Origin of the sequence: Mycobacterium sp. E1386 (assembly GCF_001672745.1) — a bacterium.
GTDB lineage: Bacteria > Actinomycetota > Actinomycetes > Mycobacteriales > Mycobacteriaceae > Mycobacterium.
In genome coordinates this window covers 1-48,047 of record NZ_LZKH01000096.1, presented here as the reverse complement: position 1 = coordinate 48,047, position 48,047 = coordinate 1, and the positions used below count along the sequence as shown (strand labels likewise).

At 68.7% G+C, this 48,047-nt stretch carries 44 protein-coding genes, 1 tRNA gene and 1 pseudogene; 30 read left to right on the top strand and 16 right to left on the bottom strand.

Annotated features, from left to right (window positions below; genetic code table 11):
* Positions 1-508: DUF2567 domain-containing protein (locus tag A5709_RS10965; protein ID WP_068119859.1), on the top strand; the 508-nt coding region annotated here is incomplete at its 5' end.
* Here A5709_RS10965 and A5709_RS10960 read toward each other — a convergent pair.
* Complete coding sequence (locus A5709_RS10960; RefSeq protein WP_068119855.1) at positions 503-1,843, bottom strand: lipase family protein; 1,341 nt, start codon at positions 1,841-1,843, stop codon at positions 503-505. The two genes, A5709_RS10965 and A5709_RS10960, sit on opposite strands and share 6 nt — an antisense overlap.
* 159 nt (positions 1,844-2,002) lie before the next feature.
* Positions 2,003-2,719 carry an NUDIX domain-containing protein gene (locus A5709_RS10955; protein ID WP_068119852.1) on the bottom strand — a complete coding sequence of 239 codons (717 nt, stop codon included), beginning with the start codon at positions 2,717-2,719 and terminating at the stop codon, positions 2,003-2,005.
* 46 nt (positions 2,720-2,765) lie between these two features.
* Between A5709_RS10955 and nadA the strand changes: the two genes are divergently transcribed.
* Genes nadA through nadC form a run of 3 tightly spaced genes read left to right on the top strand, consistent with a single transcriptional unit; the run spans position 2,766 to position 6,237 of the window.
* Positions 2,766-3,815 (top strand): quinolinate synthase NadA, encoded by a 1,050-nt coding sequence (gene nadA / locus A5709_RS10950; protein WP_068119850.1) that lies wholly within the window; start codon positions 2,766-2,768, stop codon positions 3,813-3,815.
* On the top strand, positions 3,812-5,386 hold the full coding sequence (locus A5709_RS10945) for an L-aspartate oxidase (protein ID WP_068119848.1): 1,575 nt from the start codon (positions 3,812-3,814) through the stop codon (positions 5,384-5,386). Before nadA ends, A5709_RS10945 begins: the two co-directional genes overlap by 4 nt.
* The gene (gene nadC, locus A5709_RS10940) at positions 5,386-6,237 is read left to right on the top strand and encodes a carboxylating nicotinate-nucleotide diphosphorylase (RefSeq protein WP_197520117.1); all 852 of its coding nucleotides are present in this window, start codon (positions 5,386-5,388) and stop codon (positions 6,235-6,237) included. The genes A5709_RS10945 and nadC overlap by 1 nt, the downstream gene beginning before the upstream one ends.
* Before the next feature lie 86 nt (positions 6,238-6,323).
* Here the strand turns inward: nadC and A5709_RS10935 are convergent, their stop codons facing one another.
* Positions 6,324-6,746: a nitroreductase family deazaflavin-dependent oxidoreductase gene (locus A5709_RS10935; protein WP_068119846.1), complete on the bottom strand. Its 423-nt coding sequence runs from the start codon at positions 6,744-6,746 to the stop codon at positions 6,324-6,326.
* An 84-nt stretch (positions 6,747-6,830) separates the two neighbouring features.
* On the opposite strand from A5709_RS10935, the gene hisD reads away from it, so the two are divergent.
* The 8 genes from hisD to hisI are packed head-to-tail and all read left to right on the top strand — an operon-like array spanning position 6,831 to position 13,232.
* Positions 6,831-8,168: a histidinol dehydrogenase gene (gene hisD, locus A5709_RS10930; RefSeq protein WP_156768014.1), complete on the top strand. Its 1,338-nt coding sequence runs from the start codon at positions 6,831-6,833 to the stop codon at positions 8,166-8,168.
* Positions 8,165-9,295, top strand: a complete 1,131-nt coding sequence (locus A5709_RS10925; RefSeq protein ID WP_068119842.1) for a histidinol-phosphate transaminase — start codon at positions 8,165-8,167, stop codon at positions 9,293-9,295. The genes hisD and A5709_RS10925 overlap by 4 nt, the downstream gene beginning before the upstream one ends.
* The gene (gene hisB, locus A5709_RS10920) at positions 9,292-9,912 is read left to right on the top strand and encodes an imidazoleglycerol-phosphate dehydratase HisB (RefSeq protein ID WP_067951144.1); all 621 of its coding nucleotides are present in this window, start codon (positions 9,292-9,294) and stop codon (positions 9,910-9,912) included. The genes A5709_RS10925 and hisB overlap by 4 nt, the downstream gene beginning before the upstream one ends.
* Positions 9,909-10,529 carry an imidazole glycerol phosphate synthase subunit HisH gene (hisH, locus tag A5709_RS10915; protein ID WP_068119840.1) on the top strand — a complete coding sequence of 207 codons (621 nt, stop codon included), beginning with the start codon at positions 9,909-9,911 and terminating at the stop codon, positions 10,527-10,529. Before hisB ends, hisH begins: the two co-directional genes overlap by 4 nt.
* 20 nt (positions 10,530-10,549) lie before the next feature.
* On the top strand, positions 10,550-11,293 hold the full coding sequence (priA, locus tag A5709_RS10910) for a bifunctional 1-(5-phosphoribosyl)-5-((5-phosphoribosylamino)methylideneamino)imidazole-4-carboxamide isomerase/phosphoribosylanthranilate isomerase PriA (RefSeq protein WP_067951148.1): 744 nt from the start codon (positions 10,550-10,552) through the stop codon (positions 11,291-11,293).
* 4 nt (positions 11,294-11,297) lie between these two features.
* Entirely contained in the window at positions 11,298-12,101 is an 804-nt protein-coding gene (locus tag A5709_RS10905) for an inositol monophosphatase family protein (protein WP_067951150.1), read from the top strand.
* A gap of 1 nt (position 12,102) precedes the next feature.
* The gene (gene hisF, locus A5709_RS10900; RefSeq protein WP_067951154.1) at positions 12,103-12,888 is read left to right on the top strand and encodes an imidazole glycerol phosphate synthase subunit HisF; all 786 of its coding nucleotides are present in this window, start codon (positions 12,103-12,105) and stop codon (positions 12,886-12,888) included.
* Positions 12,885-13,232 (top strand): phosphoribosyl-AMP cyclohydrolase, encoded by a 348-nt coding sequence (gene hisI / locus A5709_RS10895; protein ID WP_067951156.1) that lies wholly within the window; start codon positions 12,885-12,887, stop codon positions 13,230-13,232. The genes hisF and hisI overlap by 4 nt, the downstream gene beginning before the upstream one ends.
* Before the next feature lie 30 nt (positions 13,233-13,262).
* Here the strand turns inward: hisI and A5709_RS10890 are convergent, their stop codons facing one another.
* On the bottom strand, positions 13,263-13,619 hold the full coding sequence (locus A5709_RS10890; protein WP_067951158.1) for a WhiB family transcriptional regulator: 357 nt from the start codon (positions 13,617-13,619) through the stop codon (positions 13,263-13,265).
* Positions 13,620-13,884: 265 nt separating this feature from the next.
* On the opposite strand from A5709_RS10890, the gene A5709_RS10885 reads away from it, so the two are divergent.
* On the top strand, positions 13,885-14,979 hold the full coding sequence (locus A5709_RS10885; RefSeq protein ID WP_067951160.1) for a calcium:proton antiporter: 1,095 nt from the start codon (positions 13,885-13,887) through the stop codon (positions 14,977-14,979).
* Here A5709_RS10885 and A5709_RS10880 read toward each other — a convergent pair.
* A complete protein-coding gene (locus tag A5709_RS10880) occupies positions 14,969-15,439 on the bottom strand; it encodes a peroxiredoxin (RefSeq protein WP_067951161.1) in 471 nt (156 codons plus the stop codon). The genes A5709_RS10885 and A5709_RS10880 overlap by 11 nt on opposite strands.
* A 94-nt stretch (positions 15,440-15,533) precedes the next feature.
* On the opposite strand from A5709_RS10880, the gene A5709_RS10875 reads away from it, so the two are divergent.
* The 10 genes from A5709_RS10875 (at position 15,534) to A5709_RS10830 (ending at position 26,629) form a co-directional block, all read left to right on the top strand.
* Positions 15,534-17,084: an anthranilate synthase component I gene (locus tag A5709_RS10875; RefSeq protein WP_067951163.1), complete on the top strand. Its 1,551-nt coding sequence runs from the start codon at positions 15,534-15,536 to the stop codon at positions 17,082-17,084.
* A complete protein-coding gene (locus tag A5709_RS10870) occupies positions 17,077-17,766 on the top strand; it encodes a TIGR02234 family membrane protein (protein WP_068119837.1) in 690 nt (229 codons plus the stop codon). The genes A5709_RS10875 and A5709_RS10870 overlap by 8 nt, the downstream gene beginning before the upstream one ends.
* Before the next feature lie 112 nt (positions 17,767-17,878).
* The gene (gene trpC / locus A5709_RS10865; RefSeq protein WP_055404126.1) at positions 17,879-18,697 is read left to right on the top strand and encodes an indole-3-glycerol phosphate synthase TrpC; all 819 of its coding nucleotides are present in this window, start codon (positions 17,879-17,881) and stop codon (positions 18,695-18,697) included.
* Between the two features lie 74 nt (positions 18,698-18,771).
* Complete coding sequence (gene trpB / locus A5709_RS10860; protein WP_068011075.1) at positions 18,772-20,034, top strand: tryptophan synthase subunit beta; 1,263 nt, start codon at positions 18,772-18,774, stop codon at positions 20,032-20,034.
* Positions 20,031-20,846 (top strand): tryptophan synthase subunit alpha, encoded by an 816-nt coding sequence (gene trpA / locus A5709_RS10855; RefSeq protein ID WP_068119835.1) that lies wholly within the window; start codon positions 20,031-20,033, stop codon positions 20,844-20,846. The genes trpB and trpA overlap by 4 nt, the downstream gene beginning before the upstream one ends.
* Complete coding sequence (locus A5709_RS10850; RefSeq protein WP_068119834.1) at positions 20,843-22,243, top strand: prolipoprotein diacylglyceryl transferase; 1,401 nt, start codon at positions 20,843-20,845, stop codon at positions 22,241-22,243. The genes trpA and A5709_RS10850 overlap by 4 nt, the downstream gene beginning before the upstream one ends.
* Positions 22,244-22,270: 27 nt before the next feature.
* A complete protein-coding gene (locus A5709_RS10845; RefSeq protein ID WP_067951170.1) occupies positions 22,271-22,702 on the top strand; it encodes a DUF2752 domain-containing protein in 432 nt (143 codons plus the stop codon).
* A gap of 66 nt (positions 22,703-22,768) precedes the next feature.
* Positions 22,769-24,187, top strand: coding sequence for a pyruvate kinase (gene pyk / locus A5709_RS10840; RefSeq protein ID WP_067951172.1), 1,419 nt, complete (start codon positions 22,769-22,771; stop codon positions 24,185-24,187).
* A gap of 25 nt (positions 24,188-24,212) precedes the next feature.
* Positions 24,213-25,088: an acyl-CoA thioesterase II gene (locus tag A5709_RS10835; RefSeq protein ID WP_068119864.1), complete on the top strand. Its 876-nt coding sequence runs from the start codon at positions 24,213-24,215 to the stop codon at positions 25,086-25,088.
* A gap of 143 nt (positions 25,089-25,231) precedes the next feature.
* Positions 25,232-26,629 carry a bifunctional lysylphosphatidylglycerol flippase/synthetase MprF gene (locus tag A5709_RS10830; protein ID WP_068119832.1) on the top strand — a complete coding sequence of 466 codons (1,398 nt, stop codon included), beginning with the start codon at positions 25,232-25,234 and terminating at the stop codon, positions 26,627-26,629.
* On the opposite strand, the pseudogene cydC reads toward A5709_RS10830, so the two are convergent.
* The 6 genes and pseudogenes from cydC to A5709_RS10800 form a co-directional block, all read right to left on the bottom strand.
* Positions 26,563-28,271, bottom strand: a pseudogene (cydC, locus tag A5709_RS10825) (thiol reductant ABC exporter subunit CydC). The gene A5709_RS10830 and the pseudogene cydC sit on opposite strands and share 67 nt — an antisense overlap.
* Positions 28,258-29,871 carry a thiol reductant ABC exporter subunit CydD gene (gene cydD / locus A5709_RS10820; RefSeq protein ID WP_082973840.1) on the bottom strand — a complete coding sequence of 538 codons (1,614 nt, stop codon included), beginning with the start codon at positions 29,869-29,871 and terminating at the stop codon, positions 28,258-28,260. Before cydD ends, cydC begins: the two are co-directional and overlap by 14 nt.
* Positions 29,872-29,945: 74 nt before the next feature.
* A complete protein-coding gene (cydB, locus tag A5709_RS10815; RefSeq protein ID WP_067951180.1) occupies positions 29,946-30,986 on the bottom strand; it encodes a cytochrome d ubiquinol oxidase subunit II in 1,041 nt (346 codons plus the stop codon).
* Positions 30,987-31,011: 25 nt separating this feature from the next.
* Positions 31,012-32,484, bottom strand: a complete 1,473-nt coding sequence (locus tag A5709_RS10810; protein ID WP_067951181.1) for a cytochrome ubiquinol oxidase subunit I — start codon at positions 32,482-32,484, stop codon at positions 31,012-31,014.
* An 89-nt stretch (positions 32,485-32,573) separates the two neighbouring features.
* Positions 32,574-33,170, bottom strand: coding sequence for an HdeD family acid-resistance protein (locus A5709_RS10805; RefSeq protein ID WP_156673303.1), 597 nt, complete (start codon positions 33,168-33,170; stop codon positions 32,574-32,576).
* A 29-nt stretch (positions 33,171-33,199) separates the two neighbouring features.
* Positions 33,200-34,540 carry an adenylate/guanylate cyclase domain-containing protein gene (locus tag A5709_RS10800; RefSeq protein WP_068119861.1) on the bottom strand — a complete coding sequence of 447 codons (1,341 nt, stop codon included), beginning with the start codon at positions 34,538-34,540 and terminating at the stop codon, positions 33,200-33,202.
* 211 nt (positions 34,541-34,751) lie between these two features.
* Between A5709_RS10800 and A5709_RS27995 the strand changes: the two genes are divergently transcribed.
* Positions 34,752-34,940 carry a hypothetical protein gene (locus A5709_RS27995; protein WP_156659506.1) on the top strand — a complete coding sequence of 63 codons (189 nt, stop codon included), beginning with the start codon at positions 34,752-34,754 and terminating at the stop codon, positions 34,938-34,940.
* A gap of 326 nt (positions 34,941-35,266) precedes the next feature.
* Here the strand turns inward: A5709_RS27995 and A5709_RS10795 are convergent.
* Positions 35,267-35,343 (bottom strand) — tRNA-Leu (locus tag A5709_RS10795).
* Positions 35,344-35,455: 112 nt separating this feature from the next.
* Between A5709_RS10795 and A5709_RS10790 the strand changes: the two genes are divergently transcribed.
* On the top strand, positions 35,456-36,070 hold the full coding sequence (locus A5709_RS10790; RefSeq protein WP_197520116.1) for an ANTAR domain-containing response regulator: 615 nt from the start codon (positions 35,456-35,458) through the stop codon (positions 36,068-36,070).
* A gap of 84 nt (positions 36,071-36,154) precedes the next feature.
* On the opposite strand, the gene A5709_RS10785 is transcribed toward A5709_RS10790, so the two are convergent.
* A complete protein-coding gene (locus A5709_RS10785) occupies positions 36,155-37,351 on the bottom strand; it encodes a lipid-transfer protein (protein WP_067951299.1) in 1,197 nt (398 codons plus the stop codon).
* Positions 37,351-37,791, bottom strand: a complete 441-nt coding sequence (locus A5709_RS10780; RefSeq protein ID WP_067951187.1) for a Zn-ribbon domain-containing OB-fold protein — start codon at positions 37,789-37,791, stop codon at positions 37,351-37,353. The genes A5709_RS10785 and A5709_RS10780 overlap by 1 nt, the downstream gene beginning before the upstream one ends.
* A gap of 145 nt (positions 37,792-37,936) precedes the next feature.
* On the opposite strand from A5709_RS10780, the gene polA reads away from it, so the two are divergent.
* The 4 genes from polA to A5709_RS10760 all read left to right on the top strand — a co-directional run bounded on the left by polA (position 37,937) and on the right by A5709_RS10760 (position 44,447).
* A complete protein-coding gene (gene polA, locus A5709_RS10775; RefSeq protein ID WP_197520118.1) occupies positions 37,937-40,597 on the top strand; it encodes a DNA polymerase I in 2,661 nt (886 codons plus the stop codon).
* Positions 40,598-40,805: 208 nt separating this feature from the next.
* Complete coding sequence (gene rpsA, locus A5709_RS10770) at positions 40,806-42,248, top strand: 30S ribosomal protein S1 (protein ID WP_067951190.1); 1,443 nt, start codon at positions 40,806-40,808, stop codon at positions 42,246-42,248.
* A gap of 12 nt (positions 42,249-42,260) precedes the next feature.
* A complete protein-coding gene (gene coaE / locus A5709_RS10765; protein ID WP_068119821.1) occupies positions 42,261-43,475 on the top strand; it encodes a dephospho-CoA kinase in 1,215 nt (404 codons plus the stop codon).
* 6 nt (positions 43,476-43,481) lie between these two features.
* Complete coding sequence (locus tag A5709_RS10760) at positions 43,482-44,447, top strand: DUF2889 domain-containing protein (RefSeq protein WP_068119820.1); 966 nt, start codon at positions 43,482-43,484, stop codon at positions 44,445-44,447.
* Between the two features lie 69 nt (positions 44,448-44,516).
* On the opposite strand, the gene A5709_RS10755 is transcribed toward A5709_RS10760, so the two are convergent.
* Positions 44,517-44,933, bottom strand: coding sequence for a hypothetical protein (locus tag A5709_RS10755; protein WP_067951195.1), 417 nt, complete (start codon positions 44,931-44,933; stop codon positions 44,517-44,519).
* An 11-nt stretch (positions 44,934-44,944) separates the two neighbouring features.
* Positions 44,945-45,946, bottom strand: a complete 1,002-nt coding sequence (ligD, locus tag A5709_RS10750) for a non-homologous end-joining DNA ligase (protein ID WP_068011090.1) — start codon at positions 45,944-45,946, stop codon at positions 44,945-44,947.
* Positions 45,947-46,076: 130 nt separating this feature from the next.
* Between ligD and A5709_RS10745 the strand changes: the two genes are divergently transcribed.
* Positions 46,077-48,047 (top strand): TIR domain-containing protein (locus tag A5709_RS10745; RefSeq protein ID WP_082973839.1); only part of this gene is annotated, 1,971 nt, incomplete at its 3' end.

The window sequence follows — 48,047 nt, the reverse complement described above, 5'->3', positions numbered from 1 at the left end:
GGTGGCGCTCACGCGGGCGGGCGAACGGGTCCACGACTACCTCGGCACCGAGTCCGAGCACTTCTTCGACGCGCCGTGCCTGATGCTGGGCCTGCTGACCGTGCTGGCGGTGGTGGCGCCCGTGCTGGGGTGGCAGTGGCGTGCGCACCGGGGGCCGGGGATGGTCGTCGCGCTGTCCACCGGCCTGCTGACCGCCGCCGCGGCCGCGACGGCTACCGGGGCCGCGCTGGTCCGGGTCTTCTACGGCGCGTTGAACTTCGACGCGGTGCCGCTGTCCAAGGCCCCGTCGGTGGCGTACGTCGTCCAGGCGCCCCCGGTGTTCTTCGCCCAGAACCCGCTGCAGATCGCGCTGACCCTGCTGTGGCCCGCCGCTATCGCCGCACTGGTGTATGCGGTGCTGGCGGCCGCCGACGCCCGAGACGACCTGGGCGCCCTTCCGCCGGGCGGCCAGGCTTCCGATGCGCTGCCGGTGGGAGCCGGGGGTGCCGCCGAAGCGGCCGTGTCATAGCGGACGGCGGTGAATGCTCCGGCCGAAGACGACCTTGGCCGCGATCTTGGCCAGCCGCGCCATCCCGACGTAGGTCATCGGGTGGAACATCGTCGGCCAGGTGGTCCGGATGAGGTGCTCGGTCAGCGGACGGCGGTCGAACCGGTCCGTGAGCCAGCGCAGCGTCATCGGCGCCGACAGCGGGTGTAGCAGCATGTGCTCGTTGAAGGCGTCCCGGTGATAGGTCACCTGGGCACCGCCGGACGAATAGGCGTCGGCGAGCACGTCGATGTCTTTAACGTCGATGAGGTAGTCGTGGACGGCCTGCACGATCAGCACCGGCGGCGTCGGCACGGCCACGCCCAGCTTGATGCTCTCGAACACGTGCATCACCTCGGGCGTCGACAGGATGCTCTCGAGCGGCTCGTCGAGGTAGTCGCCCATGTTCTTGCCGGCCATCCGGACGACCGCCTCCACGGTGGTCATCTTCTCGAGCGACTCGAGCAGGGCTCGCCCCTCCTCGTTGCTGTGCTCTTTGATCACCCTGTCCAGCTCGGGATAGATGTGGGCGAGCGCGGATACCACCAGCGCGGGCAGACCCGAGAGAAAGCTGCCGTTGAGCCTGCGGAAGGTGTTGCCCAGGTCGCCGACCGGTGATCCCAGCACCGCCCCGACGATGTCCAGTTCGGGCGCGTACTCGGCGCAGACCTCGGCCGCCCAGGCGCTGGCCAGCCCGCCGCCGGAGTAGCCCCACAGCCCGACCGGCGCCAACGGGGACAGTCCGAGGCGTTCGGAACCCAGGGCGGCCCGGATGCCGTCCAAGACGCGATAGCCGGGCTCGTACGGCGCGCCCCACAGGCCCTGCAGCCCCTCGTGGTCCGGCACGGAGACGGCCCAGCCCTCGGCGACGGCGGCGGCGATCAGGAAGAGTTCGAGCTGGCCGATCGACCCGAGGGCCTTCGCCCGGCGCCGCAGCGCGTAGGACGGGAAGCATCGGGACGACACGGCGTCGATCGCGCACTGGTACGAGAGCAGCGGGCACGGGCGTTCCGGGGCGAGCTCGGCCGGGACGATCACGGTGGTCGCCGCCGCCTCCGGCTCGCCGTGCATGTCCATCGTCCGGTAGAGCAGCTGGGTGGCCTTGACGGGCTGCGGGATCAAACCCAAAAACGCCAGTTCGACGTCGCGCGAACGCAGCACCGTCCCCGGCTCGGCGTGCTGAAAGCCCAGTGGCGGCTGGTAGAACGGGTCGTCCGAGGGCAGCAGCGGGCGTACTTTGCGCTGCAGTTCCTCGTGGGGCGGCCGGGCGATCCACTCCGCGCCATGCGTGCCTGCCAGATTGCCGAGCTCAGCCATTGGGCTCCCTTCTAGGCCATCGGGCATTGTCGCGCACGAACGGCAGGTAACCAAAACGTAATCGCCGGACTGTGAGCGACTTCTTGCCCGCGCGTGCAGAGTCGGACGCGCCACTGCTCCATTTACGATCGCGTCACCCGAAAGACGCTTTCCGCGAGCCTAGCCGGGGGGCCGCAACGCGGCGAATTCATCGGTGACCCGCAGCCGGGAATCGGTGAAGTGGTACAGAGCCGCGGGCCGCCCGCCGCTGCGGCCCGACTGCGCGATGGTGCCGGTCTGGCTGATCACGCCGCGGCGGACCAGCACCCGCTGCAGGTTCGTCGCATCGACTTGGTAGCCGAGCGCGGCGCCGTAGATGTCGCGGAGCGTAGAAAGCGCGAATTCCTTTGGCGCCAAGGCGAATCCGAGGTTGGTGTAGGACAGCTTGGCGATCAGTCGGGCGTGCGCGTGCGTCACCATCGGGCCGTGGTCGAAGGCCATCGGCGGCAGGCAGCTCACCGGATGCCAGCGGGTGTCCGGCGGCAGCTCGGGGGTCGCGGGGGAGGGCACCAATCCCAGGAAGGTCGACGCGATCACCCGGGCGCCCGGCACCCGGTTCGGGTCGGAGAACACCGCCAGCTGTTCTAAGTGCGCGAGCTCTTTGAGGTCGACCTTCTCGGCCAGCTGTCGCAGCACGGAGGTGGTGATGTCCTCGTCGTTGCGCAGCTGCCCGCCGGGCAGCGACCATGCGCCGCGCTGCGGATCCTTGGCACGCTGCCATAACAGCACGTTAAGCTGCGGTTTTTCCGTCGGGCGGCCCTTCGTAACCTGCTCGGCGACATGGCGAACCTGGAATACGACCGCGAGCACTTCGTGGGCGGTGTTACCATGGGCCATGTTTTCGATTATAAGTCGAAAACCTCTCGGGCTGAAAGGAGCCGCCGTGACGGTTGTAAATCGCATGGACACGCTCGCCGAAGACATGATGGCCGAAGTCACGAATTCACCGGCGGGTTACGCCGGTGTCGAGGGCGACGAGCAGTGGGCCGCCGAGATTCGCCGACTGGCGAAGCTGCGCGGAGCCACCGTGCTCGCGCACAACTACCAGCTGCCCGCCATCCAGGACGTCGCCGACCACGTCGGCGACTCACTGGCGCTCTCGCGGATCGCCGCCGAGGCACCCGAGGACACCATCGTGTTCTGCGGGGTGCACTTCATGGCCGAGACCGCCAAGATCCTCAGCCCCGACAAGACGGTCCTCATCCCGGATCAGCGGGCCGGCTGCTCGCTTGCCGACTCCATCACCCCCGACGAGCTGCGCGCCTGGCGCGACGAGCACCCCGGCGCCGTCGTCGTCTCCTACGTCAACACCACCGCCGCGGTGAAGGCGCTCACCGACATCTGCTGCACCTCGTCCAACGCGGTGGACGTGGTCGAGTCCATCGACCCCGACCGCGAGGTGCTGTTCTGCCCGGACCAGTTCCTCGGGGCCCATGTGCGCCGGGTGACCGGCCGCACCAACATGCACGTATGGGCCGGTGAATGCCACGTGCACGCCGGGATCAACGGCGACGAGCTGTCCGAGCAGGCGCGGGCGAACCCCGACGCCGACCTCTACGTGCATCCCGAATGCGGTTGTGCCACTTCGGCTTTGTACCTCGCCGGCGAGGGGGCCGTCCCGGCGGATCGGGTGAAGATCCTGTCCACCGGCGGCATGCTCGACGCGGCGCACCAGACCCGGGCGCGCAAGGTGCTGGTCGCCACCGAGGTCGGCATGCTGCATCAGCTGCGCCGCGCCGCCCCGCAGGTCGACTTCCGCGCGGTCAACGACCGGGCGTCCTGCAAGTACATGAAGATGATCACGCCCGCGGCCCTGCTGCGCTGCCTGGTCGACGGGGCCGACGAAGTCGATGTCGACCCGGAGATCGCTGCGGCGGGCCGCCGCAGCGTGCAGCGAATGATCGAGATCGGCCAGCCGGGCGGCGGCGAATGACCGTCCGCCCCGCCTGGACCCATAGCGCCGACGTCGTCGTCATCGGTACCGGCGTGGCCGGATTGGCTGCGGCGCTGGCCGCCCATCGCGCCGGCCGCAGCGTCGTCGTGCTGAGCAAGGCGGACCAGGCGAAGGGGGGGACCGCGACCCACTACGCGCAGGGCGGCATCGCGGTCGTCCTGCCCGACAACGACGACTCGGTGGAGGCGCACGTCGCGGACACCCTGACGGCCGGCGCCGGGCTGTGCGACCCCGACGCGGTGTATTCCATCGTCGCCGACGGGTACCGGGCGGTGTCCGAATTGGTCGGCGCCGGGGCGCGATTCGACGAGGCATCCCCGGGCCGCTGGGACGTGACCCGCGAGGGTGGGCACTCGCGGCGGCGGATCGTGCACGCCGGCGGCGACGCCACCGGAGCCGAGGTGCAGCGGGCGCTCGACCACGCCGCGGCCACGCTGGACATCCGCGCCGGCCATGTGGCCCTGCGGGTGCTGCACGACGATTCCGCCGTCACCGGGGTCCTGCTGGGCAGCGTGGACGGCTACGGAATCATCAACGCGCCCGCGGTGATCCTGGCCTCCGGAGGGCTCGGGCACCTCTACGGCGCGACCACCAATCCCGATGGCTCCACCGGTGACGGGATCGCGCTGGCCCTGTGGGCCGGCGTCGCGGTCAGCGACCTGGAGTTCATCCAGTTCCACCCGACGATGCTCTTCGGCGGGGCCGGCGGGCGGCGTCCGCTGGTTACCGAGGCGATCCGCGGTGAGGGCGCGATACTCCTTGACCGACAAGGCAATTCGGTGACGGCCGGTGTTCACCCGATGGGCGATCTGGCCCCGCGTGACGTCGTCGCCGCGGCCATCGACGCCCGGCTGAAGGCCACCGGCGACCCGTGCGTCTTCCTCGACGCGCGCGGCATCGAAGGTTTCGCCACCCGGTTTCCGACCGTGACCGCCGCGTGCCGCGCCGCAGGCATCGACCCCGTCCGCCAGCCCATCCCGGTCGTCCCGGGGGCGCACTACAGCTGCGGCGGCGTCGTCACCGATGTGCACGGCCAAACGGAACTGCCCGGCCTGTTCGCCGCCGGCGAGGTGGCGCGCACCGGACTGCACGGCGCCAATCGGCTGGCGTCCAACAGCCTGCTGGAGGGTCTGGTGGTCGGTGGCCGCGCCGGGAAAGCCGCGGCCGCGCACGCGATGGCGGCGGGGCGCGTCAGGGCCGTCGAGCCCGAGCCCATCGCCCACACCGCCCCGGAACGCGGCGCTTTGCAGGCCGCGATGAGCCGCGACGCCTCGGTCGTGCGCGACGCCGCCGGGCTGCAGCGCTTGTCCGACACCCTGTCTGGGGCGCGGGTGCGCCGCATCGCCGGCCGTCGCGACTTCGAGGACGTCGCGTTGGCCGTGGCCGCGCGCGCGGTGACCGCCGCGGCGCTGGCCCGCACCGAGAGCCGGGGCTGCCACCATCGCGCGGAATACCCCGACCCCGCACCGGAACAGGGCCGCAGCAGCGTGCTGCGGCTGGCCGACGACCAGAACTCGGTGCTGGTGGAGGCGCTGGCGGCGGTGGGCTGATGATGCTGCCCGAAGAACGAAGCGCCGCTCAAGACACCATCCGGCGCGGTCTGGAAGAGGACCTGCGCTACGGGCCCGACATCACCACGCTCGCGACGGTGCCCGCCGGTGCGGTGGCCACGGCGTCGATGGTGCCCCGGACGCCGGGCGTGATCGCCGGCGTCGAGGTCGCGCTGCTGGTTCTCGACGCCGTCCTCGCCGGCGGTTACGAAGTGGTGCACAGCGTCGAGGACGGCGCCCGGCTGCAGCCGGGCGAGCCGATGCTGACGGTGCGCGCGGACACCCGAGGCCTGCTGACCGCCGAGCGGACCATGCTGAACCTGGTGTGCCACTTGTCGGGCATCGCCACCACGACGGCGGCCTGGGTCGAGGCGGTGGAGGGCACGAAGGCCAAGGTCCGCGACACCCGCAAGACGCTGCCCGGGCTGCGTGCGCTGCAGAAGTACGCGGTGCGGCTCGGCGGCGGCGTCAACCACCGGATGGGCCTGGGGGACGCGGCGCTGATCAAGGACAACCACGTGGTGGCCGCGGGCTCGGTGGTGGACGCGCTGCGCGCCGTGCGCGACGCGGCGCCGGATCTGCCGTGCGAGGTGGAGGTGGACTCCCTCGAACAGCTGGACGAGGTGCTGGGCGAAAAGCCGGAACTGGTGCTGCTGGACAACTTTCCGGTCTGGCAGACACAGATGGCCGTGCAGCGTCGCGACGCGCGCGCCCCCGCCGTGCTGCTCGAGTCCTCGGGCGGGCTCACCCTGGAAAACGCCGCCACCTACGCGGCAACCGGGGTGGACTACCTGGCCGTCGGCGCGCTGACCCACTCGGTGCGCGCGCTCGACGTCGGCCTGGACATGTAGTTCTCGACAACGAGTGTGCGTCCAGGGCGCTCCCCGTCGGCGTGTCGCCGCCGTGAGCGCACACTCGACGGCGCGCTCCCGAAGCCTCAGGCGATGTCGCCGACGAAAACGCCGATCCGCCGCAGCTGCATGCGGGCCATCCGCGGCAGACGTTCGGCGTCGGGACCCTCGGTGCCGGCCGGCAGGATCCGCGGATTGGTGATGTGCACCACGCGGTTGCGGCTTAACTGCACGTCGGCCTCGCCGGCCGCCAGGACGTTCTTGACCCAGTTCGTCTTGCCGTGGCCCAGCGCGATCGCCAGCACGTTCCCCTTGCGGTAGGGGGTGATGATCGTCTCGTACGGCGTGCCTGAGGTGCGGCCCCGATGCTTGATGGTCGCCGTGCCGGGCAAAAAGCGGGCGATCGGCTTGACCGCCGGGTTGAAGTACTTGATCTGGAAGCGCTCGAACCAGGGCGGGAACACCATCGGGACGCCCGGGGCGTTATTGGGGTGATCCTTCGCGGACATGACAACTCCCTGAGTTGTGGGGGGCTTACCCGGGCACTGTACCGGTCGGATATCGACTTGAGTTCCTCTGGGACAATGGAGGCAATGAGTACCGGTTCAGCACCCGTAATGGCCCGCATCGACCTGCGGGGCGCCGAGCTGACGGCTGCCCGATTGCGGACCGCGCTCCCGCGGGGCGGCGCCGACGTGGAAAGCGTGCTGCCCAAGGTGCGGCCGATCGTGCAGGCCGTCGCCGAGCGCGGCGCCGAGGCGGCACTGGAGTTCGGGGCGTCGTTCGACGGTGTGCGGCCCGCCGCGGTCCGGGTGCCCGAAGCCGCGCTTCAGGCGGCGCTGGCCGGGTTGGAGCCCGACGTCGTGGACGCCCTGCGGGTGATGATCGACCGCACCCGCGCGGTACACGCCGACCAGCGCCGTGCCGACGTCACCACCACGCTCGGCCCGGGCGCGACGGTCACCGAGCGCTGGGTGCCGGTCGAGCGGGTGGGCCTGTATGTGCCCGGGGGCAACGCGGTGTACCCGTCCAGCGTGGTGATGAACGTGGTGCCCGCGCAGGCCGCCGGCGTCGACTCCCTGGTGGTTGCCAGCCCGCCGCAGGCCCGCTATGACGGCCTGCCGCACCCGACGATCCTCGCCGCCGCCCGGCTGCTCGGGGTCGACGAGGTGTGGGCCGTCGGTGGTGCGCAGGCGGTGGCGCTGCTGGCCTACGGCGGCACCGACACGGACGGTTCCGAGCTGGCGCCCGTCGACCTGATCACGGGGCCGGGCAACATCTACGTGACCGCCGCGAAGCGGCTGTGCCGCTCGCGCGTCGGCATCGACGCCGATGCCGGGCCCACCGAGATCGCCATCCTCGCCGACCACACCGCCGATCCGGCGCACGTGGCCGCCGACCTGATCAGCCAGGCCGAGCACGACGAGATGGCGGGCAGCGTGCTGGTCACCCCGAGCGAGGACCTGGCCACCGCGACCGACGCCGAGGTGGCCGCCCAGCTGCGCACCACGGTGCATCGTGACCGGGTCAGCGCCGCGCTGGGCGGCCGGCAGTCGGCGATCATCCTGGTCGACGATCTCGACGCAGGCATCCAGGTGGTCAACGCCTACGCCGCCGAGCACCTGGAGATCCAGACCGCCGACGCGCCGGAGGTCGCCGGGCGAATACGTTCGGCCGGAGCCATTTTCGTCGGTCCGTACTCGCCGGTGAGCCTCGGCGACTACTGCGCGGGATCCAATCACGTGCTGCCGACGGCGGGCTCCGCCCGCCATTCCAGCGGCCTGTCGGTGCAGACCTTCCTGCGCGGCATCCACGTCGTTGACTACACCGAGGCCGCCCTCAAGGACGTCTCGGGACACGTGGTCACGCTGGCCAAGGCCGAAGACCTGCCCGCACACGGCGAGGCGATCCGGCGGAGGTTCGAGCGATGACCGAGGACCCCACGCTGGACGACCTGCCGTTGCGGGACGACCTCCGCGGCAAATCACCTTACGGCGCACCGCAATTGGCCGTACCGGTGCGGCTGAACACCAACGAGAACCCACACCCGCCCAGCGGGGCGCTGGTGGACGATGTGGTGCGATCGGTGGCCGAGGCGGCCGCCGACCTGCACCGCTACCCCGATCGCGACGCGGTGGACCTGCGTCGCGATCTCGCCGGCTACCTCACCGCGCAGACCGGCGTGCAACTCGGTGTGGAAAACGTCTGGGCGGCAAACGGATCCAACGAGATCCTGCAACAGTTGCTGCAGGCATTCGGCGGGCCCGGGCGCACCGCGATCGGGTTCGCCCCGTCCTACTCGATGCACCCGATCATCGCCGACGCCACCCGTACGGAATGGCTGGAGGGTGTCCGCGCCGACGACTTCAGCCTCGACGTGGACAGGGCGGTCGCCGCCGTCGCCGAACATCAACCCGACGTGGTCTTCATCGCCAGCCCGAACAACCCGTCGGGGCAGAGCGTTTCGCTGCCGGCGCTGCGGCGGCTGCTCGACGCGGTGCCCGGGATCTTGATCGTCGACGAGGCCTACGGTGAGTTCTCCTCCGAGCCCAGTGCGGTCGGACTGGTGCGGGAGTATCCGACCAAGCTCATCGTCACCCGCACCATGAGCAAGGCGTTCGCCTTCGCCGGGGGGCGGCTCGGCTACCTGATCGCCACGCCCGCGGTGATCGACGCGATGCTGCTGGTCCGGCTGCCGTATCACCTGTCGTCGGTCACGCAGGCCGCGGCCCGGGCCGCGTTGCGGCACGCCGACGACACCCTGAGTAGCGTCGCGGCGCTGATCGCCGAACGCGAACGGGTCACAACGGCCCTGACCGGCATGGGTTTTCGAGTGATTCCCAGCGATGCGAACTTCGTGCTGTTCGGCCAATTCGCCGACGCCCCGGCCGCCTGGCAGCGCTACCTGGACGCCGGCGTATTGATCCGCGACGTCGGGATTGCCGGCTACCTGCGGGCCACTACGGGACTGGCCGAAGAGAACGATGCGTTCCTGCGGGCCAGCGCCCGGATCGCCGCCACCGAATTGGCACCAGCCACCCCAGTAGGAGCCCCGTGACCACTCTTGCGACTCGGCGCGCGCGTATCGAGCGTCGCACCAAGGAATCCGACATCGTCATCGAGCTCGACCTCGACGGCACCGGGCAGGTCCACGTCGACACCGGTGTGCCGTTCTACGACCACATGCTGACGGCGCTGGGCACCCACGCCAGCTTCGACCTGAGCGTGCGCACCAAGGGCGACGTCGAGATCGAGGGCCACCACACCATCGAGGACACCGCCATCGCGCTGGGGCAGGCGCTTGGCCAGGCTTTGGGCGACAAGCGGGGCATCCGCCGGTTCGGCGACGCCTTCATTCCGATGGACGAGACGCTGGCCCACGCCGTGGTCGACGTGTCCGGCCGGCCCTACTGCGTGCACACCGGTGAGCCGGATCACCTGCGGCACACAACCATTGCGGGCAGCTCCGTTCCGTACCACACCGTGATCAACCGGCACGTGTTCGAGTCGCTGGCCATGAACGCCCGTATCGCGCTGCACGTGCGCGTCCTGTACGGGCGCGACCCGCACCACGTCACCGAGGCGCAGTACAAGGCGGTGGCGCGCGCGTTGCGTCAGGCCGTCGAGCCCGATCCCCGGGTGTCGGACGTGCCGTCCACCAAAGGTGTTCTGTGACAAAACCATCCGTCGTCGTCCTGGATTACGGCTCGGGCAACCTACGGTCGGCGCAGCGCGCGCTCGAGCGGGCGGGCGCGTCGGTCGAGGTGACCGCCGACGCCGATGCGGCGGCCGCCGCCGACGGGCTGGTGGTGCCCGGGGTCGGCGCCTTCGAGGCCTGCATGACCGGCCTGCGCAGAGTCAAGGGGGACCGCATCATCGCCGACCGGGTCACCGCCGGGCGCCCGGTGCTGGGCGTCTGCGTGGGCATGCAGATCCTGTTCGCCGACGGCGTCGAATTCGGTGTACAGACAACCGGTTGCGGCCAGTGGCCGGGCGAGGTCACCCGGCTGGATGCCCCGGTGGTCCCGCACATGGGCTGGAACGTCGTCGACGCCGGTGCAGGCACCACCCTGTTCAAGGGGCTGGATGCCGACACCCGCTTCTACTTCGTGCACTCCTACGCCGCGCAGCGCTGGGAGGGTTCGTCCGAGGCCGTGCTCACCTGGGCCACCCACCGGGTGCCCTTCCTGGCCGCCGTCGAGCAGGGTCCGCTGTCGGCCACGCAATTTCACCCCGAAAAGAGCGGGGATGCGGGTGCGGCCGTGCTGCGCAACTGGATTGAGGCACTGTGACGAGCCGCTTGGGAGGGAATGTGTTGATCTTGTTGCCCGCGGTCGACGTGGTCGAAGGCCGCGCCGTGCGACTGGTCCAGGGCAAGGCGGGCAGCGAGACCGAATACGGCTCGGCGCTGGACGCGGCGCTGAACTGGCAGCGCGACGGGGCGGAATGGATCCACCTGGTCGACCTGGACGCGGCGTTCGGGCGGGGCTCGAACCGCGAACTGCTGGCCGAGGTGGTGGGCAAGCTCGACGTGCAGGTGGAGCTGTCGGGCGGGATCCGGGACGACGACTCGCTGGCCGCGGCGCTGGCCACCGGCTGCGCCCGGGTCAACCTGGGCACGGCGGCCTTGGAGAACCCCCAGTGGTGTGCCCGCGCCATCGCCGAGCACGGCGAGAAGGTCGCCGTCGGGCTCGACGTGCAAATCGACAAAACCAGGCCAGCGGGGCAACACCGACTGCGCGGGCGCGGCTGGGAGACCGACGGCGGCGACCTGTGGGAGGTGCTGGAACGCCTTGACGGCGAAGGATGTTCGCGCTTCGTCGTCACCGACGTCACCAAGGACGGCACGCTGGGCGGCCCCAACCTCGACCTGCTGGCCGCCGTCGCCGACCGCACCGAGGCCCCGGTGATCGCCTCCGGCGGCGTGTCCAGCCTGGACGACCTGCGCGCGATCGCGACCCTCACCGACCGCGGGGTCGAGGGCGCCATCGTGGGCAAAGCCCTCTACGCCGGGCGGTTCACCCTGCCGCAGGCGCTGGCAGCGGTTGCGGGGTAGGGCCGTGACGGACCTGGACGCGTTGGTGGAGCAGGCGTCGGCGATCCTCGACGACGCCACCGAGCCGTTCGTCGCCGGCCACCGCGCAGATTCGGCGGTGCAGAAGAAGGGCAACGACTTCGCCACCGACGTGGATCTGGCGATCGAGCGGCAGGTGGTCGGCGCGCTGACGGAGGCGACCGGAATCGGCGTGCACGGCGAGGAATTCGGCGGCACCGACGTCGACTCCGAATGGGTGTGGGTGCTCGACCCCGTCGACGGCACGTTCAACTACGCGGCCGGATCGCCGATGGCGGGGATCCTGCTGGGCCTGTTGCACCACGGCGACCCGGTCGCCGGGTTGACTTGGCTGCCCTTCGTCGACCAGCGCTACACCGCGGTGGTGGACGGTCCGTTGATGAAAAACGGTGTCGCGCAGCCCCCGCTGGCCGACATCGACCTGACCGACGCCCTGATCGGCGCCGGCTCGTTCAGCGCCGACGCGCGGGGCCGGTTCCCCGGGCGCTACCGCATCGCCGTGCTGGAGAACCTGAGCCGGGTCTCGTCGCGGCTGCGGATGCACGGGTCCACCGGACTCGACCTGGCCTACGTCGCCGACGGAGTCCTCGGTGGCTCGATCAGTTTCGGCGGCCACGTGTGGGACCACGCCGCCGGCGTCGCGCTGGTGCGGGCGGCGGGCGGTGTCGTGACCGACATCCGCGGTGAGCCGTGGAGCCCCGCGTCGGATTCCGCACTGGCCGCGGGCCCCCGCGCACACGCCGAGATACTCGAAATCCTGCGCAGCACGGGCCGTCCGGAGGACTTCTGAGATGTCGCACGCCAATGGCCTTGCGGTGCGGGTGATTCCGTGCCTGGACGTCGATGCCGGGCGAGTCGTCAAGGGGGTCAACTTCGAAAACCTGCGGGATGCGGGCGATCCCGTCGAGCTCGCCGCCGCCTACGACGCCGAGGGTGCCGACGAGCTGACCTTTCTCGACGTCACCGCCTCGTCGTCGGGCCGCGCCACCATGCTCGACGTGGTCCGCCGCACGGCCGAACAGGTTTTCATTCCGCTGACCGTCGGCGGCGGGGTTCGCACGGTGGCCGACGTCGACGTCTTGCTGCGCGCGGGGGCCGACAAGGTCTCGATCAACACCGCCGCGATCGCTCGGCCCGACCTGCTGGAAGAAATGGCGCGGCAGTTCGGCTCGCAATGCATCGTGCTGTCGGTCGACGCCCGCACGGTCCCCCCGGAATCGGTGCCGACGCCGTCCGGTTGGGAGGTCACCACCCACGGCGGGCGCCGCGGGACCGGGATCGACGCCGTCGAATGGGCTTCCCGCGGCGCCGATCTGGGCGTGGGGGAAATCCTGCTCAACTCGATGGACGCCGACGGCACCAAGGCCGGGTTCGACCTGCCGATGCTGCAGGCGGTGCGCTCGGCGGTCACGGTGCCGGTGATCGCCAGCGGTGGCGCCGGCGCGGCTGAACACTTCGCGCCCGCCGTCGCCGCCGGGGCCGATGCGGTGTTGGCGGCCAGCGTCTTTCACTTCCGGGAGTTGACCATCGGTCAGGTGAAGGCCGCGATGGCCGCCGAAGGGATCACCGTGCGATGACGCTGGACCCACGGATCGCCGCGCGGCTGAAGCGCAACGCCGACGGCCTGTTCACCGCCGTCGTGCAGGAACGCGGCACCGGCGACGTGCTGATGGTCGCCTGGATGGACGACGCGGCGCTGGCCCGCACCCTGGAAACCCGTGAGGCGACATATTATTCGCGGTCCCGCGGCGAGCAGTGGGTCAAGGGTGCGACGTCCGGCCACACCCAGCGCGTGCACTCGGTGCGGCTGGATTGCGACGGCGACACCGTGCTGCTGACGGTCGACCAGGTGGGCGCCGCCTGCCACACCGGCGACCACAGCTGCTTCGACGCCGACGTGCTGCTGGAACCGGAGACATAGGTTGCTGCGGCCCGAGCGGGCACCCAGGCGTTAAATCGCGGTGCGACGCCGCAGCCGGGCGGCGGCCAGGAATTCGACCCAGGACACCACGTCGGAGTGCTGCCTGAGCAGGGCGCGTCGCTGGCGTTCGGTCATGCCGCCCCAGACTCCCCACTCGACCTGGTTTTCGAGCGCGTCGGCGCCGCACTCCAGGATTACCGGGCAGTGCCGGCAGATCGTCGCGGCCCTTCTCTGGGCGGCGCCGCGAACGAACATCTCGTCCGGGTCGCCGGTGCGACAGCGTGCTTTGGAAACCCAGCCGTCGCGATCCTCGGTCCGCACACTGCGCAGATGGTTTCGAATCGGACCGTCGATGCCGCTTTCTGCGGCGGTTCGGGTAGCTGACATCGCTTCCCCCTTTGCTCCGGCCGCGCTGAGAGTTCAGCGTTCGGATATCTGGCTGTCTTGATTTTCTCCGGCCCGAGCCCGTGTAAACACGAGGCGAATGTTGCGACCGTATGAAACGCCGTTGGGCAAACGTAGGGGCTTTGGTCGCAGACATCCGGGGACCTTCGGCTCAAGGACGTCGCGGCAACGCCGTCGCCGGGCCGGGAGAATCACGACCGAGGTCCGAAGTCGCCCGATCGCGAGCCGTGGATGAGAATGGCGGTCGATGTTGAGACGGGTGTCGTGGACCGCGGTCGTGCCGCTGCTTGCCGTCGCCGTGCTGGCCGTGATCTGGGGCGAGAAGCTGGGCCCGGCGATGGTCGCGCTGACGGCGGCATTGCTCATCGGAGCCGTGCTGGCCGCGGTGCACCACGCGGAGGTGGTCGCGGCCCGGGTCGGTGAGCCGTTCGGCTCGCTGGTGCTCGCGGCCGCGGTGACGGTGATCGAGGTGGCGCTCATCGTCTCGCTGATGGCGTCCGGGGGCAACGAGGCCGCCACCCTGGCCCGGGACACCGTGTTCGCGGCGGCGATGATCACCACCAACGGCATCGCGGGGCTGTCGCTGCTGCTCGGCTCGCGGCGCTACGGCGTGACGCTGTTCAACGCCGAGGGCAGCGGCGCCGCGCTGGCCACTGTCACCACGCTGGCGACGCTGAGCCTGGTGCTGCCCGCGTTCACCACCAGCCAAGTGGGCAGGGAGTTCTCTCCGGGCCAACTGACGTTCGCGGCGGTGGCGTCGTTGCTGGTCTATCTGGTCTTCGTCTTCACCCAGACGGTGCGCCACCGCGACTTCTTCCTGCCGGTCGCGCAGAAGGGCCAGAAGAAGCGGCTGTTCGAGGATGAAAGCCATGCCGAGCCGCCGAGCCGCGGCGCCGCGCTCGGGAGTCTGGGGCTGCTGCTGGTCGCCCTCGTCGCGGTGGTGGGACTGGCCGAGGAGGAATCGCCGGCGGTCGAGCGTGCCGTGACCGCGGTCGGATTTCCGCAGTCATTCGTCGGCGTGGTGATCGCCGCGCTGGTGCTGCTGCCGGAGACCCTGGCGGCCGCGCGCACGGCGCGCCAGGGCCGCATCCAGACCAGCCTTAACCTGGCGTACGGCTCTGCGATGGCCAGCATCGGGCTCACCATCCCGGCGATCGCGCTGGCCTCCATCTGGCTCAAGGGACCGTTGGTGCTCGGGCTGGGCCCCATTCAGCTGGTGCTGCTGGCGCTGACCGTCGTGATCAGCATGCTGACGGTCGTTCCCGGGCGCGCCACCAGGCTGCAGGGGGAGCTGCATCTGGTGCTGCTCGCCGCCTACGTTTTCCTGGCGATCAGCCCGTAGGCGCCGACCGGCTGCGCAGTGTCTCCAACGCCTTGTCGGCGTGGGTGTCCATGCTGAACTCGCTGGAAATCACGTTGAGCACCGTGCGATCGGTGTCGATGACGAACGTGGTTCGCTTGACCGGCAGCAGCTTGCTGAGCAGGCCACGCTTGACGCCGAACTGCGCGGCAACGGTGCCCTCGGTGTCCGACAGCAGCGGGTAGTCGAACTTCTGCATGTCGGCGAACTTGGCCTGCTTCTGCACGGGATCGGCACTGATGCCGACCCGATTGGCGCCCACGGCGGCGAATTCCGCTGCCAGGTCCCGGAAATGGCAGGCCTCCTTGGTGCAGCCCGGTGTCATCGCGGCGGGGTAGAAGAACAGCACCACCGGTCCGCTGGAGAGCAACTCGCTGAGCTTGCGCGGCGTCCCCGTCTGATCGGGAAGTTCGAAGTCCGCGACGGTGTCACCAGTTTTCATGCCGCGAGCGTAACGCCACCGCGAATCTCGAGGCTGGAGAGCGCAGCCACGTTACGCTCGCGAACCCCCACCGCCCATCTGCGAGGATGGTTCGGTGCAAGCCCACCTCGCCGCGACGACCTCACGAGAGGATTTCCGTCAGCTCGCAGCCGAGCACCGCGTGGTTCCGGTGACCCGCAAGGTGCTGGCCGACAGCGAGACGCCGCTATCGGCCTACCGCAAGCTCGCCGCCAATCGCCCGGGCACGTTCCTGCTGGAATCCGCCGAGCACGGCCGATCCTGGTCGCGCTGGTCGTTCATCGGCGCGGGTGCGCCGTCGGCGCTGACCGTCCGCGACGGGGAAGCGGTCTGGCTGGGCGCCGTGCCGCAGGACGCGCCCACCGGCGGCGACCCGTTGCACGCGCTGCGGGCCACCCTCGAGCTGCTGGCCACCGCCGCCCCCCACGACATCAAGCCCGGGCTGCCGCCGCTGTCCGGCGGCATGGTCGGTTTGTTCGCCTACGACATGGTGCGGCGGCTGGAGCGCCTGCCCGAGCTGGCCGTCGACGACCTGCATCTGCCGGACATGCTGCTGTTGCTGGCCACCGACGTGGCCGCGGTCGACCACCACGAGGGCACCATCACGCTGATCGCCAACGCGGTGAACTGGAACGGCACCGACGAGCGGGTCGACGAGGCCTACGACGACGCGGTCGCGCGCCTGGACGTGATGACCTCGGCGCTCGGCCAGCCGCTGCCTTCGACGGTCGCCACGTTCGACCGGCCCGAGCCGCGGTACCGCTCGCAGCGCACCGTCGAGGAGTACGGGAAGATCGTCGACTACCTCGTCGAGCAGATCGCGGCGGGCGAAGCCTTCCAGGTCGTTCCCTCCCAGCGCTTCGAGATGGACACCGACGTCGACCCGATCGACGTGTACCGGATGCTGCGGGTCACCAACCCGAGCCCGTACATGTACCTGCTGCACGTCCCGAACGGCATTGGCGGGACGGACTTTTCGGTCGTCGGTTCCAGCCCGGAGGCGCTGGTCACCGTCCACGACGGCTGGGCGACGACGCACCCGATCGCGGGAACCCGGTGGCGCGGGCAGACCGACGAAGAGGATCAGCTGCTGGAGAAGGAACTGCTCGCCGACGAGAAGGAGCGCGCCGAGCACCTGATGCTGGTGGACCTTGGCCGCAACGACCTCGGCCGGGTTTGCGCCCCTGGCACCGTGCGCGTCGAGGACTACAGCCACATCGAGCGCTACAGCCACGTCATGCACCTGGTGTCGACGGTGACCGGGATGCTCGCCGAGGGCCGGACCGCCTTGGATGCGGTGACGGCCTGCTTCCCGGCCGGCACGCTGTCGGGCGCACCGAAGGTGCGGGCCATGGAGCTCATCGAGGAGGTGGAGAAGACACGGCGCGGCCTCTATGGCGGCGTGGTCGGCTACCTCGACTTCGCCGGCAACGCCGACTTCGCGATCGCCATCCGCACCGCTTTGATGCGCGGCGGCACCGCCTATGTGCAGGCCGGCGGCGGGGTGGTGGCCGACTCGAACGGTCCGTACGAGTACACCGAGGCCGCCAACAAGGCGCGCGCGGTGCTCAACGCGATCGCCGCCGCCGAGACGTTGACTGCGCCGGAGACCGGCCGCCATGACTGAGACCCGCCCGGCTCGGCGGGCCCGGATGGTCGTCGGGGTCGCCCAGGTGTTGCTGGTGGGATCCGCGGCGGCGCTGTGGGCGGCGTCCCGGTTGCCGTGGGTGGTGATCCGGTCGTTCGACGGGCTGAGTCCGCCGCGCGAGGTGACGCTGTCCGGCGCGTCGTGGTCGACGGCGCTGTTGCCGCTGGCGGTGCTCATGCTGGCGACGGCCGTGGCGGCGATCGCGGTGCGCGGCTGGCCGCTGCGCGTGCTGGCGGGGCTGCTGGCGCTGGCCAGCCTGGCGGTCGGATACCTCGGGGTCAGTTTGTGGGTGCTGCCGGACGTGGCCGTGCGCGGGGCCGATCTGGCCCACGTCGCGCTGACGTCGCTGGTGGGCAGCGAGCGACGCTATTGGGGGGCGGGCATCGCGGTGGCCGCGGCGGCTTGCACCCTGATCGCGGCCGTCCTGTTGCTTCGGTCGGCCGGCGATTCCGGGTCGGCCAGGTTGAGCGCGGAAAAGTATGCGGCGCCCGCGACGCGCCGCTCAAATGCGCTACGCGAGGACACCGATGGCGCGATGCTGGAGAAGCCGGAGACGCCGGAAATGTCGGAGCGGATGATCTGGGACGCGCTTGACGAGGGCGCTGACCCAACGCGGGACCCCACCGATCGGTCGCACGGGTCGGACACCGAGGGTCGGTGACGGGTCGCAAGCCGAGGGCCGCTACCCTTCATTCACGTCGTCGCGATCGGCTGGAGTTCGTCAGGAGGCCGTGGGGTGGCGATGGGTAACGGCGCGAAGGGAAGCAACAGGCATGAGTCCGGCTACCGTGCTTGACTCCATCCTCGAGGGAGTCCGGGCCGACGTTGCCGCGCGCGAAGCTCTCATCAGTCTCTCCGAAATCAAGGCCGCCGCTGCCGCCGCTCCGCCGCCGCGTGACGTGATGGCCGCCCTGCGCGAGCCCGGCATCGGCGTCATCGCCGAAGTCAAGCGCGCCAGTCCGTCGGCGGGATCCCTGGCGACGATTGCCGATCCGGCAAAACTGGCCCGGGCGTACGAGGACGGCGGAGCCCGGATCATCAGCGTTCTGACCGAGGAGCGCCGTTTCCACGGCTCGCTCGACGACCTCGATGCCGTTCGGGCCGCGGTCTCGATACCGGTGTTGCGCAAAGACTTTGTCGTGCAGCCATATCAGATCCACGAGGCCCGTGCCCACGGCGCCGACATGCTGTTGCTCATCGTGGCCGCGCTGGACCAGTCGGCTCTGGTATCGATGCTCGACCGCACCGAATCCCTGGGCATGACAGCCCTTGTCGAGGTGCACACCGAGGAGGAGGCCGACCGGGCGTTGAAGGCCGGGGCCAACGTAATCGGTGTCAACGCGCGCGACCTCGCCACGCTGGAGGTCGACCGGGACTGCTTCGCGCGGATCGCGCCCGGGCTGCCCAGCAATGTGATCAGGATCGCCGAGTCCGGCGTCCGCGGCACCGGCGACCTGTTGGCCTATGCCGGCGCCGGCGCGGACGCCGTGTTGGTCGGCGAGGGTCTGGTCAAAAGCGGTGACCCGCGCGCCGCGGTCGCCGACCTGGTCACCGCGGGTACGCACCCGTCCTGCCCGAAACCGTCTCGCTAGTCGTCAAGTCAGTTGAAGAGCCCCGGCGCTGAAACGTTGAACCCGATGAGCCGTCCCCGCGTAGAGCCTTGGTGATGGTCAACCTGTCCCGCCCGGACCTTCCCCTTCCGAGTGCAGCGGTCGCCGAACCCACCCGCCACGAACCCGATGCGGGTGGCCATTTCGGCGTGTACGGCGGCCGCTACGTGGCGGAGGCGTTGATGGCGGTGATCGAGGAGGTCACCGCCGCCTACGAGAAGGAACGCATCAACCCCGATTTCCTGGACACCCTGGACGACCTGCAGGTCAACTACGCCGGCCGGCCGTCGCCGCTGTACGAGGCCACCCGGCTGTCCGAGCATGCCGGCTCGGCGCGCATTTTCCTCAAGCGAGAAGACCTGAACCACACCGGTTCTCACAAGATCAACAACGTCCTCGGTCAGGCCTTGCTGGCCAAGAGAATGGGCAAGAGCCGGGTCATCGCCGAGACCGGCGCCGGCCAGCACGGCGTCGCCACGGCCACCGCGTGCGCGCTGCTCGGCCTGGAATGTGTCATCTACATGGGCGCCGTCGACACCGCGCGCCAGGCGCTCAACGTGGCGCGGATGCGACTGCTGGGCGCCGAGGTCGTGTCGGTCCAGAGTGGGTCGAAGACGCTCAAGGACGCGATCAATGAGGCGTTTCGCGACTGGGTGACCAACGCCGACAACACCTACTACTGCTTCGGCACCGCGGCCGGGCCGCACCCGTTTCCCGCGATGGTGCGCGATTTTCAGCGCATCATCGGCTTGGAGGCGCGCGTGCAGATTCAGGCCCAGGCGGGCCGGTTGCCCGACGCGGTCGTGGCCTGTGTCGGGGGCGGATCCAACGCCATCGGTATCTTCCACCCGTTCATCGACGACCCTGGGGTGCGCCTGGTCGGCTTCGAGGCGGCCGGCGACGGCGTCGAAACGGGAAGGCACGCCGCGACATTCGCCGGCGGTTCGCCGGGGGCTTTTCAGGGGTCGTTCTCTTACCTGCTGCAGGACCAGGATGGCCAGACCATCGAATCCCATTCGATCTCAGCGGGTCTCGATTATCCGGGGGTGGGCCCCGAACACGCATATCTCAAGGAGATCGGGCGTGCCGAATACCGGCCGATCACCGACTCCGAGGCGATGGATGCGTTCGCGCTGCTGTGCCGCACCGAAGGAATCATCCCGGCCATCGAATCCGCGCACGCGATCGCAGGCGCGGTCAAGCTCGGCCTCGAATTGGGGCAGGGCGCCATCATCGTGGTGAACCTGTCGGGCCGGGGTGACAAGGACGTCGAGACGGCCGCGAAATGGTTTGGCCTGATGGGGCCCAGCGAGCGATGACCGTGGAACAAAAGCAAGCCAGCCGGCTCGGGCCGGTCTTCGACATGTGCCGCAAAGACAATCGCGCGGCGCTGATCGGTTATCTGCCCACCGGTTACCCGGACGTGCCGGGTTCGGTCGACGGAATGCTCGCGCTGGTCGAATCCGGCTGCGACATCATCGAAGTCGGGGTTCCCTATTCGGATCCCGGCATGGACGGGCCGACCATCGCCCGGGCCACCGAGGTCGCGTTGCAGGGGGGAGTGCGGGTGCGGGACACCCTGGCCGCGGTCGAGGCGATCAGTTCGGCCGGCGGCCGCGCGGTGGTGATGACCTATTGGAATCCGGTGCTGCGGTATGGGGTCGACGGCTTCGCCCGGGACCTCGCGTCGGCCGGTGGGCAGGGCATGATCACTCCAGACCTCATCCCCGACGAAGCCGGCCAGTGGCTGGCGGCAGCTGAGGAGCATCGGTTGGATCGCATTTTTCTGGTGGCGCCCTCGTCGACGCCGCAACGGCTGGCGATGACGGTCGAGGCGTCGCGCGGGTTCGTCTACGCTGCTTCCACGATGGGGGTAACCGGGGCGCGTGACGCGGTGTCGAACGCCGCGCCCGAACTGGTGCACCGGGTAAAGGCGGTGTCGGACATACCCGTCGGGGTCGGCCTGGGGGTGCGGTCGCGAGAGCAGGCGGCGCAGATCGGCAGCTACGCCGACGGCGTCATCGTGGGCTCGGCGCTGGTATCGGCGCTCGGTGAGGGCGGGTTGCCCGCGTTGCGGGCGCTGACCGAGGAACTGGCCGCGGGCGTCCGGGAGAAGGCGTCCGCCGGATGACGATGTTGCCGACGTATTTTCCCAGCCCGCCCCAGGGCGTTTGGCACCTCGGGCCGCTGCCGATTCGCGCCTACGCGCTGTTCATCATCACCGGCATCGTCGCGGCGCTGCTGATCGGCGACCGCCGCTGGGAAGCCCGCGGCGGGCAGCGCGGGGTGATCTATGACATCGCGTTGTGGGTGGTGCCGTTCGGGTTGGTGGGCGGCCGGCTTTACCACCTGGCCACCGACTGGCGGACCTACTGGGGGCCGGGCGGTGCCGGGTTGAGCGCGGCCGTACGCATTTGGGATGGCGGCCTTGGCATCTGGGGCGCGGTGGCGCTTGGCGGCGTCGGCGCCTGGATCGGCTGCCGGCGGCACGGGATTCCGCTGCCGGCATTCGCCGACGCGATCGCGCCGGGAATCATCCTGGCGCAGGCCATCGGCCGGCTGGGCAACTATTTCAACCAGGAGCTCTACGGCCGGGAAACCACCCTGCCATGGGGGCTGGAGATCTTCTACCGCCGCGACCCGTCGGGATACATCGACCCCCATTCGCTGGACGGTGTGTCGACGGGCCAGGTGGCACTCGTCGTGCAGCCGACGTTCCTGTACGAATTGATTTGGAACGTCCTGGTTTTCGCCGTGTTGATCTACGCGGACCGGCGGTTCGCGCTGGGCCACGGGCGACTGTTCGCGTTGTACGTGGCCAGCTACTGTGTGGGTCGCTTCGGTGTCGAGTTGCTGCGCGACGATACCGCCACTCACATCGCGGGCATCCGGATCAATTCGTTCACATCGACTTTCGTGTTCATCGGGGCCGTGGTGTACCTCATGGTGGCGCCGAAGGGGCGCGAGGCCCCGGAAAGCCTGCGCGGCAAAGACTACGTTTCCGAGGAGTCCCCGGAATCGGAGCCGGCGGGCGAACTCGCGACCGTCGCCTCGGGTGAGGCGGCGACCGTGGCGGTCGCGGGAGGTGGCGGCGAGGACGACGACGAGCCCGCCGACTTGTCGGAAACCGGCGAGGTTGCCTCCGCCGACGAGCCGGAAACCGCGGAGGCCGAGACGGTCAAAGCGGAGGCCGCGGAGCCCGGGCCGGACGAAACCGAAGGGCCCGAGGCGGAAGCCGAAGAGCCCGAAGCCGAAGCCGAAGAGCCGGAAGCCGAAGAGCCGGAAGCCGAAGAGCCCGAGGCCGAAGAGCCCGAGGCCGAAGAAACCGAACCCGAAGAGGCCGACGAGGAAGAGCCCGCGGCCGAGCCCGAAGAACCCGAAGCCGAGGCGGACGAAGAATCCGAAGCCGAGGCGGACGAAGAATCCGAGCCGCCACACGACTCGGCCGAACCGGCTTCGGCCGCCGAGCCTTATAAGACACCCCGCAGCCGGTGGCGGCTGCGAAGGAATCGGTCGTCGAACCCCTAGTGGCCGCGGGTCTGGCATGCTGAACAGGTGACGCAACCCAATTCCGCCGGGCACGCGGCGGAACAGTGTCACCGCCCACGCCGGTACGTCGCGGTCGGCACCGCCGTTGCGCTCGGCGGCGCGCTCGGCTACGTCGGCCTGGTCGACCCGCACAACACGAACTCGTTGTATCCCCAGTGCCCCTTCAAATTGCTTACCGGCTGGAACTGCCCGTTCTGCGGTGGCCTGCGGATGACGAACGATCTGCTGCACGGCGACCTGTTCGCCGCCGTCAACGACAATGTTTTTCTGTTGGTCGGCATCCCGATGCTGGCGGGATGGCTGCTGATTCGCCGCGGGAGCGGCAGACCGGCGCTCTCCACGCCGGCGTGGTTGACGATGGTGCTGGCCATCATCGCCTGGACGGTGCTGCGTAACCTGCCCGGCTTCCCACTGTTGCCGGCGATTCAGAGTGGTTAATCACGCACAGCACGACACCCCGTTTGGTCGGACCGGGTCGGACCCACGCGACTATGCTGGGTCGGCGTGAGTAGACGCGGGAAGATCGTCTGCACCCTTGGCCCTGCGACAAATTCGGACGAGTTGATCCTGGCGCTGGTCGAGGCGGGAATGGACGTCGCCCGGTTGAACTTCAGTCACGGCGACTACTCCGACCACAAAGCCGCCTACGAGCGGGTCCGGGCCGCTTCCGACACCACCGGCCGCGCGGTCGGTGTCCTCGCCGACCTGCAGGGCCCGAAGATCAGGCTGGGCCGGTTCGCCACCGGGGCGACGTACTGGGCCGACGGCGAAACCGTGTGCATCACCGTCGCCGACTGCGAGGGCACCCACGACCGCGTGTCGACCACCTACAAGAAGCTGGCCGCGGACGCGACGGTCGGCGACCGGGTGCTGATCGACGACGGCAAGGTCGGCCTGATCATCGACCGCATCGACGGTGACGATGTCATCTGCACGGTCGTCGAGGGCGGCCCGGTCAGCAACAACAAGGGCATCTCGTTGCCCGGCATGAACGTGTCGGCACCGGCCTTGTCGGAGAAGGACATCGAGGACCTCACGTTCGCGCTGGACCTCGGTGTCGACCTGGTCGCGCTCTCCTTCGTGCGCTCGCCGTCCGACGTCGAGCTGGTGCACGAGGTGATGGACCGGATCGGGCGGCGGGTGCCGGTGATCGCCAAGCTGGAAAAGCCGGAAGCCGTGGACAATCTGGAAGCGATCGTGCTGGCCTTCGACGCCATCATGGTGGCTCGCGGCGACCTCGGCGTCGAGCTGCCGCTGGAAGAGGTGCCGCTGGTGCAGAAGCGGGCCATCCAGATGGCCCGGGAGAACGCCAAACCCGTCATCGTGGCGACCCAGATGCTCGACTCCATGATCGAGAATTCCCGGCCGACGCGCGCCGAGGCCTCCGACGTCGCCAACGCCGTGCTCGACGGCGCCGACGCGGTGATGCTGTCCGGCGAGACGTCGGTCGGAAAGTACCCGCTGGCGGCCGTGCGGACCATGTCGCGGATCATCTGCGCCGTCGAGGACAATTCCACCGCCGCCCCGCCGCTGACGCACGTGCCGCGCACCAAGCGCGGGGTGATCTCCTACGCCGCCCGCGACATCGGCGAGCGCCTGGACGCCAAGGCGCTGGTCGCCTTCACCCAGTCGGGCGACACCGTCAAGCGGCTGGCGCGGCTGCACACCCCGCTGCCGCTGCTGGCCTTCACCGCGTGGCCCGAGGTCCGCAGCCAGCTCGCCATGACGTGGGGCACCGAGACGTTCATCGTCCCGATGATGACGTCCACCGACGGCATGATCCGCCAGGTGGACAAGTCGCTGCTGGAACTCGGTCGCTACAAGCGCGGTGACCTGGTGGTGATCGTGGCCGGCGCGCCACCTGGCACAGTAGGGTCGACCAACCTCATCCACGTGCACCGGATCGGTGAGGACGACGTCTAAGCATTCGAGCCAAGGAGAGGCCGCGATCAGCACGGATTCCGATTTCAAGGAACTGCTTGCGACCCTCGACCTCACTCGGGTCGCCGACGACCGTTTCGTCGGGTCTCATCCCAGCAAGAACCCGATGCGAACCTTCGGCGGCCAGCTCATGGCTCAGTCGTTCGTCGCCGCCAGCCGCTCGCTGGTCCGGGACGACCTGCCGCCCGGCGCTCTGTCGGTGCACTTCATCAACGGCGGTGACACCGCCAAGGACATCGAATTCCACGTCACCCGGCTGCGGGACGAGCGGCGCTTCGCCAACCGGCGCGTGGACGCGGTGCAGGACGGCATGCTGTTGTCCTCGGCGATGATCTCTTACATGTCCGGCGGCCGCGGCCTCGAACACGCCGTCGATCCGCCGCAGGTGGGCGCGCCCGAAACGCAGCCGCCGATCAGCGAGCTGCTCCGGGGTTACGAGGAGACGGTTCCGCACTTCGTCAACGCGCTGCAGCCGATCGAGTGGCGCTACACCAACGACCCGGCCTGGGTGATGCGCGAGAAGGGCGACCGGCTTCCGCACAACCGGGTTTGGATGAAGGCCGGCGGCAGCATGCCCGATGACCCCGTGCTGCACACCGCGACCATGGTGTACTCCTCGGACACCACGGTGCTGGACTCGGTGATCACCACCCACGGCCTGTCGTGGGGTTTCGACCGCATCTTCGCCGCGTCCGCCAACCATTCCGTGTGGTTTCACCGGCAGGTCGACTTCGACGACTGGGTCTTGTACTCGACGTCGTCGCCGGTGGCCGCGGATTCGCGCGGGCTGGGCACCGGGCACTTCTTCGACCGCTCCGGGCAGGTCCTCGCGACGGTGGTGCAAGAAGGAGTGCTGAAATACTTTCCGCCCGCCCGCCGATAGACAGGGCGGAGTACCCGCGGGACATCGCTGTGAAATCGGCCCGTCAGGGCCGGTATCGCGCGTAAGTTTTTAGCTGCCGGGTATTCGGTGCAGAGGCGGCAAACAGCCGCCCAGCTGGAGTTTCAGCGCATCGGGAGGTGAGTGTGAGCGGGCCGTTGGTCGACGTCTCAGCGAAGGCCCGCGCGCGGGAGCGCGTGGTCGTGTCGGTCGATTCGCGCGCGGCCCGGCTGATCGGTGCGCTGGCGCTGCTGAGCGCCACCTGCTGGTTGGCCGAAATCCTGGTTCGCCACCACCACCACCCGGCGTGGCACTACACCGATCGGTTGGCCTGGTCGCTGACCGTCCTGGTCGCGGTGGCGTGGATCGCACGCGGCATCTTCCTGGGACGTCCCGTTACGGCCACGCACGCCGTCGCGGCCTTCTTCTTCGTGCTGGCCGGGCTGGGCCTGCACGTGCTGTCTTTCGATCTGCTCGGCGACCTGGTCATCGCCGGCTCCGGCATGGTGCTGATGTGGCCGACGTCGTCGCATGCGCGTGCGGAGGATCTGCCCCGGGTGTGGAAATTGATCCAGGCCACCCAGGACGATCCGCTCGCGCCCTTCGCGATGCAGACCGGCAAGAGTTACCACTTCACCGCGGACGGCAGCGCCGCGCTCGCCTACCGGACGCGCCTGGGTATCGCCGTGGTCGGCGGTGACCCGATCGGTGACGAATCTCGATTCCCCGAGCTGGTCGCCGACTTCGCCGCCATGTGCCACACCCACGGCTGGCGAATCGCGGTGGTCGGTTGCGGCGAGCGACGGCTCGAATTGTGGAACGACGTCGCGGTGGTCGGACAGTCGTTGCGCGCCGTGCCGATCGGGCGCGACGTCGTCGTCGACGTCACCGGTTTCGACATGGTGGGACGCAAGTTCCGCAACCTGCGCCAGGCGGTGAAGCGCTCCCACAACTGCGGCATCACCACCGAGATCGTGGGGGAGCAGGAACTCAGCGATGAGCAACTGGCCGAGCTGATCGAGGTGGTCCGAGCGTCGAGCAAGGCGGCCCACACCGAGCGCGGATTCCACATGAACCTCGACGGCGTGCTGGAGGGCCGGTTCCCCGGCATCCAGCTGATCCTCGCCCGGGACGCCTCGGGCAAGGTGCAGGCATTCCACCGGTACGCGACGGCCGGCGGGGGCAGCGACATCACCCTCGACGTGCCGTGGCGCCGGCGCGGAGCCCCCAACGGCATCGACGAACGCCTCAGCGTCGACATGATCATGGCCGGCAAAGAGAATGGCGCCCAACGGCTTTCCCTCGCGTTCGCGGCGTTCCCGGAAATCTTCGACGAGAAGAATCGCAGCCGCACCCAGCGCGTCTTCTATCGGTTGATCCACGTTCTCGACCCGCTGATCGCCCTCGAGTCGCTCTACCGCTACGTGCGCAAGTTCCACGCGCTGGACACCCGGCGCTACGCGCTGGTGTCCATGACTCAGATCGTCCAGTTGCTGATCGTGCTGCTGTCGCTGGAGTTCATGCCGCGCCGGCGACACCTCTGAGCGCATCCAATTGCAGTTCGCGACAGCCAATGCCCTCGGGCAGGTGGTGGGTAGCCACCACCACGGTCCGATCGGCCGACATCAGAGCGGAACTCGGCCCCAGCAGGTCGCGGAGTATCGGTTCGGCGTCGGCGGCGTCGAGGTGTTCGGTCGGCTCGTCGAGCAGCACGATCCGGGCGGATGTGAGCATCGCCCGCGCCAGCAGCAGCCTCCTGCGCTGACCGGCCGAAAGCGCCTGCGCGCCACCGGTCAATACCGTCGACAGGTTCTCGGGCAGACCGGCTAGCCAGGGGCCGAGCCCGACCGCGTCCAGCGCGTCCGCCAATTCGGCGTCGCGGCAGTCGCCGCGGGCCACCAGCAGGTTGTCTCGAACCGTGGTGTCGAAGATGTGCGCGTCTTCCGCGAAAAAGCTGACGGCGCCGCGCAAGTCGTCTTCACGGAAGGCGGTTAGATCGGTGCCGTCGAGCGTCACCCGTCCCTCCAGCGGGGGTAGCAGCCCGGCAAGCGTCATCAAGAGCGTGGTCTTGCCGGACCCGCTGGCGCCGGTGATTGCCAGCCGGGCACCCGGCGGTAGGTCCAGCGAGATGCGGTTCGAGCGCGCGGCTCCGGCGTGCCCGGACCGGATGTCGGCGGACAGCACGGCGAGCGGGTTCGGCGGGGCCGCGGGCGATTCGGGCTGATGCGGGCGGTCGCTCGCCGTCAGGTCGAGCAACCGGCGGGCGGCGATGCGCGATCGGGTCAGCTGGACCGCGGCGGCCGGCAACGGTGTCATCGCCTCGAACGCGGACAGCGGCAACAACATCAGGACGGCGAGCGTGGTTGGCGCGACCGAAGGGGCAAGCCAGAGGCCGGCTATCACCGCGCCGAGCACGCTGGCCCCGATCGCGGCGGTGGGCGCGGCCTCGGCGATGGCGGCCGGCCGGGCGGCCGCGTCGAGCGCGGCGCCCCACGCGCGTTGGCGGCGTTGCGACTCGGCGATGACGCGGGGGAGCAGGCCGGCGACGCGGAGCTCGGGCGCGTGTTCCAGCGCGATCATCGCCGAGGTATCGCGGTCGGAATGATGCTGCCGGGCAAGGCTTTCCTGGCCGGCCGCGGCCCTGGCCGCGAACCGCGGTGCGACGATGCCCGCGATCAGCAGGCAGATCACCAGCACCGCCGCGGCCGGCAGCGAGATGACCGCGACCACCACGGTCGCCGCCAGCCCCAGCACCGCCGCGACCCCGATCGGCACCACGGCACGCACCAGCACATTGGCCAGTTCTTCGACGTCGGAGCCCACGCGGGTGACGAGCTCGCCGCTGTGCAGACGGACGGCTGCCGCCGCAGGCCCGTGCGCCAGCCGGTGATAGATCCCCGCCCGGGCGGTGCCTGCCGCGCGCAGCGCGGCGTCGTGGGTGACCAGTCGCTCGCAGTAGTGCAGCACTCCCCGGGAAATCGCGAAAGCGCGCACCGCGACGGCCGCGACCGACAGGTCCAGCACCGGTGGCATCTGCCAGGCCCTCGTGATGAGCCAGGCCGAGACACCGGCGAGTGCCAGCGCGCTGCCCAGCGACAGCACGCCCAGCGCGATGGCCGCAAACAGCCGGGGGAGTCGGGGCCGCAGCAGCGGCGCCGCAGCCAACAGCGGATCAGGCCGGGACATAACGCGCCCCGCTGTCGGCGACCACTTCGACCACCCGGTCGCCGATCGCCAGAACCGGTGCGCGGTGCCCGACGACGACGACGGTCGCGCCCGAACGGGCGCGCTCCACGATGGCCCGCAACACGCGTTCCTCGGCGTGCGCATCGAGGTGCGCGGTGGGCTCGTCGAGCAGTAGCACCGGCGCGGACGATCCGAGCGCTCGGGCGAGGCCGAGCCGTTGCCGCTGCCCGAGCGACAGGCCGACGCCGCCGCGGCCGAGCACCGTGTCCAGCCCATCGGGCAGGTCGGCCAGCACCCTATCGAAATCGGAATCGGCACAAGCAGTTTCGAGGTCGTCTAGGTCGCCGAACAGGACCAGGTTGTCCCGGACCGTGCCCGGGACGAGTGCCGGGCGCTGCGGCAGCCACGACAACTGCCGCCACCAGGCGCCCGGCTCCAGATCGGCGACGTCGATGCCGGCCACGGTGACCCGGCCCGAGGACGGCCCGGTGACCCCGGTGATCGCCTGCAGGGTAGTGCTTTTGCCGGCGCCGTTGCGCCCGGTCAGCACCGTAACCGCGCCCGGTTCGATGAGCGCGGTGAGGTCGCGCGGCGCGTGGCCGTCGCGACCGGCGACGCCGAGCCCGTCGAGGCGGATCTGTGCCCCGCGGGCGGTGACCGTCTGGTCCCGGGCCTGCGCTGGAGTCGGTTCGCCGATGAGGGCGAAGGCCTTGTCGACGGCGGTTCTTCCGTCCTGCGCGGCGTGGAATTCCACGCCGATGCGGCGCAACGGCCAGTACACGTCGGGCGCGAGCAACAGCACCGTGAGGCCGGCCGCCAGCGTCATCTCGCCGAACACCAGGCGGAACCCGATGCCCACCGCGATCAGCGCCACGCCCAGCGTCGCCAGCAGTTCCAGCACCAGCGCGGACAGGAAGGCGATCCGGAGCGTCGCCATGGCCGAGCGGCGGTGCGCGGCGGCCAGTTCGTCGATGCGGCGCTCCGGGCCCCGACCGCGCCCCAGCGCCCGCAGGGTGGGGATGCCGGCGATCAGATCGAGCAACCGGCCCTGCAGTGTCGTCATGGCGGCCAGGGCCGCCGCCGACCGGTCGGCGGTGGCCAGGCCGATCAGGACCATGAATATCGGTATGAGCGGCAAGGTGATCGCCACGATGGCCGCCGATTTCAGGTCGTAGAGAGCGATGACGGCGACGGTCGCGGGGGTGAGGATCCCGGCGAGCAGCAACGTCGGCAGGTACCCGGTGAAGTAGGGGCGCAGGCCGTCGAGGCCGCGCGTGACCACCACCGCGGCGGCATCCCGTTGGCCGGCGAGCTCACCGGGCTGGCGGGCGGTCACCGCCGTGAGCACCTGACCGGACAGATCGGCGATGACCGCGCTGGCGCCGCGTTGACTCAACCGGGTCTGCAACCATTGCGCCACTGTCCGAATGGTCCACAGCAGCAATAGGACCGACAGCGGCCCGAGCCAGACGCGCGGGCCGTGGGCGGAGCGATCGCCGACCGCGCGGGCAACCACGCCAGCGAGGACGATCGCCGAGCCGATCGCGCAGCCGGAGATCACCACTCCGCAGCACACCGTCGAGGCCAGGTAGCGGCGCAGGGCGGTCGATGCCTGCCACAGTCGCGGGTCCAGCGGGCCCCGCGCTCTGGAGTCGCGCGGCGGATTGTTCGCGCTCAGGACACCCGCCTTGCCAGGCCGATGGACGGAGGTATCCGGTCCGCCGAGATCCGTTGCCGGAAAACCCAATACGTCCAGGCTTGGTACACCACCGTCAGCGGGGCCATGAACGCGGTCACCCACGTCATGACCTTGAGGGTGTAGGGCGTCGACGAGGCGTTGTAGATTGTCAGGCTCCACTGCTTGTTCAGCGTCGACGGCACCAAGTTCGGGTACAGCGCGCCGAACAACAGGATCACAACCGCCACAACGACCGTGGCCGTGCAGGCGAACGCCCAGCCGTCGGACACGCGCCGCCACACCAGCAACACCGCCGACAGCTGTGCCACTACCGCGACGGCGAGCACCAGCCAGGTCCAGTCCTTGCCGTGGGCCAGCTGCGTCCAGATCCCAAAGCCCGCAACCAGTGCGGTCACCGGCAGCGAGAGCCAGACCGCCAGCCGGTGGGCGTCGTCGCGGATGGCGCCGGAGGTCTTCAGCGAGATGAACACCGCGCCGTAGAGCAGAAACAGCCCGGCGGTGGCCAGGCCGCCCAGCAGGGTGTAGGCGTTGAGCACGTCGGTGATCGAGAGGTTGACCTGCCCGTCGGCGTCCACCGGCAGGCCGCGGACCAGGATGGCGAAGGCGACGCCCCACAACAACCCGGGCAGCCACGATCCGGCCGCGATGCCGAAATCGGCCCAGCCGCGCCACTTGGTGTCGTCGATCTTGCCGCGCCACTCGATCGCCACGGCGCGCAGGATCATCCCGAACAGGATGGCCAGCAGTGGCAGGTACAGCGTGGAGAACACGGTCGCGTACCAGCCGGGGAAGGCGGCGAACATCGCTGCGCCGCCGACGATCAGCCAGACCTCGTTGCCGTCCCAGATCGGGCCGATGGTGTTCAGCGCCGTGCGCCGGATGGGCTCGGGTTCACCGATGCCGACGCGGGCCAGCGGTTCCATCAACATGCCGACGCCGAAGTCGAAGCCCTCCAGAACGAAGAAACCCAGGAACAGCAACCCGATGATGCCGAACCACAACTCCTGCAGTCCCATCGGTCAACTCCTTTCCAGCTGGGCCTTAATAGGCGAACGACAGCGGCGCCACCTCGTCGTCGCCGGGTGCCGTCGGGGCAGCCGGTTCGGCGTCGTGTTCCCGGGGCCCTTCGGTGACGTACCGCTTGAGCAGGAAGAACCAGATCACCGCCAGCACCGCGTAGACGAGGGTGAACGTCACCAGGGAGGTGACCACCATGCCGGGCGCATGGTGCGAGACGGCCTCATGGACGGTGAACCGAACCTGTTGGTCGCCGGTCGGATTCGGTGCGACGATCCAGGGTTGCCGCCCCATTTCGGTGAACACCCACCCGGAGATGTTCGCCAGGAACGGCGTGGGGATGGTCAGCAGCGCCAGCCAGGAGAACCACCGCTGGTTGGGCACCCGGCCGCCGCGGGTGAGCCACAACGCGGCAAGCGCGAATAATATCGGAACGGCCAGGAATCCGATCATCGCCCGGAACGACCAGTAGGTGACAAAGAGGTTGGGCCGGTAGTCGTTTGGGCCGAACCGTTGCTCGAAGTCCTGCTGGATATTGCGCACGCCCTGCAACGTCACGCCGCTGGTTCGGCCCTCCGCGAGGAACGGCAGCACGTACGGGACCTCGATGACCCGGGTGATGCTGTCGCAGTTGTTGTGCGTGCCGACGGTGAGAATCGAGAAGTCGGGGTCGGTCTCGGTGCCGCACAACGACTCCGCCGACGCCATCTTCATCGGTTGCTGAACGAACATCAGCTTGCCCTGGCGGTCGCCGGTGAAGAACAGGCCGACGGCCGCGAGCAGCACCACCCAGCACCCGAGGATGGCCGCCGGACGAAACATGGTGCGCGCGTCCGATTCCGCGGCGGGGGTGGCGGTCGCCGGGCGGCGGGAACGGACCAGGAACCACGCGCTGATGGCCGCGACGAAGGTCGCGGCGGTCAGCAGCGCGCCGCCGACCGTGTGGGTAAACGCCCACCGCGCAGTGTTATTGCCCAGCAGCGCGGTGATGCTGTCCAGCTCGGCACGATGGGTCGCCGGGTTGTAATGCGCGCCAACTGGATGCTGCATGAACGAGTTCGCCACGATGATGAAGAACGCGGACATGTTCACACCGATCGCGACGATCCAGATGCAGGCCAGGTGGATCAGCTTCGGCAGCCGGCCCCAACCGAAAATCCACAACCCGATGAAGGTGGACTCGAAGAAGAAGGCGAACAAGCCCTCCATGGCCAGCGGCGCGCCGAAGATGTCGCCGACGAAGCGCGAATACTCACTCCAGTTCATGCCGAACTGGAATTCCTGGACGATTCCCGTCGCCACGCCGATGGCGAAGTTGATCAGGAACAACTTGCCGAAGAACTTGGTGAGCCGGTACCACGCGGTGTTATCCGTTACCACCCATACCGTCTGCATGACCGCTAGCAGGGGCGCCAAACCGATGGTGAGCGGCACGAAGATGAAGTGGTAGACGGTAGTGATACCGAACTGCCACCGCGAAATATCGACGACATTCATCTGTCATCTCCCGAAACTGCGGAGCCGCACGACGCGGCTACTACAAAGTGTAGTAGAAGGTCCCGAGGCGGCGCTACTTCAGAGCCGCCTCAGGGGGTAAGGGTCTTCGAGGCCTTCCGGATGCCGAAGGACGACACGATCTCGAAGATGCCGAGGACCACGAACCAGACCCCGACCACCAGCGCCAGCGTGACAATCGATTCGAGCGGCGACGCCAGAACGACGATGCCGGCGAGCAGACTGATCAGGCCGATGAAGATCGCCCATCCCCGCCCCGGCAGGTGCGGGTCCTGGATGGCAGAGACCGTCGTGCCGACGCCGCGGAAGATGAATCCGATGCCAATCCAGATGGCTAACAACAGGATTGCGTATCCCTGACCGAAGTGGCGAAATGCCAACAACGCCAGGATGAGTGACGCGGCACCGCTGATGAAGAGCAGGATCCGGCTTCCCGCCGAGACATGCAGGCTGAACGCGAAGAACACCTGTGCGGCGCCGGTGATCAGCAGATAGACGCCGAAGGCGGTTGCGGCGACCACGATGGATATGCCGGGCCACGCGAGCACCAGAATGCCGAGGGCCAGCGACAGGAGTCCCGACAATAGGGTCGATTTCCACAGATGCGGCAACAAACTTGGAGCGGGGGAAGGTCCAGGTGTGGTTTGCATGGCCGCAGTCTGACACAAACCCCGCCTTGGGTATAGGGCACTTTGGGCTACACGTGGGCCGTGCGTGAACCCCTCGTGAGCAGCTCGGTGGTTTCCTCGGTGGTCTCGCTGTCCGCCTTGCGCCCGATCAGATACCAGGTGCGCATGAGGCCTTTGCCCTTGACGTCGATGTGGCCGCGCTCCTGCAGCACGAATTCGTCCTTGAGACGCTCGTACATGGCCTCGGGCACCTGAATTCGGCCCACCGAGTCGGTGGATTCCATCCGGGACGCGACATTGACCGCGTCACCCCACACGTCATAGAAGAACCGCCGGGAACCCACCACGCCGGCGACCACCGGCCCGCATGCCATGCCCACCCGCAGGGGAACCGCGTTGCCGTGCGGATCCTGCAGTCCGGCCGCAACATTGGCCATGTCGAGTGCGAAGTCCGCCAGGGCCTGCGCGTGGTCGGACCGGGCGCGCGGAACGCCGCTGACCACCATGTAAGAGTCGCCGCTGACTTTGATCTTCTCGAGTCCGTGCCGGTCCACCAATGCGTCGAAGGCGCTGTACAACCGGTCGAGGAAGCGCACCAGGTCGGCCGGGGCCGTGCCGCTGGCCCGCTCGGTGAACCCGACGATATCGGCGAACAGAACGGAGGCGTCGTCGAACTTGTCGGCGATGACGCTGCGGTCGGGTTCCTTGAGCCGCTCGGCGATGCTGGCCGGCAACATGTTGGTCAGCAGCGCCTCCGAGCGCTCGTACTGCGTCTCCATCATGGCCTCGGCGCGCGCGGTGTCACGCAGGGCGAACCAGACGGTCACGACCACCATCACCACGCTGGAAATCGCCGTCACGATGAATCCGGTCGATTGGGCCCAGGCCGGCTGCAGCCCGGTGTCGCGCGGCACCAGGAACTCGACGGCGACTATGAGGCCGGCGGCGACGGCAGCCAGCGCGGATGCCAGAACGATGTGTTCGATCCCCAGCAACAACACGACGATGCAGGCGCCCACCAGGAAGAAGAACTGGGCCCCCGACCCGGTGCCCACGTCCACGCAGCTGGCAAAGACGGACACGTAGGCCGCGCCCATAAAGGTAAGCGGGGCAACCAGTTCGCCGAAGCGCTGCAGCCACGGGACCATCGCAAAGATCATCGCGCCGAGGATGTTGATCGAGCTGACCTGCCACAGCCAGGTGCCGCCCAGGATCTGCACGAGCACGAAGCTCACGCTCACCATCACGGCCAGCCACGAGGTGATAGTCAGGATCCGGGCCCGGCGGGCGGCGCTGGCGGCGTAGTGCTGATTGCGGTCGCGGGTCTGCGCCCGCACTGCGGCTACGCAGTCCGGGCGTCTCGCCGAGCCGGCTGACACGGGTGGGGCGCCGCACTTCTTAGCCGCCACATTCAAAAGCGTAACCGCTGAGCTCGGTTCGTGGGCCAGTCAATGGGTCCCGACGACGCGCCGGATGCCCGTCGACGGCTGGCGCTTCGGGGCATCGGAAAATTAAAAAAAGATTTTCCGCTGAAGGGGTTTACAAAATTATCCGACGTGTTATTAAACATATGTCGGGCTGTGATGTGGGTCATGTGTTCCTCTAATGCGGGGGTGCGGTGTGGCAAGTCTCAGCAGCAGGATCGGGATCGCGCTAATGCTGGCGTGCACCGCGGCGGCAACCCCCGCCTGTGGGGTCGGATGCGGCGGCGCGGGCTCGTTGTTGCGGGTGGCCACCGACTCGATGCAGAACGATCCGATGCAGGTCAACGTGGTGCACTCGGAAGAACAAGTGTGCATTAGCCGCTAACGCGGCAGTCGCAACCCGGCCGCGCCCGGCGCGCCATAGGTCGATGGATGGCGCCTCGACGGGCCCCGAAAATGGCATGAATTCATCGTGTAACCGGCGCGATTCTATTTGAATGCAACTGTGCCCTTTATTGCGCCCGGTATTTAAATTCGGGCGAGTTCATACCTTTGGCACGGATTTCACTCATTTAACAAACCTGGGGCTTGGAGGCACCGGTTTCGCGGGGACGCCGGGCCGGGGTCGCGGCAGCCGGCATCGGTATGCGAGGCAACTCGATCCGGGCCACCGGTACGCCCTGACGGGCGGTTGCTTGTCTGTCCTGCCTGTGGTGCCCTCGGTGGGATTCGAACCCACACTGGACGGGTTTTGAGTCCGTTTCCTCTGCCAGTTGGGATACGAGGGCTTGCCGGCCTCCTACCTTAGAGGCAGCCTCCCACCATAGAGGATTCGGTGTAGACACCCATCTCACCGCCCCGAGGTCGCTGGCCTCGGACGTTCACGCGACAATGTCCGTCATGACAGGCCCCACGACCGACACCGACGCCGCTGTGCCGCGCCGGGTCCTGATCGCGGAAGACGAAGCGCTGATCCGAATGGACCTCGCCGAGATGCTGCGAGAGGAGGGGTACGACATCGTCGGGGAGGCCGGCGACGGACAGGAGGCCGTCGAGTTGGCCGAACGACATCAACCCGACCTCGTGATCATGGACGTGAAGATGCCTCGCCGCGACGGGATCGACGCGGCGTCCGAGATCGCCAGCAAGCGCATCGCGCCGATCGTGGTGCTGACCGCGTTCAGCCAGCGCGACCTGGTCGAGCGCGCTCGCGATGCCGGGGCGATGGCCTACCTGGTGAAGCCCTTCACGATCAGCGACCTGATTCCGGCGATCGAATTGGCGGTCAGCCGCTTCAGTGAGATCACCGAGCTGGAACGCGAAGTGGCGACGTTGTCCGAGCGGCTGGAGACCCGCAAGCTCGTCGAACGCGCCAAGGGGCTGCTGCAGACCAAGCAGGGCATGACCGAGCCCGAGGCGTTCAAGTGGATTCAGCGCGCCGCCATGGACCGCCGTACCACGATGAAGCGGGTCGCCGAAGTCGTCCTGGAAACCCTCGACACACCCGAGGAGTAGGTCGCGGCCGTCGACTGTGAGCTCAGGCAGACGACACGCCGAACGAGGCCGCCGCAGTCGCACACTGGGCGAAGGCTGAAAGCCTCAGCGCGCCACGATCACCGACGAGCCGTGACCGAACAGGCCCTGGTTGGCCGTGACGCCGACCGTGGCATTCTCCACCTGCCGGCCCGTCGCCCGACCGCGCAGCTGCCAGGTCAGCTCGCAGACCTGCGCGATGGCCTGGGCGGGGATGGCCTCGCCGAAGCAGGCCAGCCCGCCCGACGGGTTGACCGGGACCCTGCCGCCGATGGTGGTCGCGCCGCTGCGCAGCAGCGCCTCGGCCTCGCCCTTCGGGCACAGCCCGAGATGCTCGTACCAGTCGAGCTCCAGCGCGGTGGACAGGTCGTAGACCTCGGCCAGGCTGACATCCTCGGGCCCGATGCCCGCCTCGGCGTAGGCCGCATCAAGGATCTGATCCTTGAACACCCGGTCCGGTGCGGGCACCGCGGCGGTGGAATCCGTTGCGATGTCGGGCAATTCGGGCAGGTGCTGCGGGTAGCGGGGGGTGACCGTGCTGACCGCCCGCACCGATGGAACGCCGTCGAGCGAGCCGAGGTGCTTGCGGGCGAACTCGGCGCTGGCCACGATCAGGGCCGCCGCACCATCGGAGGTGGCGCAGATGTCGAGCTGTCGCAACGGGTCGGCCACCACCGGGCTGGCGAACACGTCGTCGGCCGAAGCTTCCTTGCGGTAGCGGGCGTTCGGGTTCTGCAGGCCATGCCGCGAGTTCTTCACCTTCACCTGAGCGAAGTCCTCGGCCGTCGCGCCGTAGAGGTCCATCCGGCGGCGCGCCAGCAGCGCGAAGTACACCGGGTTCATCGCACCGATCAGGTGGAACCGCTGCCAGTCGGGGTCGTTCTTGCGTTCTCCGCCAACGGGAGCGAACGCGCCCTTCGGGGTGGTGTCGGCGCCGATCACCAGCGCGACGTCGCAGAAACCGGCCAGGATTTGAGCCCGCGCGCTCTGCAGCGCCTGGGAACCGCTCGCACACGCGGCGTAGCTCGAGCTGACCGGCACGCCGTTCCAGCCCAGCTTCTGGGCGAACGTCGACCCGGCGATGAAGCCCGGGTAGCCGTTGCGGATGGTGTCCGCGCCGGCGACCAGCTGAATCTGCGTCCAGTCCAGGCCGGCCTCGGCCAGCGCGGCGCGCGCGGCGACGACCCCGTACTCGGTGAAGTCGCGGCCCCACTTGCCCCACGGGTGCATTCCGGCGCCCAGGATGTAAAGCGGTTCGGGCATCAGGCGATCCTCCACGCATAGACGATGCGCTGCACGCCGTCGGCGTCGGTGAACAGCGGCATGGTGGTCAGCTCCATCTCCATGCCGACCTTCAAATCGGCGGCCAGCGTGCCCTCGACCACCTTGCCCAGCACGATGATTCCCTCGTCGGCCAGCTCGACCGCGGCGATGGCGAACGGCTCGAAGGGATCCGGGGCGGGGTAGGGCGGCGGGGGTGGATACCGGTTCTCGGTGTAGCTCCACAGCGTTCCCCGGGTCGACAACGCGACGGGTTCCAGTGTGTCGCTGGCGCAGGCCGGGTTGGGGCAGTTGTTCTCGCGCGGCGGGAAGACATAGGTGCCGCATTCGGGGCACTTGCTGCCGATCAAGTGGGCGCTTCCGGTGTCGTCGGTGGCGAACCATCCGTCGATCGCGGGTTCTTGGCTGGTGACCTCTGGCACTCGGCCAGACTACCCAGCCCCAATACGAAACTGAAACGTGTTGCAGTTCCGGCCCCGGGTGGTTGGGGCGCGTGCCCCGTCGTACCGGATGCCTAGAGTGTGAGCCGTGAGTATCGCCAGCGAGGAGCAGACCAAGCCGACGCTGATGCTGCTGGACGGCAATTCGCTGGCCTTCCGCGCCTTCTACGCGCTGCCCGCCGAGAATTTCAAGACCCGCGGCGGCCTGACCACCAACGCGGTGTACGGCTTCACGGCGATGCTGATCAATCTGTTGCGCGACGAGGCCCCGACGCACATCGCCGCGGCGTTCGACGTGTCCCGGCAGACGTTCCGTTCCGAGCGGTACCCCGAGTACAAGGCCAATCGCTCGGCGACGCCGGGCGAATTTCACGGCCAGATCGACATCACCAAGGAAGTGCTGAACGCTCTGGGCATCACGGTGCTCGCCGAGCCGGGCTTCGAAGCCGACGACCTCATCGCGACGCTGGCCACCCAGGCCGAACACCAGGGCTACCGCGTGCTGGTGGTCACCGGCGACCGGGACTCTCTGCAGTTGGTCAGCGACGACGTCACGGTGCTCTACCCGCGCAAGGGCGTCAGCGAACTCACCCGATTCACGCCCGAGGCCGTCGTCGAAAAGTACGGGTTGACCCCCACGCAGTACCCCGACTTCGCCGCCCTGCGTGGCGATCCCAGCGACAACCTGCCCGGCATCCCCGGCGTCGGGGAGAAGACCGCGTCCAAGTGGATCGCCGAGTACGGCTCGCTGCAAGGTCTGGTCGACAACGTCGACTCGGTGCGCGGCAAGGTCGGCGACGCGCTGCGGGCCAACCTGGCCAGCGTGATCCGCAACCGCGAGCTCACCGATCTGGTCAAGGACGTGCCGCTGGCGCAGACCCCGGACACGCTGCGCATGCAGCCCTGGGACCGCGACCACATCCACCGGCTGTTCGACGACCTGGAGTTCCGGGTGTTGCGCGACCGCTTGTTCGACACCCTGGCCGCGGCAGAGCCGGAGGTCGACGCCGGTTTCGACGTCCGCGGGGGCGCGCTGCAGCCCGGCGAGCTGGCGGTGTGGCTGGCGGAGCACAGCTCGGGCAAGCGGTTCGGTCTGGCCGTCGTCGGCACGCATTTGGCCTACGACGCCGACGCCACCGCGTTGGCCATCGTCTCCGCCGACGGTGAGGGCCGCTACATCGACACCTCAACGCTGGAGCCCGACGACGAGGCGGCGCTGGCGTCCTGGTTGGCCGACCCGGGTCCACCCAAGGCGCTGCACGAAGCCAAGCTGGCGATGCACGACCTCGCCGGCCGGGGCTGGACGCTGGCCGGCGTCACCTCCGATACCGCGCTGGCCGCCTACCTGGTTCGGCCCGGGCAGCGCAGCTTCTCCCTCGAGGACCTGTCGCTGCGCTACCTACGCAGGGAGCTGCGCGCGGAAAGTCCTGAGCAGCAACAGCTTTCATTGCTCGACGATTCCGATGGAACGGACGACCAGGCGGTGCAGACGCTGATCCTGCGGGCCGTGGCGGTGCTGGATCTAGCCGACGCGCTCGACGAGGAGCTGGCCCGCATCAACTCCACGTCGCTGCTTGGCGGCATGGAGCTGCCGGTGCAGCGGGTGCTGGCCGGGATGGAAAACACCGGCATCGCAGTCGATCTGGATCTGCTCGGCGAGCTGCAGAGCGATTTCGCCCACCAGATCCGCGACGCGGGCGAAGCGGCCTACGCGGTGATCGGCAAGCAGATCAACCTGGGCTCGCCGAAGCAGTTGCAGGCGGTGCTCTTCGACGAGCTGGAGATGCCGAAGACCAAGCGCACCAAGACCGGCTACACCACCGACGCCGACGCCCTGCAGTCGCTGTTCGACAAGACCGGCCATCCGTTCCTGCAGCACCTGCTCACCCACCGCGACGCCACCCGGCTCAAGGTGACCGTCGACGGCTTGCTGAATTCGGTGGCCTCGGACGGGCGCATCCACACCACGTTCAACCAGACCATCGCGGCGACGGGCCGGCTGTCGTCGACCGAGCCGAACCTGCAGAACATCCCGATCCGCACCGAGGCGGGCCGGCGGATCCGGGACGCGTTCGTGGTGGGCGACGGCTACAGCGAGCTGATGACCGCCGACTACAGCCAGATCGAGATGCGGATCATGGCGCATCTGTCGCGGGACGAGGGCCTGATCGAGGCGTTCAACACGGGGGAGGACCTGCACTCGTTCGTCGCGTCCCGGGCATTCGGCGTGCCGATCGAGGAGGTCACCGGCGAGCTGCGCCGCCGGGTCAAGGCGATGTCGTACGGGCTGGCCTACGGGTTGAGCGCCTACGGCCTGTCGCAGCAGTTGAAGATCTCCACCGAAGAGGCGAAGGAACAGATGGACGCCTACTTCGCCCGGTTCGGCGGGGTGCGCGACTACCTGATGAACATCGTGGAGCAGGCCCGCAAGGACGGCTACACCTCGACGGTGCTGGGCCGCCGCCGCTACCTGCCCGAGCTGGACAGCAGCAACCGCCAGGTGCGGGAGGCGGCCGAGCGGGCGGCGCTCAACGCGCCCATCCAGGGCAGCGCCGCCGACATCATCAAGGTCGCGATGATCGAGGTCGACAAGGCGATCAAAGAAGCCGGGCTGAAGTCCCGGATGCTGCTACAGGTGCACGACGAACTGCTGTTCGAAATCGCTCCGGGCGAGCGCGACCAGCTCGAGGCGCTGGCCCGCGAGAAGATGGGCGGCGCCTATCCGCTCGACGTGCCGCTGGAGGTCTCGGTGGGCTACGGCCGTTCCTGGGACGCGGCGGCGCATTGACGGGGGCGTCAGTCGCCGAGGATGATCTAGCGGAGAGAAAATTTATCGCGAAATTCGCGTTGCGGTCACTTTCGCCGTGGGCATTCACCCGGTGTCGCGCAAGTGGCGCGCCGCCCGGGTTTGGCCAGCGTGTACGCAGTCGAGTAACCTCAATAGATAAATCCCAGTTTTGTCCCTACGACCCAACCTGTCCGGAGCAACCCACCACATGCCGAGTCCCACCGTCACCTCGCCCCAAGTAGCCGTCAACGACATTGGCTCCAGCGAGGACTTTCTTGCCGCAATAGACAAAACGATCAAGTACTTCAACGATGGCGACATCGTCGAGGGGACGATCGTCAAAGTGGACCGGGACGAGGTGCTCCTCGACATCGGCTACAAGACCGAGGGCGTCATCCCCGCCCGCGAGCTCTCCATCAAGCACGATGTCGACCCCAGCGAGGTCGTTTCCGTCGGCGATGAGGTCGAAGCCCTCGTTCTCACCAAGGAGGACAAAGAGGGCCGCCTGATCCTGTCCAAGAAGCGCGCGCAGTACGAGCGCGCCTGGGGCACCATCGAGGCGCTCAAGGAGAAGGACGAGGCCGTCAAGGGCACCGTCATCGAGGTGGTCAAGGGTGGCCTGATCCTCGACATCGGCCTGCGTGGCTTCCTGCCCGCGTCGCTGGTCGAGATGCGTCGGGTCCGCGATCTGCAGCCGTACATCGGCAAGGAGATCGAGGCCAAGATCATCGAGCTGGACAAGAACCGCAACAACGTCGTGCTGTCGCGCCGGGCCTGGCTGGAGCAGACCCAGTCCGAGGTGCGCAGCGAGTTCCTCAACCAGCTGCAGAAGGGCGCCATCCGCAAGGGTGTCGTCTCGTCCATCGTCAACTTCGGCGCGTTCGTCGACCTCGGTGGTGTGGACGGCCTGGTGCACGTCTCCGAGCTGTCCTGGAAGCACATCGACCACCCGTCCGAGGTGGTCCAGGTCGGCGACGAGGTCACCGTCGAGGTGCTCGACGTCGACATGGACCGCGAGCGGGTTTCGTTGTCGCTCAAGGCAACCCAGGAAGACCCGTGGCGCCACTTCGCCCGCACGCACGCCATCGGCCAGATCGTGCCCGGCAAGGTCACCAAGCTGGTGCCGTTCGGTGCGTTCGTCCGCGTCGAGGAGGGCATCGAGGGCCTGGTGCACATCTCCGAGCTGGCCGAGCGCCACGTCGAGGTGCCCGACCAGGTGGTGGCCGTCGGCGACGACGCCATGGTCAAGGTCATCGACATCGACCTGGAGCGCCGCCGAATCTCGTTGTCGCTCAAGCAAGCCAACGAAGACTACACCGACGAGTTCGACCCGGCGAAGTACGGCATGGCCGACAGCTACGACGAGCAGGGCAACTACATCTTCCCCGAAGGCTTCGACGCCGAGACCAACGAATGGCTCGAGGGATTCGACAAGCAGCGCACCGAGTGGGAGGCCCGCTACGCCGAGGCCGAACGCCGCCACAAGATGCACACCGCGCAGATGGAGAAGTTCGCCGCGGCCGAGGCGGCCGGGCACGCCGAGCAGTCGTCGGGCAACGGCGGTGCGCCGCAGGAGAAGGCGGCCGGCGGGTCGCTGGCCAGCGACGCTCAATTGGCCGCCCTGCGGGAGAAGCTCGCCGGCAACGCCTAATCGCGTTCACGCATGCTGCGTATCGGGTTGACCGGTGGCATCGGCGCCGGCAAGTCGGCGCTGTCGACCACCTTCGCGAAATGCGGTGCGGTCATCGTCGACGGTGACGTCATCGCGCGCGAGGTGGTCCAGCCGGGCACCGAGGGGCTGGCGGCGCTTGTCGAGGCGTTCGGTGACGACATACTGCTGCCCGACGGATCGCTGGATCGTCCCGCGCTGGCCGCCAAGGCCTTCCGGGACGACGAGGCGCGTCAACGGCTGAACGGCATCGTCCACCCGCTGGTCGGCAAGCGCCGCGCCGAGATCATCGCCTCGGTGCCCGAGGATTCGGTTGTCGTCGAAGACATCCCGCTGCTGGTGGAGTCGGGAATGGCGCCGCTGTTTCCGCTCGTGGTCATCGTGTACGCCGACGTCGAGGTGCGGCTGCGACGGCTGGTCGATCAGCGGGGCATGCCCGAATCCGATGCCCGGGCCCGGATCGCCGCGCAGGCCAGCGACGAGCAGCGCCGTGCCGTCGCCGACATCTGGGTGGACAACTCCGGCACCCCGGAGGACCTGGTGCAGCGGGCCCATGACGTGTGGGACCACCGGATACTGCCCTTCGCGCACAACCTGACTCGGCATCAGGTCGCCCTGGCGCCGGCGCGGGTGGTGCCGCCCGATCCGAGTTGGCCGGATCAGGCACGGCGGATCGTCAACCGGTTGCAGACCGCCTGTGGCCACCGGGCGATTCGCGTGGACCACATCGGTTCGACCGCCGTGCCGGACCTTCCCGCCAAGGACGTGATCGACGTGCAGATCACCGTCGAATCATTGGCTGTCGCCGACGAACTCGTCGAGCCCCTGCTGGCCGCCGGCTACCCCCGCATCGAGCGCATCACCTCCGACGTCGCCAGGCCCGATGCGCGCAGCACCGTCGAGCGCTACGACCACAGCGACGATGCGGCGCTGTGGGGCAAGCGGATTCATGCCTCGGCCGATCCGGGTCGCCCAACCAACGTGCATATCCGGGTCGAAGGCTGGCCCAACCAACAGTTCGCGCTGTTGTTCGTCGACTGGCTGTCGGCCAACGCCGATGTGCGCGAGCAGTATTGGCGGGTCAAGCGGGAGGCGGATGCAGGCGCCGACGGCGACACCGTGCGCTATACCACCGCCAAAGAGCCGTGGTTTGGTGACGCCTACCGGCGAGCGTGGGAATGGGCCGACGCCACTGGCTGGAAGCCCTGATCCGCCATGCCGTTCGTCAACGACATCCTGGGCCCGCGGCGGCCCTTCGTGGACGAGGCGTCGCAGCTGGCGGCCGGACGACGGCGGCGCACCAGCACCATCGACACCCATCCGGATGAGGCGGGCGGCTCCCTGGCCGACCTGCGGGCACGCGACGTGGTGGGCGCCGAGGGCGGACGCGTCGAGGTACTCGGCGAGATCCGAATGCGGGCACATCTCACCGATCAGGTCGTCGACGACATCACTTCCCCCGCCCGTCTCGACGCACTGCTGGGCTGTCGTGTCGGGGCCGGATTCCGTGCGAAGGTCGGCCGGCTGTTCCCCGAGGAAGCAGAGCGCGCCAGCTTGCTGCATCTGCTGCTCGACGATTGGGTCGGTGCAACGCTGGTGTCCGGATACGCCACCCAGTACGCGGCGATCATCGAGGGCGTCGAAGAGAAGATGCCGCTGGGCATCGCCGACCGGATGGCCGGCATCTGCGCCGGTTTCGCACCTGACGCTTCGCTCATCGCGTACACCCGACGGCACGATGTCATCCCGACGGGCCGCGGCCCGTCGGCGCCGCCGCTGAACGGGCTACACGAAGTGGAGCCGCTCCGAGCGCGCGGGATGCGCAGGTACCGACGGCTGGATCTGGCGGAAGTCGACACCGGGTCGGCGCACTTCCAGGCCCACTTCCGCGACTCTCACATGGACGACGACTTGGTGGAGACGATCGTGCACGAGTACACGGTCGCCGGCACGCTTGACACCTCGAGGCGGGTAATCACCGAGGTGAACGCCGAAGTACGGGTGTTGCCCTGGCAGGAATGCCCGGGGGCGATCGGTAGTGCGTCCCGCATCCGCGGTATGACTCTCGCCGAGTTACGCGACCGCATCCGCGGCGAATTCGTCGGCACCAGCACCTGCACCCACCTCAACGACACGTTGCGCGCGATCGCCGACCTGGACGCCCTGTTAGATAGCCGGTAACAGGTCGACGATCTCGTCTTCGACGCCTCGAAGGTCTGCGAGATCCGCGTGGGGGTCGGGCGATCGATCTCAGGCGGGCAGTGGTGCACCGCACTGCAGCGCGCCGTTGTTGGGGTCGGCATTCCCGGGCGCCGGTTTGACCACCTGGTCGGTCTGGGTGAAAACGTTGTCGTCGACGTCGATCTCGCAATGCACGTTCGCCGAATACGGGAAGCGAAGCACTATCCGCATGCCGGCCTGCTGCGGGTCGGGCAGCACCGTGTTGGCCTCGAATGCGTTGCCGGGCATGGACGGAAGGTTGGTGGTGTTCGTCTGACCGCCGTTGATGATGAAGGTGGCCTGACTGCCGGTCGTCAGCGCGTCGATGCGGGCACGGTAGGTGATGTTGTGCAGGTCCGCCCGCGCGGTCGCCGGACTCAGTTGGGAGCCAACGGCGATGATCGTCACCGCGATGATGGGCAGCAGCCTGCGGCCGGTGCAGCTCATAGTTGCTGACATTACCCGCTCTCCCGCACCACGTCGCCGGCGTCCTTATCGGTGCGGACGCCGAGGTAACGCGGATGGCGCAGCTTCCCGTCACGGGTCCACTCGGTGAAACCGATCTGCACCACCAGTTCGGGGCGCGCCCAATGGGCGCCGGCTTGGCGCACCAGGCCACGGGTGAAGGGCGGCGTCTCCCGCGGGATCGCCGACAGCCGCTCGTGCAGGCGGTGCAGCGTGGCCTCGTCGAAGCCCGTCCCCACTTTGCCGGCGTAGACGAAGTCGCGGCCCTGGTAATAGCCCAGCAGCAGCGCGCCCAATTCGACCCGGCTGCCCTTGGGGCTGGTGTAGCCGCCCACCACGAATTCCTGGTCGCGCACGCACTTGAACTTCAGCCAATTCTTCGAGCGGCCGCCGTCGTAGGTCGATTCGGCCAGCTTGGCGATCACCCCCTCGTCGCCGCGCTCGCAGGCCGCGCGGTAGGCGGCCAGGCCTTCGGCAACCCGGTGCGGGGTGTAGCGCAGTGGACCGCCGAATTCAATCGCGTTGCGTAGCAGCCGCTTCCGCCACATCAGCGGCGCGCCGACCGTCGACTTGCCGTCGAGGTGCAGCAGGTCGAAGACGTAATAGAAGACGCGGACCGGCGATGCCCGGGCCGCCTCCGGGTCGGTGATGCCCAGGCGGCCCTGCAGCCGGGCGAAGCTGGTGCGGCGGCCTTCAAATGCCACCACCTCGCCATCCAGCACGAAGCGGGTGGAGTGCTGAGCCGCGAGCGCGTCGACCAGTTCCGGGTAGGTCCCGTTGAGCGGCTGGCGATTTCGCGACAGCAGCCGCACGCGGGCGCCGTCCCGGAAGGCCAGGCAGCGCATCCCGTCGAACTTGCGCTCGAAGACCCACCGCGGATCGGAGAACCGCTTGTCGGTCAGCGTGGCCAGCGTGGGAGATCGCCAGTCGGGCACCGGCTCGTCGTGCAGCAGGCTTCGAACGTCCTCGGGCAAACCCCATTCCGGAGCAGCCATGTTCCGTCCTTGCGTCGCGCATCCCTCTGATCAGGTACTCAGACCGGCGTACTTGGGTCGAAAGACCCTGTTCTCGATCGGTCGATGCGATCGAACATACAGCAGCAACCAGTCGATATTGGGGGTCCGAATGCCCACCGGCAGCGCACTACGTGCAGAGCCACCAATTCGGCGTCGTGAAACGTCGTTCACCTACGACGCCTTCCTGTCCTACAGCCACCAGGACGGGGAGGCCGTGGCCGGCATCCAGAAGGGCTTGCACCACATCGGCCGTCGCGTCGGCCAGTTGAACGCGTTGCGGGTGTTTCGGGACAGCACCGAACTGGCCGCCAATCCGAATCTGTGGGGCAAGGTCAGCAACGCGATGGACCAGTCGCGCTATCTGATCGTGGTGCTTTCGTCGTCGGCGGCAGGCTCTCACTGGGTCAACCAGGAGGTCGCCTACTGGTTGGAGCGACGCGGTCCCGACCAGCTGTTGGTCGTAGTGGTGGAGGGCCACCTGTGCTGGGACGGCGACAACCGCCGGTTTGATCCCGCCCGGTCGGATGTCGCGTTGCCGGTACTGACCGCTCCTGGGGTGCTGCCCGCGGAACCGCTCTATGTCGACATCAGCGGCGACGCGCCATGGGATCCGCACGGGCACGCCTTCCGGGACAAGGTCACCGATCTGGCCGCCCCCATCCACGGGAAGTCCAAGTATGAGCTGGCCAGCGACGACCTCCGTGAACAGCGGCGCTTCCGGCGCTTTCGCCGAGCGGCCATCGCGGGAATGGTTTTCCTCACCATCCTGGCGGTGGTGGCGGCGTCAATCGCGGTCGTGAAGCAACAAGAAGCGAATCACCAACGACAAGAAGCCCTACTTCAGCGCAATCAGGCGATAGCCCAACGCAACCAAGCGATAGCACTCAAATTGACCTCGCAAGGACAAGCCATGCTTGCCGGTGTCGAAGGTGGCGGTGATGTGCGGGCGCTGCAGCAGATCCTGGCCGCGCCGCACATCTCCCCGAATGCCGACACGGGCGCGCTGTTCACCGGGGTGGTCGCGCAGCGGAGCACTACCAAGATCATCCAGACTCCCGGCTTTGTGATCAGTGTGGCGTTCAGCCCGGATGGGCGGCGCATCGTCTCCGGCAGCCGCGATAAGACGCTGCGGTTGTGGGACGCCGGCACGGGCGCGCCGATCGGCGCGCCGCTGACCGGGCACACCGGCGGGGTGTTGAGTGTGGCGTTCAGCCCCGATGGGCGGCGCATCGCCTCCGGCGGCGGCGACGGCACAGTGCGGTTGTGGGATGCCGGTGCCGGCCAGCCGATCGGCGTCCCCCTGGTCGGCCACACCGACGCGGCGCGAAGTGTGGCGTTCAGTCCGGATGGGCGGCGCATCGTCTCCGGCGGTGACGACCGCACGCTGCGAATGTGGGACGCCGATACCGGCGCACCGATCGGCGCACCCCTGCTCGGCCACACGGACAAGGTGAACAGCGTGGCGTTCAGTCCGGATGGGCGGCGCATCGTCTCCGGCAGCGACGACGAGACGCTGCGGTTGTGGGATGCCGGCAGCGGCGCGCCGGCCGGCGCGCCGCTGAGAGGCCACACCAGCACGGTGGAGTCTGTGGCGTTCAGCCCGGATGGGCGGCGCATCGTCTCCGGCAGCCTCGACACCACGGTGCGGTTGTGGGACGCCGGCACCGGCGCGCCGATCGGCGCGCCGCTGACCGGGCACACCAGCCCGGTGGAGTCTGTGGCGTTCAGTCCGGATGGGCGGCGCGTCGCCTCCGGGAGCTGGGACGATACGTTGCGCGTGTGGGATGCCGGCACGGGTGCGCCGATCGGCAGGCCACTGGCCGGCCACACCGCATACGTGTGGAGCGTGGCGTTCAGCCCGGATGGGCGGCGGATCGTCTCCGGCAGCCTCGACACCACTCTGCGGTTATGGGATCCAGACGCGGAGCAGTCCATGACCGGCCACACGGACGTGGTGACCGGCGTGGCGTTCAGCCCGGACGGGCGCCGCATCGCGTCCGGCAGCTGGGATAAGACGCTGCGGTTGTGGGATGCCGGCACCGGCCAGCCGATCGGCGCCCCGCTGACCGGACACACCGAC

What these genes read in the sequence shown, in the direction of transcription:
- A5709_RS10960 (WP_068119855.1), bottom strand. Translation starts at nt 1,843, where the DNA reads ATGGCTGAGCTCGGCAATCTGGCAGGCACGCATGGCGCGGAGTGGATC.
- A5709_RS10955 (WP_068119852.1), bottom strand. Translation starts at nt 2,719, where the DNA reads ATGGCCCATGGTAACACCGCCCACGAAGTGCTCGCGGTCGTATTCCAG.
- A5709_RS10945 (WP_068119848.1), top strand. Translation starts at nt 3,812, where the DNA reads ATGACCGTCCGCCCCGCCTGGACCCATAGCGCCGACGTCGTCGTCATC.
- nadC (WP_197520117.1), top strand. Translation starts at nt 5,386, where the DNA reads ATGATGCTGCCCGAAGAACGAAGCGCCGCTCAAGACACCATCCGGCGC.
- A5709_RS10935 (WP_068119846.1), bottom strand. Translation starts at nt 6,746, where the DNA reads ATGTCCGCGAAGGATCACCCCAATAACGCCCCGGGCGTCCCGATGGTG.
- hisD (WP_156768014.1), top strand. Translation starts at nt 6,831, where the DNA reads ATGAGTACCGGTTCAGCACCCGTAATGGCCCGCATCGACCTGCGGGGC.
- A5709_RS10925 (WP_068119842.1), top strand. Translation starts at nt 8,165, where the DNA reads ATGACCGAGGACCCCACGCTGGACGACCTGCCGTTGCGGGACGACCTC.
- hisF (WP_067951154.1), top strand. Translation starts at nt 12,103, where the DNA reads ATGTCGCACGCCAATGGCCTTGCGGTGCGGGTGATTCCGTGCCTGGAC.
- hisI (WP_067951156.1), top strand. Translation starts at nt 12,885, where the DNA reads ATGACGCTGGACCCACGGATCGCCGCGCGGCTGAAGCGCAACGCCGAC.
- A5709_RS10890 (WP_067951158.1), bottom strand. Translation starts at nt 13,619, where the DNA reads ATGTCAGCTACCCGAACCGCCGCAGAAAGCGGCATCGACGGTCCGATT.
- A5709_RS10885 (WP_067951160.1), top strand. Translation starts at nt 13,885, where the DNA reads ATGTTGAGACGGGTGTCGTGGACCGCGGTCGTGCCGCTGCTTGCCGTC.
- A5709_RS10880 (WP_067951161.1), bottom strand. Translation starts at nt 15,439, where the DNA reads ATGAAAACTGGTGACACCGTCGCGGACTTCGAACTTCCCGATCAGACG.
- A5709_RS10870 (WP_068119837.1), top strand. Translation starts at nt 17,077, where the DNA reads ATGACTGAGACCCGCCCGGCTCGGCGGGCCCGGATGGTCGTCGGGGTC.
- trpC (WP_055404126.1), top strand. Translation starts at nt 17,879, where the DNA reads ATGAGTCCGGCTACCGTGCTTGACTCCATCCTCGAGGGAGTCCGGGCC.
- trpB (WP_068011075.1), top strand. Translation starts at nt 18,772, where the DNA reads ATGGTCAACCTGTCCCGCCCGGACCTTCCCCTTCCGAGTGCAGCGGTC.
- trpA (WP_068119835.1), top strand. Translation starts at nt 20,031, where the DNA reads ATGACCGTGGAACAAAAGCAAGCCAGCCGGCTCGGGCCGGTCTTCGAC.
- A5709_RS10850 (WP_068119834.1), top strand. Translation starts at nt 20,843, where the DNA reads ATGACGATGTTGCCGACGTATTTTCCCAGCCCGCCCCAGGGCGTTTGG.
- cydB (WP_067951180.1), bottom strand. Translation starts at nt 30,986, where the DNA reads ATGGGACTGCAGGAGTTGTGGTTCGGCATCATCGGGTTGCTGTTCCTG.
- A5709_RS10810 (WP_067951181.1), bottom strand. Translation starts at nt 32,484, where the DNA reads ATGAATGTCGTCGATATTTCGCGGTGGCAGTTCGGTATCACTACCGTC.
- A5709_RS10790 (WP_197520116.1), top strand. Translation starts at nt 35,456, where the DNA reads ATGACAGGCCCCACGACCGACACCGACGCCGCTGTGCCGCGCCGGGTC.
- A5709_RS10785 (WP_067951299.1), bottom strand. Translation starts at nt 37,351, where the DNA reads ATGCCCGAACCGCTTTACATCCTGGGCGCCGGAATGCACCCGTGGGGC.
- polA (WP_197520118.1), top strand. Translation starts at nt 37,937, where the DNA reads ATGCTGCTGGACGGCAATTCGCTGGCCTTCCGCGCCTTCTACGCGCTG.
- rpsA (WP_067951190.1), top strand. Translation starts at nt 40,806, where the DNA reads ATGCCGAGTCCCACCGTCACCTCGCCCCAAGTAGCCGTCAACGACATT.
- coaE (WP_068119821.1), top strand. Translation starts at nt 42,261, where the DNA reads ATGCTGCGTATCGGGTTGACCGGTGGCATCGGCGCCGGCAAGTCGGCG.
- A5709_RS10760 (WP_068119820.1), top strand. Translation starts at nt 43,482, where the DNA reads ATGCCGTTCGTCAACGACATCCTGGGCCCGCGGCGGCCCTTCGTGGAC.
- A5709_RS10755 (WP_067951195.1), bottom strand. Translation starts at nt 44,933, where the DNA reads ATGAGCTGCACCGGCCGCAGGCTGCTGCCCATCATCGCGGTGACGATC.
- ligD (WP_068011090.1), bottom strand. Translation starts at nt 45,946, where the DNA reads ATGGCTGCTCCGGAATGGGGTTTGCCCGAGGACGTTCGAAGCCTGCTG.